The organism is Winogradskyella sp. (assembly GCF_965656915.1).
Taxonomy (GTDB): Bacteria; Bacteroidota; Bacteroidia; order Flavobacteriales; family Flavobacteriaceae; genus Winogradskyella.
Genome location: NZ_CBFHMI010000004.1, coordinates 1 through 57,671, shown reverse-complemented (window position 1 = coordinate 57,671; position 57,671 = coordinate 1). Strand labels below are relative to the sequence as shown.

The following is a 57,671-nucleotide window of genomic DNA, read 5'->3' as shown; positions in this document are numbered from 1 at the left end:
CCAATCCGGATGTTCGGTTACCAAATGATTATCCCAAGCGGTATGATTAGCCACCCAATCTAAAATGACATACATATCTTGCTGATGTGCTGCATTTACAAAATCTTTTAAATCTTGAAGAGTACCGAACTCTGGATTGACACTGTAATAGTCTTTTACTGAATATGGACTTCCTAAACTTCCTTTTCTATTTTTTTCTCCAATGGTATGAATTGGCATCAGCCAGATAATATCTACACCTAAATCTTTAAGTCTTGGTAGTTGTTTTTGAGCGGCTTTAAAAGTGCCTTCTTCACTAAATTGTCTCGTGTTTAGTTGATAAATCGTCGAGTTTTTAGTCCATTCAGGATGGGGTAATTTCACATAATCTTCAGGTTGGTACTTGTCTAAATTAGAACTTTGTTCAAAAGAGGACATAGATTTATTTTTGTTTGAACAAGACCAAACACTAAACACTACACAAGCCAAGATTAGTAAGTTTTTCATTTTGTTTAGTTCCTATTCTATTTTCAGAATAAATGATTGTAATGGCTTAATGTCAACTCGTACTTGTGCTTTACCATTTTTAACTTTTAAAGTTGAATTGTACTCATTATATAATTGATCTTTCACAAGATATTCACCATCTTTAAGTTTTAATTTTTTAACCAAATCTTCTGGTAATTGTAATTCAAATCCAAAGGTGTTTTCCGCATTAAAGTTGGAAACGATAATCAGTTGTTCATCATCAGACCAACGCACAAAACTAAACACCTTATCATTATACCATTCTGTATTTTGCTGATTGTATAAATGGATATCTTGATAATCACCCATGAGTGCAGAACTATTAATCGTAAAGTTTAATAGACGCTTATAAAAATCTCGAAGTTCTAATTCTTCCTTGGTGGATTGACCTCCATCGAATTGTTTATCATTTACCCATCTTACCATACTTGGTACAGCGCCATAATCGAAAATCGATGTTCTGGTTGGGTCTCCAAAACCTAAATCTTCTGCGCCAGGCTCGCCAAATTCCTGTCCAAAATACACCATCGTTGGTGCTGTAGTAGAGGTTGCTGAGACCACCATTGCTGGTTTTCCTTTTAAAGCATCACCTGCAAAATCTGGACTTGCAATGCGTTGTTCATCATGGTTTTCTAAAAAATGAAGCATGTGATGCTCAATATCACTTAAGTCATCTAATATTGGTGGAATATTATCGGTTTTTCCGTGACCTTGCATGACGTGTTTTAATGTATCATACAACTGAACTTTATCATACAAATAATCCATTTTACCTTTTTTAATGTAATCGCGATATAAACTCGGATTATAAACCTCAGCTAACAAAAACGCATCTGGATTTTTCATTTTTATATGCGAATTCATATAACTCCAGAATTCTACTGGTACCATTTCTGCCATATCAAACCGGAAGCCATCAACACCCTTTGCCGTCCAGTATAAGGCAATGTCTTTAAACTTTTTCCATGAACTTGGTATGGTTTTGTCTTTCCAAAATTCGTAATGCTTTTTATAATCTTCATTATCAAAACCTTCTGGCAATTCGTCAAAGTCTTTTTTGCTATCTGGTGATACACCATAATTTACTTTTACGGTTTCGTACCAATCGTTCATATCGGGTTGTGATGCTCGTGATCCGTTTCCTGTCCATTTCGCTGGGACTTCTGAAAATTTACCGTCTGCCATGGGATGATCTTCACCTCCTAAAGGTTGGTAACCGTTTTTCCACTCAGGGACTTTAAAAGTTTCTCCTGGATTGTAGTAGAAGTTGTTATTTACATCGTAGGTTTTTGTTTTATCATCCTCCGCACCAAAATCACTAGTACCTTCCGGATTGGTTAAACTTTGGTAATTACGAGCTACGTGATTAGGGACAATGTCTATAATGACTTTTAGGCCTGCGTTGTGCGTTCTTTCTATTAAAGATTCAAACTCTTGTAGTCTGTTGTCCACGTTTTCTGCTAAATCTGGATTGACATTATAATAATCCTTAACCGCATATGGTGAACCTGCGCGACCCTTTACAATATCTGGATCGTCGTTTGAAATGCCGTATTTGGTGTACTCAGTAATCACATCGTGATGCGGCACTCCAGTATACCAAATATGTGTCACGCCTAAATCTTTAATTTCTTCTAAAGCTTTATCTGTAAAGTCATTAAACTTTCCTACTCCATTTTCTTCTAGTGTTCCCCAAGGTTTATTGGTGGTATTTGTGTTACCGAATAAACGTGTAAAGACTTGGTAAACGACTTCTTTTTTCTTCATTTGCGTTTTAATTTCTTTATTTTGACTAGGCTCAGTAGTTGTTGAATTAGATTCATCTTTACATGCTATTGTGCTTAATATCAAAAGTCCGATTATAACTAAATTTTGTTTTTTCATCTTTAATTATGAGATTTCTCGTCACTCATACTTGGTTCTCTCGAAATGACAACTGGTTATCTTTTAAGTTTGATTTTGATTTGTTTGTCTTCCTTGGTATCCCAAGAGATAGTTAAGGTTAAGGTATTATAGTCTTCATTATATATGCCATTGACTTTGTCATTACCAATTTTTATTCGTTTTGGTTTCTTGGCAATATTATGAATCACTAACTCTACAGTTTTTGTTTCTGATGCATAATTTTTACCAATTTCAGCTTCGAAGTCAATTTCTAACCAACGGCCTTCAATCTCAGCTTCAAATTCTAGAATTTGATATTGTTCTTTTTCAATAGCATTAACCATTTTACCATCATCAAAGTAAAACTCACGTTCTGATTCTTCAACTGATTCATGATGATAATACTGTAATTGAATAAAGTTAGCGTCGTAATCCTTTGTAGATTGCATCGACTTAGCCAACGGAATAAACGCACCTGCTCTAACATAAGTTGGAATGAAGGCTTCATTTAATTCTATTGTTTTGGTTTGTCCGCCTTCGATTAATTTATCATTCTCAATATTAAACCAATAAGAACCTTTTGGAAAATAAAGTTTCTGTTCTTTTTTTCCTGCTTCTAAAACAGGCGAAACCAAAATATCATTTCCCCATAAATACGTTTTTGAATAGTTGAAAAGCTCAGGATTATTTGGTTCTTCGAAAAATAATGGTCGCATTAACGGTTTACCGTCAATATGATTTTCAGCCATTAAATGATAATTATAAGGTAGCATGCGATAACGCATCTCTATGGCAAACTTTGCTAAGCGTTTTGCCTTATCGCTCCGAAAAACCGGTTCACTTGCCAGATCTTCTTGTGCGTGTGGTCTAAAAATTGGATTAAATACTCCATATTGCAACCAACGCACATACAATTCATCATCTAAGTTGGCTCCAGCAAATCCGCCTAAATCAGAGTGCATATAGGCCAAACCTTGCATGCCCATCTGTAATGCTATTTCTGGCTGACTCTGCAAGCCTCCCCAAGTTCGGTTCACATCACCAGACCAAGGTACCATCCCATAGCGTTGTGAGCCAGAATAACCTGCTCTCATGAGAACAAATGGTCGTTTATTTGAGTTGGCTTCTATACTAGCTTCATAAACTAATTTTGCCCAATCGTGTCCGTAAATATTATGGACTTCAGGTGCTGAGCCTGTATGATGTTGTACCCAGTTAGGATGCACTTCTGGCTCACCTAAATCTCCCCAAAATCCGTTGACTCCCATTTTCGCTAAACCCTTATAGATATTTTTAAACCATTGTTCACCTTTTGGATTGTAAATATCAATGATGCCTGTATTACCAAAGTAGAAATCATATTTAGCAGGATCTCCGATGGAATCTTTTGCTAAAACACCTTCTCTAACTGCTTCTTCCCAACGGTGAGATGTGGTTAAAATAAAAGGTTCTGTAATTAATATGGTTTCGACATTTTTAGACTTCAAATTTTTAATCATTTGCTTTGGAGTAGGAAATGAATCTTTATCAAATTCAAGATTTCCCATAGTTCCTTTTATATCCTTTCCAAACCAGTATAAATCGAGAATAATAGCATCGACTGGAATTTCTTCTTCCTTAGACTTATCAATCGTCGTTTCTACTTCTTCTTGCGAATGGTAGCCAAATCGACTTGAAAAATTACCTAATGCCCAACGTGGTAACATGGGTTGTTTTCCTGTTAAGTTGGTGTAATTATCCATGATGTCATACCATGTGTCTCCAACAATGACTTGATAGGTTTTACGACCTGACACAGTTTCGTAAGTCAACGTATTATCACCTTTACTGTCTAAATCTAAATATCCAATTGGTGCGTTATCGAAATGAATCATGTATTTATTTGATGACAGTACAATAGGCATGGTGAAATTCATCAGTTTAGATTCGGTTTCATAGCCGTAATGCGCTCTGTTGAATAATGGTAAACGATTGCCTCTGCGATTCATACCTAAGGCTCTTGCACCTCCACCATATAAAACTTCATCTTTGGTGAGGTTGAATTCTATTTTTTCGGTCGAATCGGCTACAATATTGCCTTTTACCATGTCCATGGGTTGGTGTACACTTTTGTAATAGCCACGGTTTTCGGATGTGATGAGTTGGTCTTTGTATTTATAGCTGATTTTAAAAGGTTTAGTGGTAACAGTAACAGCTATGCCTTCACTTGCAAATGTGATATCATCTCCTACATAGCTATAAGAAGTTTCTACAGCCTCTGGTTGCATCACTACGGCATGTGATTCATTTTGTTGACTCTCACCATTTGGAATAAAACTTGTTTCAAGTATGTCTTTTGAATAAAACTTGAACATATATTTACCATCGTTGGTTGTCACCGAAAATATGTTGTTTTCTTCATTATGCGATTTATAGGTTCGGCTTGAATTTTGTGCAGCTATTGATACCGTAAATAGTAAAACCGATATATATAGAATTATTTGTTTCATATTATTACTTTTTGTGGTTCTAAAACGAGTTTAGAATGAGGTACTATTTACCTAAAAAAAATGTTAATGGTTGATCTAAGCGCTGATTCCATGAATTTTCAGAATGATCTGTTCCTTCAAAAAATAAGTTCTTCGAATCCTTTTCTGTATAGCCTTTTCCTTTTAGGATTTCATCAACTCTTGGTGCGTATTTAGGGTAATGTTGATCCAAGGTTTTGTTACCATAATCAAAATATAATTTGTGGTCACCTGCTTTCGGTAAATTGGCTTCCATATAATTAAAAATAGCTTCAGGATATGGATTGTCTTCCATTGGCATTGCTCCTGGCCAATGTGTAGATAAACATGCAGCACCACCAAAAACCTTGGGATATTCACTTATGGCGTACATTGACATTAAACCTCCCATACTTGAGCCCATAACAAAGGTATTTTCCATATCTGTATAGACAGAATATGAACTATCAATTATAGGTTTTAATTCTTCAACCAAAAATCTTAAATAGTTGTCACCATTGAGCTTTATATTTTTACTACCTGCAATATCCACCAAAGAATCTTTGATGCTTTCATCAATAAAATCAAACGACTTTTGAGGGTATAAATCTTGCCAACGAATTTGTGGAATGTTGTGTATGGCTACTACAATAAAATCTTTGGTTTTATCTGTATCCATTAATTCCGTTGCCCACTCATCGACTTTCCATTCTTGCTTATTCCACGTTGCGGTACTATCAAACAACATTTGCCCATCGTGCATGTACAGCACACTATATTTGTTATCTTTTGAATAGTCTTTTGGTAACCAAACATCAACTGGTCTTGGTGTGATATAATTTGATGGAAAACTATTGACTCTCATTAATTCTCCAGCAAATAGTATGGCATCATCTACGTTTTCCAATTTATAAGTCGCATCTTCTACCTTCACTTCAAACTTATCGTCTTTAACCTCTTTTTCACTTTTACATGAAAAACTTAAGCAAATAATTAAAATAAAAATTATTTTTTTCATGTTTAAAGCTTAGTTGTTAGTATTGTAACACCTTTAGATTTTAGATCCATCACATCTCCCCATTTAATAGTTTCGCCAGTAATGATATTTTTCAGCGTTTTACCTTTAAGCCCCATTTCGTCATGGTAATTAAGATCTATAGTGATAATGTCTTCGTTTTTATTTAATATTAAAACTACGGTTTCTTCTCCTAAAGTTCTATACAAAAAATAGGCACCTACAAATGGCGCAAAATGAACCGTTTGACCTTCATGAATAGCCTTACTATCCTTTCTATAATTGAATAGCTTTTTAATAAATAATTGCATATCCTTTTGCGCGTCGGTAAGTCCTTCTCCAGTAAATGCATTTACGGTATCACCTTGCCAACCACCTGGGAAATCCGTACGAATTAATCCATGATCTCCTGGTTTTTCAAAATCGTTCATCAAGATTTCTGTACCATAATACATTTGGATAATTCTTGGCATTATAGCGTAAGTTGCCATAGCCATTTTTGTATTGGTAACATCACCATCCATTTGTGTGAAAATGCGACTCATATCATGGTTATCTGGAAACACCATAATATCTTTTGGACTTGCATAATGAAAATCGTTAGCTAAACCTTCATAAATTTTCACCAAACCTTTATCCCATGACTCTTCTTCTTTAATTCCTTCAACCACTAAGTTCTGCATAGCAAAATCCATGGTCGATCTTAGGTTAGAATCATAACCATCTTTATTATTTGCCCCTTCTTGCCAGTAGCCAATAAGTAATGGATTGTAGCTCCATTCCTCACCAACGATACTAAAGTTTGGATATTCCGTCATAATCGCTCCTGCCCAATCACTCATAAAATCTTTGTCTGGATAAGGATAGGTATCCTGACGAATACCGCTTAATTGCGCCGTCTCGATCCACCATATACTATTTTGAATAATGTACTTAGCCATATATGGATTCTGTTGGTTTAAATCTGGCATTGTAGCTACAAACCAACCTTCGTTCATACCTTCGTGGTCTGCTTTAGAAGCATAAATATCTTGATTTGTGGTGCGCCTGTGATTGGAATTTATAGTATATGAATTGCCCCAATTTTCTAAGTTCTCTTCAAAATTATCTTGAAGATTCACCCAATCATTAAAAGGTAAATCTTTCATCCACCAATGGTACAAACCACAATGATTTGCGACTTGATCCATAACCAACTTCATGCCTTTTTCTTTTAGCTTAGCTGACAACTCTTGGTACTCTTCTAAATTTCCAAAACGTGGATCGATTTCATATAAATCGGTGACTGCATAACCATGGTAAGACCCTTGTTTCATATCATTAGTCAACAATGGTTGAGGCCATACCGCTGTAAAACCTAAGTTATGGATATAATCAATATGTTTTGTGATACCTGCTATATCTCCACCATGTCTGGCGTAATCGTCACTTCTATTAACAGTTTTTTCTTGTAATTGCGATCCTCCTTCTTTAGCCATTGGAGTATCGTTAGTTGTAACTCCGTTAACAAAACGATCTGGAGTTATTAAATAAATAGCATCAGAACTATCAAAACCCACATAATCTTCAGCAGGTTTTATACGTTCTTTTAACTCGTAAGAGGCTATTAACTCTTCATCGTTATCATTTTTGAATTTAATATTGAATTTACCAGCAGATGTTGATTTTGATATTTTTAAATCGATGAACAAATAGTTGTCACTGTTATTTCCTTTTGAAACCTTCTCAATAGAAATCCCAGAATAATTTATATTAGGTATATAATCTGAAATATTGGGATGCTTCACTAAAAGCTGAAGACTATCGCTTCTAAAACCGACCCACCAATTTGGTGGTTCAATTCGTTCTATATCATTAACTTCAACAAAAACTGATTCAGATGAAGCAGATTTATCTGTATTGGATGCTTTCTCTTTACAAGACATCAAAATAAGGAATACAAATGCTGTTAGAATTCTCAATGTATGTTTCATACGTATTATATTTTAATATTCTTGATTCGAGGCGAAATCAATACTCTTAAACGGTTACCAAATTATTCGGCGATATTGTTACTGTTTTACCATTGACTATAATCTGTAAATCTGTATTACCTTCTAATTCAAAATGCGTTTCATTTTGATTAACAATTACCTTTAATATTTGATGTCTGAAATTTACTTTAAACGAATATGCATCCCATTGTTTAGGTATTTTAGGTTCAAAGGTTAATTGATTGTTTTTTACTCGCATTCCCCCAAACCCTTCTACAATACTCATCCATGTACCAGCCATAGATGTAATATGAAGCCCTTCATGTACTTCATGGTTATAATCGTCTAAATCTAATCGTGACGTTCTTAAATAGAAGGTGTAGGCTTGCTCCATACGATCTAATTTTGCTGCCTGAATACTATGTACGCAAGGTGAGAGAGAACTTTCGTGAACTGTAAATGGTTCGTAAAAATCGAAATGACGTTCTAATTCTTCCGTTGTAAAATGATCTTCAAAAAAGTAAAACCCTTGTAAGGTATCTGCTTGCTTTATGTATGGCGATCGTAATATCCTGTCCCAAGACCATTTTTGATTGATTGGTCGTTGTGATTTATCTAAATTTGAAACTGTTATTAATTCTTTATCTAAAAAACCGTCTTGTTGAAGATATACTTGATGCTTATCTGAATGTGGAAAATACATATTGTCTGCAACAGATTTCCACTCTTTCATTTCAGCCTTAGATAATTTCGACTTATTCATTATACGTGTATAATCTGAAGAGTAATAAGCTTGTACTTTTGCTATGTTTTCAATTGCATAATTTATACACCATTGCGCGATATAATTTGTATACCAGTTGTTGTTGACGTTATTTTCGTATTCGTTAGGACCCGTTACTCCGAGAATGACATACTTGTTTTTATTTGTAGAAAATGTGGCTCTTTGATGCCAGAAACGTGCAATACCAATAAGTACTTCTAATCCCATTTCAGGAATGTAACTGAAATCACCTGTATAACGATGGTAATTAAAAATAGCAAAAGCAATTGCCCCGTTTCTGTGAATTTCCTCGAAAGTTATTTCCCATTCGTTATGGCACTCTTCACCATTCATAGTTACCATTGGGTATAATGCAGCACCATTTTTAAAGCCTAACTTTTCGGCATTTTCAATAGCCTTTTCTAAATGATTATATCTGTAAGTCAGAAGGTTTCTAGCAACACTTTGATCTTTCGTAGCCATGTAAAATGGAATACAATAGGCTTCAGTATCCCAATAGGTACTTCCTCCATATTTTTCGCCTGTAAATCCTTTAGGTCCAATATTAAGACTTGCGTCTGTTCCTAAATACGTTTGATTTAAGTGAAAAATATTAAATCGAATACCTTGTTGCGCTTTTACATCACCCTCAATGGTGATATCTGCCATATCCCATATCTTAGACCAAGCCTCTTTCTGTTTCTCCAATAATTCTGAAAACCCAGATGCTACAGTATTATCTAATACTGATTTAGCTGAAGTTACTAGCTCATACTTGTCGTGGTTTCTATCAACTGTATAACCACCAAACTTATGAATTGATAATGTATCTCCTTTGTCAACTTTTTGTTGGTACGAAAAAGTAATATGTGTAGACGCTTTATCTATCTCTGGTTTAATATTTAATTGAATTTCATTATTAAAAATTTGAGATTCCATAAACGTACATATATAGAAATCTGTTTTCATGGTCTTGGCTTGGATGAACGCTCTTTGGTCTTCTTGCGAAACACTTAAGGTATCCCAAAATTTATCATCCCAATTGGTATCTTCATTTGTAATACCACTATCTAGAAAAGGTTGAAACGTAATTACTGCATCTGAATTTAATAGTGTAACACTATAATCTATAGCTCCTAATTCATCCTTTTCTAAACTTAAAAAGCGCTTAGCACTTACTTTTATCTGAATATCATTTGGCAATGTTGCAGTAAAACTTCTGGACAACCAACCTTCTTTCATATTAAGCTCTCGCTTAAAATTTTCTACATTTTTACACGTATGAAGATCTAATTGCTCATTACCTATATAAACATTAATACCTATCCAATTTGGAGCATTTAGTACTTTAGCAAAATATTCTGGATAGCCATTTTTCCACCAACCTACTCTAGTTTTATCTGGATAATAAACACCTGCAATATAACTTCCTTGAAACGTAGGACCTGAGTAAGATTCTTCAAAATTTGCACGTTGTCCCATGGCACCATTTCCGATGCTAAATAAACTTTCTGAGGCTTTAACATGACTTGAATCGAACCCTTCCTCTATGATTGACCATTCATTTGGTTTTATATAATCGAGATTCATGTAATATCGTAATTTCAAAGTCTTAATAGCTTAAGACTTTCTTTTTTAATTATTAATTAATTTTTGTAAAAATTCTTCTGAGATTTCTGTAAAATCTTTGAAGATATAATCTGCATGTCCTAATACATCTTCACTTCCTATTCCTATTGAGATCATGTTCGCTGTATTTGCTGCTGTAACGCCTGCTACTGAGTCTTCAAATACTATACAGTTTTTGGGTTCTATATCTAATAGTTTTGCTGCTATTAAAAATACTTCTGGATCTGGTTTAGCCTTGCTAACATCATTTCCATCTACAATCGCATCAAATTTCTTCTTTAAGTCTACTCGTTCTAATATAATTCTGGCGTTTTTACTCGCAGACCCTAATGCAATAGGTTGCGAATTAACTATTAAGTAATCTAAAATTTTTGGTACATCTGGCAATATTTCAGATTCATCCATTTTAGCAATATAGCTGAGATAATCCTCATTCTTATCACTCATGAGTTTCTTAAATTTATCTTCAGAAATTGTTTTATTTCCCCAAGACAATATTTTTTCTAAAGAACGTACTCTGCTTACACCTTTTAGTTGTTCGTTTTCTTCTTCAGTAAAATCTATGTCTAAACTGCTGGCAAGTTTTTTCCAAGCTAAAAAATGATATTTTGCAGTGTCTACAATAACACCATCTAAATCGAATATGAAACCTTTTTTATGCATTCAATACCTTATCTTTTTTGTCGTTTATTTTAAATGATAAAAAGCCAGCAATTATAAAACTTATTCCACTTACAATTAAAGCAAAAATTGCTTGATTACCGTAAGCATATTTAACAAGTGGCCCACCAATTATTCCATTAATAATTTGAGGAATTACAATGAAAAAATTAAAAATACCCATATAAACCCCCATCTTTATTGCTGAAATAGAACCTGCTAACATAGCATAAGGCATAGACAGGATACTTGCCCAAGCAATTCCTATACATATCATAGGAAGAATTAGCCAATTTTCATTTGGCATAAAATAGATCAATATTAGACCTATACCACCAACGAATAGTGCATATGCATGGGTTTTCTTTCTACTTATCCTTTTTGCTAATACAGGTAAAAGAAATGCGAATATTGCCGAAATACCATTATAAATACCAAAAAGAATACCTACCCAGTTACCTGCTTGCTGGTAGGTCTCACTACTAGAGTCTTCTGCCGGTAATCCATAAATATGTTGAGCAATAGCAGGAACTGCAAAAACCCACATTCCGAATAAAGCAAACCAAGAGAAAAATTGAACCCAACTCAACTGCCTCATTGTTTCTGGCATTTTTCTAAAATCTTCAAAAATATCAGTCAGTTTAGCTTTTTGTTCTTCACCTTCATCTTTAACTGCATCCGGATTTTTTGCTGCTTCAAATTGTGCTAGCTCCTCAGGAGAATATTCTTTAGTTGTAAAAATGGTAATTAAAATAGATACAATTAATACTATTGCACCGATAATAAATGACCATAAGAGGTTGGCTGGAACTGTACCTTCTTCAGAAACTTTAGCAACTCCAAACCAATTGGCTAACATCCAAGGAAGCCATGATCCTATTACCGCACCAATACCAATTAAAGCTGTTTGTATACTAAATCCTTTGGTGGTTTGTTCATCTGAAAGATTGTCGGCTACCAATGCTCTAAATGGCTCCATAGCAATATTAAATGACGCATCCATAATCATTAACATTCCTGCTCCAACCCATAGCGCTGGAAGAATAGCTATCATAAAATCAGCTTGAGGAATAAGTACCATCCCTATAGATGCTAAAACAGCTCCTAATAAAAAGAAAGGCTTTCTACGACCAAATCTTGTCCAAGTATTATCACTGTAATGGCCAATTATAGGTTGAACGATTAGCCCCATAAATGGCGCAATTAGCCAGAACCACGACAATTCGTGAACATCGGCACCAAAAATTTGTAAAATTCTACTTGCGTTAGCATTCTGGAGGGCAAATCCCATTTGAATTCCTAAGAAACCGAAACTCATGTTCCAGATTTCCCAAAAACCTAGTGTACGCTTTTTCATTAAAATAGTATGTTTAATTAATACTATTCTGACAAGCTTCGCTTATCAAAACTTATGTGTAGAAGTGAAAATATAAGTTTTGATTTATGCTGTAAAGATATACAATATTTTAGATTGGCAATGTTAAATTTCTATTTGGTAGACTCTCTTTCTATTAAATCCGTTGTAATTACAACCGTTTGATATTCTTCTTCTATATCTGTATTAAATTCATTCTCTAACTTATCGATTAATAGATCCGCTGCCTTTTCTCCCATTTGTTGAGCATGTTGACTTACTGTTGTTAATCCAGGCGTTGAATGTTTTGCTAAAACACCATCACTAAAACCAACCACCTGAATGTCTTCTGGTATTTTATAACCTAATTTACGAGCTACTTTCATAGCAGATAATGCGTAAAGTTCATTAACAGCAAACACACCATCTATATTTTTATTAGACGAAAAAAGAGATTCTATTTCTGCTTCTAAGGTATCTAAATGTTCGTCGTAATTTAAGGTATCATCAAGTTTCAAAATTAATTCTGCCTGTGGTGTTATTTGATGTTCTTCTAATGCCTCAAGATAACCTTGTGTTCTTAGTTTACCAACACTTACATAATCTTTTGTAGTTATTAAGGCAATAGATTTGCAATCATTATCAATGAGCTTCTTAACCGCAGTTTTAGCACCGTTAAAATCATCTACTATAACTTTATCGCATTTTATATCTGGCACCACCCTATCAAACATTACAATTGGCATACCTTGACTTATAGTCTCATTAAAATGATGATAATCTTGTAATTGTAAAGTTTCCTTGGAAATAGAAAGTATAAATCCATCTATACTGCCATTAGCAAGCATTTCCATATTAATTACTTCCTTAGAAAACGACTCATTTGAAAGACCAATAATCACATTATAACCTCTCTTATTAGCAATATTTTCTACACCACTTATAACATTAGAAAAAAAGTGATGTACTATTTCTGGTATAATTATACCTATAGTATTTGTTTTTCTGTTTTTAAGGCTTAAAGCAATATTATTAGGTCTATAATTATAGAGTTTAGCAAAAGCTTGAACTTTTTGCTTGGTATCTTCACTAATTTCTGCGCTATTTCTCAATGCTTTAGAGACTGTAGAAATAGAAACATCTAATTCTCGAGCAATTTGTTTAAGGGTAATTTTTCGCTTCATATTCTAGTTACAAAAAGTATGCTAAATGACGAAGATAAACTAAAATTAATTCTAGCTGGATTTAGGATGTCATAATTTTAACTATTTAAAATTGCGAAATCTTCATTTTTTCAATAATTTTCTACAAATGTTAATTTTAGTTAAAAAGTTTTTAACACGAAAACGTTTTCGTGACTTATGTCATGTTTTTTAACACACAAATCACACTAATTTTACATAGATTTAACCCAAGAAGTGAAAATATAAATCAATTAACTAAGCAATTAACTTAAAAATATTGTATGAAAACATTCTTAAATGCTTTATTATTCTGTTTAATTATGGTACCCGCAACATTGGCAGCACAAACGACTGTCTCGGGTACAATAACAGATAAGGCAAACGCTATGCCATTACCTGGCGTAAATGTAATTATTAAAGGTACATCTAAAGGTACATCTACCGATTTTGATGGTAAGTATTCTTTAGAGGTTAACCAAGGAGAAACATTGGTATTCTCTTATTTAGGATTTACAACTCAAGAAGTTGTATACAATGGTCAATCTACCATAGACATCACTCTTGATGAGGATGCAGCTCAATTAGACGAAGTTGTTTTAATTGGTTATGGTTCAACTACCAAACAAGACGCTACTGGTGCTGTTGAAAAAGTTGGTGATGAAGAATTTAACCGTGGTGCAATTGTTGCACCTCAACAACTTATTGCTGGTAAAGCTGCAGGTGTAAGAATTACATCTGGTGGTGGTGGAGCTGGTGAAGGTGGTGAAATTAGAATTCGTGGTGGAGCATCTCTGTCTGCATCTAACAATCCCCTTATTGTGATTGACGGTTTACCAATTGACCAAAGAGGAGGCTCTCAAGGGAGTGCTAATGCTTTAAATGCTATTAACCCAGCAGATATTGAAGATTTTGTTGTATTAAAAGATGCTTCTGCGACTGCTATTTATGGTTCCAGAGCATCTAATGGTGTAATTTTAATTACAACCAAAAAAGGTTCTGCAAATCAACCTCTAAAAGTAGAATACGGTTTACAAGCGTCTTCAAGAAGAGTTACAAACGAAGTAGATGTTCTTAATGCAAGTCAATACAGAGAGTTAGCAGAAGCAAATGGTGTTGATCCTTCAACTTTTGGTAACTCAGATACCAATTGGCAAGACAAAATTTATACGACTGGAATAGGCGCTATCCATAATATCACTGTTTCTAAAGGATATGAGAATTTTAACTTCAGAGTTAACTTTAATCATGCTTCTCAAGAAGGTCCTTTATTAGGTGATTTATACGAGCGTAATGGGTTTAATACGTCTTTTGTACACCGCTTTTTAGATAACGACTTAAAATTAACTTTAGTTGCAAGAGGTGTTCAAGATGAGTTTAATTATGCTGACAGAGGAGCTATCGGTGCGGCTGTTGCTTTTGACCCAACACAGTCGGTTTTTGACGAGAATGGAGACTACACGCAGTTGGGTGCAAATTTAGCACCTGCTAATCCACTATTCTCGTTAGATAATACTAACGACAGACAGCGTATAAAAAGAGTTATTTCTAACTTTAATATAGACTACAAAATGTGGTTCTTAAAAGATTTAAGATTTAATTTGAATGCGGGTATTGATTATGCCGAAAATAAAGGTTATAATTTCCGGGCAGCAAATCCAAATAATCCTGATGCATTTCCATTCCGTGGGTTTTCTAATGGACTTAATAGAAATACAGCTTTAGATTTTTTCTTTAATTACAAGAAAAATGTTGCGTCAATCAACACAACTTTAGATATTACAGCTGGTCATGCATTCCAGGAATTTTATATTAGAACCAATATAGATGAGAGTTCTGGACCCAATATTACAGTAGATACAGATATTAATAGAAACGCTTTAGAGTCTTATTTTGCAAGAGCAAGTTTTGATATTGCTGATAAATATTTGATTTCTGCAAGTTTTAGACGCGATGGATCTTCAAGGTTTAGTGAAGACAATCGTTGGGGATCATTTCCAGGTGTTTCCGTAGGTTGGAAAATGATGAATGAAGACTTTATGCAAGACTCGTTCTTCTCTAATTTAAAACTAAGAGCTGGTTGGGGTGTTACTGGTCAGCAAGAAATTGGTCAGAACTACGGTTATTTAGGACTTTATACTCCATCTAGAAATAATCAGGCTAATATTCAATTTGGTACATCTGTAAATGGAGAGCCTATCTTTATCCAAACATTAAGGCCAGAAGGTTTTGATGAGGATCTTAAATGGGAAGAGACAACACAATATAATGTTGCTTTGGACTTTGGATTCTTTAATAACAGATTAACTGGTACAGTTGACGCATATTACAGAGAAACTGAAGATTTATTAGCTACAGTTCCTGTTCCGGCAGGTTCTAACCTTACAGATTTAATTACAACTAATGTAGGTGCAATAACTAGTAAAGGTATTGAGTTTAGCTTAAATGGAGTGATTGCTCAGAAAGAAGACTTTGGCTGGGATACTAATTTTAATATTACTTTTCAGGAGCAAGAAATCACGAAATTAAGTTTAAGTGATGATCCTAACTTCTTTATACAAACTGGTGGAATTTCTGGTGGTGTTGGTAATAATATTCAATTATGGAAACCAGGCTATGATCCATCGACATTCTTTGTGTTCCGTCAGGTATATGATAATGATGGTAACCCTATAGAAGGTGCCTATGTAGATGTTAACGGTGACAATCAAATTACTGAAGCAGATAGACAAGCCTACAAAAAAGCTACACCAGATGCGTTTATTGGTTTTACTAATAACTTTAGATATAAGAACTTAGATTTAAACTTTACGTTTAGAGGAAGTTTTGGAAACTATGTTTACAATAACGTAGCATCAGATAGAGGGAACACAAATGCAATTGTGGGTCAGCCAGGTTATACAGCTAACGCACATGCTAGTGTTTTAGATACAGGATTCTCAGGACAGAATCTATTCTCAGATGCATATATACAACGTGCTGATTTTGTGAGACTAGATAATATCTCTTTAGGATATACAATTCCTTTCGAGAAAATTACATTAAGAGCCTCCTTAACGGCTACTAACTTATTTGTAATTACTGAATATGATGGATTAGATCCTGAAATAGGAAACGGTATAGAAAATAATTTCTATCCAAGAACTAGAGATGTTGTATTAGGATTAAATTTTACTTTCTAAAAAAATGAAAAATAAATATATAAACAACAAAGCTATGATGTTAAGAACGATTAAAAGTTTTCTAATTATTCTCACAGTTGCATTTTTTGTGCAATCTTGTGCAGATCGATTAGATTTACAGCCGGAAGACGAGCGTCTTACTGCTGATGCTGCATTTGAAGATCCAGCTGCTTACAAGCAGTTTTTGGCGAAGATTTACGCTGGTATTTCTTTGAGTGGACAGCAAGGACCTGCAGGTTCGCCTGATTTGGCTGGACTAGATGAAGGATTTTCTAATTACTTGAGACTGTATTGGAAAATGCAAGAATTAACAACCGATGAAGCAATCATTGGATGGAATGATGGTACAATTCAAGATTTACATGGACAAGTTTGGACTTCAGGTAATGAGTTCATTCGAACGATGTATACTAGATTAATGTATCAAGTAACACTATGTAATGAATATTTACGTCAAACTACCGACGGTAAACTAAGTGACAGAGGTGTAGATTCTGAATTAAGAGCAGAAATACAAACGTACAGAGCAGAAGCTCGTTTTATGAGAGCTTTAACTTACTGGCACGCTATGGATTTATTTGCTAATCCACCATTTGTAACAGAAGATGACGCTTCAGGTGCTTTCTTACCAGAACAAATACAACGTGCAGATTTATTTGATTTCGTTGAAACTGAACTATTAGATATTTTAGACGATATGGTTGCACCACGTCAAAATGAATATGGTAGAGCAGACAGAGCAGCAGCTTGGATGGTTTTAGCTAAGCTTTATTTAAATTCTGAAGTCTATACAGGCACCGCACGTAACGCTGAGGTTATAACTTATGTAAATAACATTATTAATGCTGGTTACACAATTCCTCAAATCCCATATTTACATTCTTTCTTGGCAGATAACGATACTAATGGCGCACAAGACGAGGTGATATTTACAATACCATTTGATGGTTTAAGAACCCAAGCTTTTGGTGGAATGACCTTTTTAGTACACGCACCAGTTGGAGGATCTATGGATCCTGCTGATTTTGGAATCAATGGCGGATGGTTTGGTGTTAGAACAACACCTACATTTGTTGAGCAATTCCCAGGAGAAGAAAATTCTGCAGATGGACGAGCATTACTTTACACAGACGGACAAACTAAGGATATCGAAGAAGTTGGTCCATTCAATCAAGGTTATGCAGTTGCTAAATACAGAAACGTAGATGTAAATGGTAACCCAGGATCAGATGCTTCTGGCGACCATACAGATATTGATTTCCCAATGTTTAGATTAGCTGATGCCTATTTAATGTATGCTGAAGCCGTTCTAAGAGGTGGTGGAGGTTCTGCAAGTACTGCTGTAGATTACATAAATGAGTTAAGAGAACGTGCTTATGGTGACACTAGCGGTAACATATCACAATCAGACTTAACACTAGATTTTATTATAGATGAGCGCTCAAGAGAATTATATTGGGAATGCCATAGAAGACAAGATTTAGTAAGATTCGGACAATTTTCAGACCAAGGAATTTGGCAATGGAAAGGTAATGTACCACAAGGTACGACCACAGAATCTTTTAGAGATATTATGCCTATTCCAGCGACGGACTTAGGTATAAATACAAATTTAGAACAAAACCCAGGATACTAATTAACACGATAAATAAAAAATGAAAAAATTATCAATTTTAGGCCTTTTCATCTTTGCCTTAATAAGTTTTAATAGTTGTGAAACGGAAGATGATGTAGTCTTCACAACAGATAATAATGCTGAATTAGCGTTTACAAACAACTTTTCAGCTGAATATATTTTAACACCACAAACAGCAAGTAATTTAGGTGAACGCTTTACTTGGAATGATGCTGGTGTAGATGTACCGACTAATGTCACTTATCAATTACAAAAATCTATTTCTGGTGATTTTACAGATTTAGAAACTATAGGTGCAACCACAGGTAATGAAATTGCAATAACAATAGGAGACATGTTGGCATATGCTAACCAAGCTGGTTTAGATGCTGACCCTGAAACTGAAGCTCCAAATACAGGAGAGGTTTATTTTAGATTACGATCTTTTGTCGGTGACGGAAGTTTAGAGAATTTCTCTGCAACGCAAGCATTAACTTTAGTTATGCAAGAAGTTATGGAAACTCAAGCCGCTGTATGTGACTTTGATCAGTATTTCTTAGTAGGTGCTGGCGTTAAATTTACAGGTTGGGACTGGGCAACACCGCAAAGAGCAATTTGTACTGGAACTAATGTTTACACTGTAAACGTTGATTTAATAAATAATGTTGATGGTGATGGTAACTTTAGATTCTTTACAACAGAAACAGATTGGGGATCAGGAATAAACTACCCAGGATTTGTTGATGCAGGTTACACAATCGATTCAATGTTTGAAGATGCTCAGGATGGAGATAACAATTTCTTATTCACAGGGCCTTCAGGAAAATATTTCTTAACTATTGATGCATTAAACAAGACTATAACATTAGATGATCCAACTGCACAAGGAGCATGTGACTTAGACCAATTATGGGCTGTAGGAGCAGGTCTACCAGATGCTGGATGGGATTGGGCAACACCAGTACAATTAATGTGTGAAGGTGATGGCGTATATTCTGGATGGGTAAATTATACTAGTACTGTTGATGGAAACAACTTTAGATTCTTTACAACTGCTACAGATTGGGGATCAGGACAAAACTATCCTTTCTTTGAAGATGCTGGATATACTATAGATGCAAACTTTGAGAATGCTCAAGATGGTGACTTAAATTTTGCCTTTATCGGTACAGATGGTCAATATTTCACAACTATCGATACAGTAAATAAAACTATTACATTAGAGTAGTCTTATTTATATCTTAATTTATAAAGAAAAAGAATTACAAAGGCTATGTTCTATATATGACATAGCCTTTTTTTAATATTTAATGCTATGAAAAAACATCTACTTATAATTATCATTGTTTTAGGAATCGTAAGCAATACAGATTTAGATGCACAAACATTTACTTGGAATCCTTCATTTTTTAATGAGGATGAAATGGTGACATTAACTGTTTCTGACTTCGACCCTAATGCTGAATGGGGAGTTTCAGATATCTATTTATGGGCTTGGCATTTTGATTCTAACGGAACTCAAATTAATAATCCAACGGCTACAGGAAATGATTTTGGTAATTCGCCTGAATCAGCAAAATTTGTCAATAATGGCGATGGCACCTATACATACGACTTTGGCCTACCTCAAGATTTCTTTAATAATACAGGAATTACACAGATTGGCTTTTTAATAAAATCTCAAGATGGTAGTAGTCAAAGTGGTGATCAATTTCAAGATGTTGGACGAGTTGTTGTAGAGATCACAAACCCTTCAACAGATACTGTATTTATAAATTCTGGCGACGATTTATCAATTACTTCAATAATCAAATTTCAAGGATCTACAACTGTTCAAGGCTCATTTGAAATCTATTATAACGATGTACTTCAGGATACCGGAAATTGCAGTTTTCCTAATTGTAATGGTGATGTCTTAAATATCACAGAAAATGGTATTATTAAAGTTGTCGGTACTCCACCTGCACCAAATGATTCAGAATCTGGTGAAGCCACTATAAATGTGTTTGTTATTCCAACAGTAATAGAAGAAAATTTACCTGTAAACTTAGTTGATGGTATTAATTATGATGCGGATCCTACCAAAGCGACATTAGTTATTACTGCTCCTGGAAAAGAATTTATTCAAATTGCAGGTAGCTGGAACAATTACACACCAACAAGTTCTGATGTCATGAAACGAGATCCAAATACAGGAAAATACTGGCTCGAAATTACAGGTTTAACCCCTGGACAAGTTGAATCTTACCAGTATTGGGTATTTGACACAAACCCTATTGCTGGGTCGCCTAGTCTTGTGAAAGTGGCAGACCCATATTCTCCATTAGTATTATCACCTTTTGATGATCCTTTCATTCCAGCTAGCACATTTCCTAACCTACCGACATACCCAATTGGTCAAGAGCGTGAAGTTACAGTATTGCAAACAGATCAAACTCCGTACAACTGGCAAGTGACTAACTTTGATAAGCCAAAAGAAGAAGACTTAATTGTATATGAATTACTGGTTAGGGATTTTGATGCCGATAGAAATTACCAAGATATCATTGATAGAATTGATTATTTCACAGACTTAAATATCAATGCTATTGAATTAATGCCTGTTATGGAATTTGAAGGAAATGAAAGTTGGGGTTATAACACCTCTTTTCATATGGCATTAGATAAGTTTTATGGAACTCCAGAAAAATTTAAAGAACTTATTGATGTTTGTCATCAAAATGGAATTGCTGTGATTTTAGACATCGCCTTTAATCACGCATTTGGTCGTAATCCACTGGTAAGAATGTGGATGGATGATCCTGATGGTGATGGCTGGGGAGGACCCTCTACAGACAACCCTTATTTTAATGTTTTCCCACAACACTCATTTAATGTAGGAAGTGATTTTGATCATAGCTCATCTTTTACAAGAAATCATGTTAAACAGGTCATTCAGTATTGGGTAGAAGAATATAAAATTGACGGATTTCGTTGGGATCTTACTAAAGGGTTTACTCAAAATTGTGGTAATGGAACCTTCGACGGCGATTTCGGATGTACACAGAATTACCAACAAGATCGTATTGATGTATTAAAAGAATATGTAGATCATATCTGGAATATAGATCCAGACCACTACTCTATTTTTGAGCATTTAGGAAGTGACAACGAAGAAAAAGAATGGGCTAATTATAGATTGTCTGAAGGTAAAGGTATTATGATGTGGGGAAAAATGACTACAGAGTATAATGAACTTACAATGGGACAAGATGGAAATAAAGATTTTCGTCGTATTGGTCATAATAACCATTCTGGTTTCAATGGCCCTAGAGTTATAGGTTATCCTGAAAGTCATGATGAAGAACGCTTAATGTATAACAACCTTGCTAATGGTAAGAATTTTGGCGGTTATAATGTTACAGACCTAAACACAGCATTGTCTAGAATGTCTGCACTTGGCGCAATTTCTGTTTTAGTTCCTGGTCCAAAAATGATTTGGCATTTCGGAGAATTAGGAATGGAAAACTCAATCTTTACATGTACTAACGGTTCTACTAATTTCCCAGGTGATGGAGATGGACTAGGAGATTGTAAACTAGATACAAAACCTCAACCACAATGGACAAATAATTGGCTTAGTGATGCATTGAGAAGTCAGATTTACAATGATTGGGCCAGAATGCACGCCTTAAAAATAAATGAGGCCGTTTTTGAAGGTGATTATAATATAACTCAGCCGAGTCAGTGGCCAACACCATTTGTTCCAAGGATTGATATCTTTGATGCATCAATTCCAAATACAGAGTTAAAAAATGTTATTGTATTTGCTAATTTTGATGTCATAAATCAGACATTTAATCCTAATTTCCCAGGTGGTGTAACTTCTACCTGGTACGATTTAATGGATGAGTCAGGATCTACAACGGTGAGTCAAACTACTACGTCAATAACCTTAGCTCCTGGAGAATTTAGAATATACGGGAATCAATTTGTAGGATCTCTAAGTGTAAATGAAGAAAGTTTTAATCAATTCTCAATTTATCCTAATCCTGCAAATACATCATTTAGTGTTAGTTTAAATGTATCTAATATTGAAATCTATGATCTTACAGGAAAGATGGTAAAGCGTTATTATGGCTCATTTACTAGAACTGACACATTTGATATTTCATCACTAAATACAGGAATGTATATTGTAAAAGTAGAAAACTATGCTGGTAATATGATGACAAATAAGCTGGTTAAGCTATAGAACAAATCATAAGAAATTTGAGCAAAAAAGAGCTTCTCATGGAGAAGCTCTTTTTTATGATACAAATAATTATAATTTATTGACAATTTCTTTTAATGTGTCAGCAGCATATTCTGCTGTAAAATCGCGCTGTGGACTTCCAAACATTTCATAACCTACCATAAATTTTTTGACCATTGCACTTCGCAATAATGGCGGGTAAAAACTCATATGCCAGTGCCAATGATTATTGGACTTTCCGTTTGTTGGTGCTTGGTGAATACCACTGGAATATGGAAAAGAACAATTAAATAATTTATCGTAAACTCTCGTTATTACTAATATAGCTTCAGCAAATAAAATGGTTTCTGCTAAAGGTATTTGACTAATATCTGTTTGGTGGTTTTTAGGAACAATCATAGTTTCAAATGGCCAAACCGCCCAAAAAGGAACAAGAACAACAAAGGCTTTGTTTTCAAAAATGATGCGACGTTTCTCTTTTAATTCTTGCTTCAGATAATCACTGAGCAATGAGCTATTTTCTTTATTAAAATAGTTTAATTGACTTATGTCTTTCTTCACTACTTCATTTGGCAATGAACTTTGACTCCATATCTGACCATGTGGGTGAGGGTTACTGCAACCCATAACCTCTCCTTTGTTCTCAAATATCTGAACATAACTAATATGCTTTTCTTCACCTAATATTTTATACTCTTGCTGCCAAGCATTAATGACTTTTTCAATCTCCTTAGAAGACATTTGAGCCAAACTCTTAGAGTGATCTGGACTAAAACATACGACTTTGCAGATACCATTCTCAGCCTCTGCTTTTAGCAAGCCTTCACTTAACTTAAAGTGTTCAGAGTTACTAGTTAGTGCTGCAAAATCGTTTTCAAAAATAAACACATCATCGTAATCGGGATTCACAGCGCCACTTGCTCTTCTGTTACCAGCACACAAATAACAATTTTCATCATAAGATGGTCTGCTTGCATTAGGAAGCACTTCTTCTTTCCCTTGCCATGGTCTTTTAGTTCTATGTGGCGACACCAAAACCCATTCTTCTGTTAGAATATTAAAACGTTTGTGTGATTCGTTTTGTAAATCGTTATTCATGTTGGTTTTATTTTATAACTCTAGTTCCATCATTAAGTATTACTTTATAAATACTACAATCTCGATTGAATTTCTTCTTATAGGTCTTTGAAATTTTACTTTGAAAATTATTCGAACTACTTTTTTTCACCAAATTAATGGTGCAACCTCCAAAACCTCCTCCCATCATTCTCGCGCCAATAACAGAGTCGTTCTTTTTAGCCTCATCGACTAAAAAATCCAACTCAATACAACTGATATCATACATTTTACTTTGTCCAGCATGTGATTCAAAAAGAAGTTGACCTACAGTTTCTATATCATTTTCTTTTAATGCATCCTTACAGGCAACTACTCTTTCATTTTCCTGAAGAATATATAATCCCTTATTGTACTCTGATTGTGAAATTTTAGTTTTTAAAGCATTTAATTCTTCATTAGAAACCTCTCTCAGTGATGGTTTATTAAGAAGCTTTACGATTTTTTGACAAACAGCATACCTGTCATTATATCCACTTTCTGCTAAAGCATGTTTTACATTACTATTAACCAATATAATTTCATAATCGCAAAGGTGAACAGGAACCAATTCTGAAGTCAAGGTTTTACAATCTAAAAAAATAGCATGACTATTTTTTCCAAACATACTTGCATATTGGTCCATAATACCACAATTTACCCCAACATAATTGTGCTCTGCTTTTTGAGATATGTGAATTAATTCCGTTTTACTTAGCCCCAAATCAAACAGTTGATTGCACGCAAAAGCTAAACTATTTTCTAATGCAGCAGAAGATGACAACCCAGAACCTATTGGTATGTTGCCTGCAAATGCACAATTAAAATTTGTGATTTCTTTCTCAGTTTTAAGTATTTCAGAAACGACTCCAAGAACATAATTTTTCCATGTGTTGTCTTCAATTCTCTGTAGATTTTTAAGATCAACGACTAAATGCTCACCCATATCTAGTGAGACAATTGTAGAGCGGTCAGTATCACTTTTTCCAATAGCCATGGCAATGCCTTTATCTATGGCCGCTGGAAATACAAATCCATTATTATAATCTGTATGTTCCCCAATTAAATTAATTCTTCCTGGTGAAAACACCATTAACGGTTCTACATTAAACTCAGCTTTAAAGTGATTCTCGACCTTATGTATTAGCTGTTTGCTCATTAATTATGAAAAATAAATATAAACGCCAATTACGATGACGCAGATCAGCAGTCCTGCTTGTTTTACATATTTCCATGGTGTAATATCGACCTGCTTTGTATATTCCTGGATATAATCTTCTTTTCTTGGATAGAGTTTTCCTACCAGTAACATAATACCAATGTTTAACAGAAATAAAATAGCCATAACATCTAAGAAATGTGGATAGGCCTGCGCTTCGGTTAATGCTAATGCGGTTTCGTCTGTAATCCCAGATCCTTTAGCTTTTTCTATAGCATTCTCAACAAAATAAGGTTGTAAAATAAACTGACTAAGAATATATAGTACACAACCTGAAACCAAACCAATTTTTGCTGCAATCGCAGGAACGCGCTTCGTTAAATAACCAACAACAATGATGGTTAAAATTGGAATACTATAAATACCGTTTATTTCTTGTAAATAATCAAACAGACTTCCTGCATTGGCAATTAATGGAGCAATAAACATAGCGGCAATTGCCAAAATTACCCCAAACAGCTTACCATACTTTACAACTGTTTTTTCATCAGCATCTTTATTAATGTGCTGTTTGTACACATCAATCCCGAATAACGTTACCGAACTATTTAAAACACTATTAAAAGAACTTAAAATAGCACCAAATAATACTGCGGCAAAGAAACCAATCCAGGTATTAGGCAATACTTTATTTACTAACATTGGATAAGCGCTATCTGCTGTTTCTAAATTACCTTGAAAGACATGAAATGCGATTAAGCCAGGTAACACCACGATAATAGGACCTAATATTTTTATGAATGAGGCCAATAATAATCCCTTTTGACCTTCTTTTAAATCTTTAGCACCCAGAGCTCTTTGAATAATTTGTTGGTTGGTTCCCCAATAAAATAATTGTACCAACATCATTCCTGTAAAAATGGTATAGAAGGGAACAGGATCTGTTTTACTTCCCATGGATTTAAATTTTTCCGGATTCTCGGTTGTTAAGATTGAAAGCCCATCTAAAAGATTGCCATCACCAATCATCATTAACCCAAAAATTGGTATTAAAATACCACCAATTAACAACCCAATAGCATTGATAGAATCTGAAACTGCCACAGCTTTTAACCCACCAAAAACAGCATAAATAGAACCAACTATTCCAATGCCCCAAACGCAAATCCATATCGATTGTGTATGCGTTACACTCAACAACTCAGGGACATTAAACATGCCGCTAATTGCTAAAGAACCAGAATACAAAATTACTGGAAGTAACACCACGACATAGCCTGATAAAAATAGTACGGAGGTTAATGTTTTAGTTGATACATCAAAACGTTTTGCTAAAAATCCTGGAACTGTTGTTAATCCTCCTTTTAAATATCTGGGCAGTAAAAATATGGCTGTAACAACCATTGCTATAGCCGCAAGCGTTTCCCAGACCATTACGGATAGTCCACTTTGATATGCCGACCCGTTTAAACCAACAATTTGCTCTGTAGATAAGTTGGTCAGTAATAAAGAACCTGCAATGACTCCGGCTGTTAAACTCCGACCACCAAGAAAATAGCCATCGGAAGTTGATTCCTCAGTTTTTCTGGTTTTTATATAGGAGATTATCGCAACAATAAGTGTAAAACCGATAAATGTCAAAAATTGCATAATTTATTTTTAGTTAGTTAGTTGAAATTTTGATTGTCCACTCTGTAGTCACCTCTTCATTAGGTTTTAATACTTGTTTTCCAATTTGGTTATTAAAACTATCAGCAACACCTGTCATAGGTTCAATGGCTATAGCTTCTGTATCTTGTGGTGTGTAAATTTGCAAAAATTTATTGATGGCTGATGATTTTAGTTGAAGCTGATACGAAGGCGTTATAAAGTTGACTATATGCGAATCTAAAACAAAAGCATCATCAAAAGTTTTATGCTTTAGATCTATTGCCATGTCTTCACTAAAATCTTCTTTATCAATTACAATCCCATTCGAATCAATTTTAAATTTTTTCTTACTCTGAAAGGATAGTTTACTTTTACTTAAATCTGAACTTAAAAAATAAGGATGCCATCCCATTGTATATGGAAAAGATTTCTCATCTATATTCTTTGCTGCTAGTTTAAGAGAAAGGCCATCTTTATTTAAAGTGTATTTTAAAATAATAGCGTATTTAAAAGGGAAACCATCACAGCCATCACGTTCTTCATAGCTTAAAGTTACACTTGCAAAATCTTGATTAGCTTCTTTACTGACAACTTCAAAGTATTTATCGTAAACCAATCCGTGGATCGCATTTTTACCCGATTTCTCGTTACAATGTAATTTGTACTTAGTTTCATTAAATATATATTCCCCATTCTTAATTCTATTTGCAAAAGGAAATAAAATCGCTGACGTAAAATCTTCTGTATATTTTCTGTTAGTTTTATCAGTAATAATTTCAGTCCTATTTATAATTAAATTAGTAATACGTCCTCCTTCATTCAAACAGATTTTTACTATGTTGCCAGTATCAGAACTTGTTAAAACCAAGTAGTCCATTGTTGTATTTTCTGTTACTATGTTATACAAAACTTATAGTGATTTTCTAACAATTACGGTATTCGGGTTTTCGAGTTGAGCGAATTCTTCCTCCAATATCATTTTTGCCATCAACTGACCCATTAAAGTAAAGTTTGTAGAAATCGTAGTAATTCCGCCTTCAACAATCTCTTTTAAAAGTGAATCATTATAAGCTATAATTCCAACATCTTTTCCAACTACTAAATTTTCAATTTGGATTCTCTTTATCAAAACAATTAAACTTCTATCGTCCAAAACAAAATAAATATCACCTTGCTTGGGTTTACAATTGTCAAGCTCTAAAATTTCATTCTTAGGAATTATACTCGATTGACAAAAGTGATTAAATCCTTTTAAAATGGCATCTGGTTGTTGCGATTTAGATTTTATAAAAACGACCGTATTGTATATTTTTATATAAGGCTCCAAGTCTTTCAAACCATTAAAAACATTCTTTTCAAAATTTTGAAAAACACAAGCATAATCTTTTAACCTTTCATTAGTTTGGTCTAATACAAACACCGCTTCTTTTGGCAATTCGCTTAAAACTTCTGCTGCATTTTGAAAATTTGCTGGCATTATAACGTAGTAATTATAATTACCTACATTGTCATTGATGAGTTTCTTAAAAATAGTTTCGTTAAAATGATGAAAGAAAATATCTACCTGAAAATTAGAACCAAAAGCATCTATAAACGCATTATACAAGTCTTCTTTAAAGGCATTGAGTTCATCAAATAATAAGAAAACTTTTTTGGTAATCTTAACATCTTCTGTTTTTATATAATAGCCTTTACCAACAACCGATTCTATAATTCCTCGCTTCTTTAATTCATTAAAAGCTGTAAAAACCGTATCTCTGGAAAGGGAAAACCTGTTCTTAATACTATTTACTGAAGGTAACTTGTCCCCTTTTTTGAGATGACCATGCTCCAAACCATCCTCTACAGATTGAATGATTTGCCTATACTTAGGTATTCCTAGATTTTTATCAATACTAATAATGCTCACAAAACAAATATATTTAAAAACTGGTAGGTACTGGTAGGTTTGTGAAAATTATTTTATTAAATTAGCGCAAAGCTCAGTGAATTATGATAAATTCTAAATTAAAAGTGCATTACCTTACAGTACTAGCCATCATGGCTCTAATGCTACTTAGTGCAAATGGCTGTTCAGATAATAGTTCTAGCGATGGTGATGATATAAATGAAACACCAACCGCATTTTATTATGGAGCAGATTTGTCTTATGTTAATGAAATGGAAGATTGTGGAGCCACTTACAAAAACAGTAATGGTAATGCGCAAGATCCATATGTAATTTTTAAAAATAAAGGAGCAAATCTTGTACGATTAAGATTATGGCATAATCCTACATGGACCAACTACTCAAATTTTCAAGATGTAAAAAAATCCATACAGCACGCAAAAAATCAAGGTATGGAAGTGCTATTAGATTTTCACTATTCAGATACTTGGGCAGATCCATCTAAACAACAAATACCAGCTGCTTGGTTGAACTCAATTAATGACACAGACGCCTTAGGAAATTTACTATACAATTACACTTACAACACGTTATTAGAGTTATCTAATGAAGGTTTACTTCCAGATATTGTGCAAGTTGGTAATGAGATTAATCCTATGATTCTTCAAGATGGTGATTTAGTTTGGCCTATCGATTGGGTAAGAAATTCGGCATTGATAAACAAAGGTATTTCAGCTGTTAGAGCCATTGCTGAAGCTGAAAATGAAGATATTGAAGTCATGCTTCATATCGCACAACCTGAAAACGGTCTTTGGTGGTTTGAACAGGCCACTGATAATGGTGTTACAGATTTTGACTGGATTGGATTGTCCTACTATCCACTTTGGTCAGATTACAGCTTAGATGATGTTCAGACACCACTTTCAACATTAATAAATACTTATAATAAAAAACTTATGGTTGTTGAAACTGCATATCCATTTACCTTAGAAAATGCAGATAATGCTAACAATATCTTAGGGTCATCTGCACTGATAAATGGCTATCCTGCTTCTCAACAAGGACAGTTAGACTACCTTAACCAGCTAAAATCAGTAATAGAAAATGCAGGTGGACAAGGTTTGGTTTATTGGGAACCTGCATGGGTTTCTACAGGCTGTTATACTTTATGGGCTCAAGGATCGCATTGGGATAATGCCACACTTTTTGACAACAATAATCAGGCTACTTTGGGTATGCAATTTTATAATGCTTCACTAAATGACTAGATGTAAACTAAACTCAATTCTAATTTTTCTCATACTAATCTCTGGAATGTTTTTTACTGAAGCCCAAACTAGAGAAATAATCACCTTAAAAAAAGACTGGAAATTCAACAAAGGACATCATCCTGAAGCAATAAATTCAAAGTTTGATGCTTCTAAATGGGAAACAGTAACCGTTCCTCACGATTGGGCAATTAAAGGCCCTTTTAATAAAGAAATTGATATTCAGAAAGTCGCCATAACACAAAATGGTGAGAACATAGCAACTGAAAAAACTGGAAGAACTGGTGCATTACCATATATTGGTGAAGCGTGGTATAGAAATGAGTTTTCATTGTCACACTTTAATAGGAACAAAAAAGTTTTGATTCTTTTTGAAGGTGCCATGAGTGAACCAGAAGTATTTTTAAATGGTAAAAAAGTTGGGGAATGGAAATATGGATACAGTTATTTTTATTTCGACATTACAGACTATATCAATGATACGAACAAAAACACATTAGCCGTAAAATTAACCAATGTTGGATTGTCTTCACGTTGGTATCCTGGAGCGGGTTTGTACAGAAAAGTGCAAGTCATAGTAAAAGATAAAAACCACATTAAGCAATGGGGAACTTTTATAACAACACCTATCATTACTAAAGAATTAGCTAAAGTCAACATTAAAACTAAAGCTTCTGGAGAGAACTTAAAATTATTGACTACCATTTATAATGCTGATGGCAAAAAAGTCAATTCTAATGAGACTACAGTACCATTTGATGACGAGTTTGACCAAAATATTACTGTAGAAAAGCCTAATCTATGGAGTCCTGAAACTCCTTACTTATATACCGCTGTTTCTCAATTATATTCTGGAAATGAATTAAAGGATGAAACCACAAAACGTTTTGGTATTCGAAGCATTAACTACGACCAAAAAACAGGATTTAGTTTAAATGGTGAGGTAAGAAAATTTAAAGGAGTTTGTTTACATCACGATTTAGGCCCCATTGGAACTGCAGTAAATACAGCTGCTTTGCGCCGACAATTGCGTATTCTTAAAGATATGGGATGTGATGCTATAAGAAGCTCCCACAATATGCCCTCTATTGAACAGCTTGAACTATGTGATGAAATGGGTTTTATGTTTTTAGCTGAAAGTTTTGATGAATGGGCAAAACCTAAAGTAGAAAATGGATACAATCGTTTTTTTGAAGATTATGCAGAAAAAGACGTCGTTAATCTCGTACACGCCACACGTAATCATCCATCAATAGTCATGTGGAGTTCTGGTAACGAAGTCCCAGATCAATGGGGAACCGAAGGTGTAAAACGTGCGAAGTGGTTACAAGACATTTTTCATAGAGAAGATCCAACACGACCAGTAACTGTTGGTATGGATCAGGTGGAAGCAACTATGGAATCTGGATTTGGTGCTTTGCTAGATATACCTGGGTTAAACTATCGCGTGCATTTATATGAAGAAGCTTATGAGAAATTTCCACAAGGATTCCTATTAGGTTCTGAAACCGCTTCAACAGTGAGCTCAAGAGGAATTTACAAGTTTCCTGTTGAAAAGGGTATTATGAAGACCTATGATGATTTTCAGTCTTCATCCTACGATTTAGAATACTGCAGTTGGTCTAATTTACCTGATGATGATTTTGTTTTACAAGATGATAAACCTTGGGTTATTGGAGAGTTTGTCTGGACTGGTTTTGACTATTTAGGTGAACCTACTCCTTATGATGAAGCTTGGCCTTCTCGTAGTTCGTATTTTGGAATTAATGATTTAGCAGGTTTACCAAAAGACAGATATTACCTTTACAGAAGCCGATGGAACACGAATGATGAAACCCTACATATTTTGCCACATTGGAACTGGGAAGGTCGTGAAGGTGAAATCACACCTGTTTTTGTTTATACGAGTTATGATAGTGCAGAATTATTTTTAAATGGTAAAAGTTTAGGAATTCAAAAGAAAAATAACGAAACGCCTCAAAATCGCTATCGCTTAATGTGGATGGATGTTAAATACAAACCAGGAACATTAAAAGTTGTTGCGCTAGACAAGAATGGAAATCCTGCAGAAGAAAAAGAAATTAAAACTGCTGGAAAACCGCATCAGATCGTCTTAAATTCAGATGTAAAAACATTAAAAGCTAATGGTGAAGATTTAGCATTTGTTACGGTTTCTGTTGTAGACAAAAATGGAAATCCATGTCCTACAGCGACAAATCAATTAAAATTTAAAGTTAGTGGAAAAGGCATTTTCAGAGCTGCTTGTAATGGAGATGCAACTTCTTTAGAACTATTTCATTTGCCAACTATGAAATTATTTAGTGGTAAATTAGTAGTACTTATTCAGTCCACAGAAAATGTAGGCGAAATTAATTTAATTGTTACAGGAAAAGGATTAAAAAATGCGAAATTAAAGTTGAAATCTATTACCGATAATTAAATAATTAATTACAGCGCAGAAATATAAGTTTCATCATGTTAAAGCGAATCATCGTACTATTATTGTTTATAAGCATTACTATGAATTTATCTGGTCAAGACTTAAAAGATTATAAATGGAAAAATCGAATCATCCTTATTATTTCAAACAGTGAAACCTCAGAATTGTTTAAAGAACAAATAAAAGAATTAGAATTAGACCATGAGGGATTAGATGAACGGCAACTTGTTGTATATAAAGTTCTTCCCTCTAAATATAAGTTAAACTCAAATAACTGGATTACCAATTCAGGGTTATATAAAACCTATAACAGTGAGGGTGATTGTTTTAAAATTGTACTTATTGGTCTAGATGGTGGGATTAAACTTAGTCAAAATAAACTCCTCACAAAAAACCAACTCTTCTCTACTATTGATGGAATGCCTATGCGACGTGCCCAACTCAAAAATAAACAATAACAAATCATTCAGCTGTTTTGAATTCGAAATATTATTTGAATGAGACTTTAAAGTAAACAAATTAAAGCTACTGACTTAGGTCATAAGATCTATTAAATTATAGACTTAAATTTGATGTGAAATTAAACATCACTTATTAGTTCCATATATAGAAATGAAAAAAGTATTAGTAGATATCTTTAATAATTCTTGGTTGAACATAATTGCCCTTTTAGTTTTTTTATTCTTTGCTACCCTCACGTGCTTACCCAAAAATACTATTTCTAAGGAGATTAAATTACATGAAGGTGAAATTGAATTTAAACGAGGAGAAATTTTAATAAAGGCCAATCATAATAATTTTGGTCGGAAAATCAGGTTTTGAAGCATATGCTTTACTTCTATAATCTAAAATCTGAAAAGAATTATTCTGTATATCTGGCAATTGAAAGTGCACATCTATAAAATCTTTATCTTTTTTAAATTGAAAGTCATTTATCTCTGTATTCCATTTATAGGTTCCTTTTAAACTATCAATTATAAAAGGAGAATTATCTGTATTGTATTTTGATTTTTTGAAAGGAATAGGGGAATTTGCCTGATTATATAAAAACTTCAATGCTTCAATCTCATACATTTCAGAAGTCACCGTCATTAAATTTACCATATCACTGTTTAATACTTTTAAAGAGCGAATAGCCTCGTCTTTCTCGTAAGAAACGGAGCAAGAAAATAAGAGGAAAGGCAGAACCAAAACTATCATCTGGTATCTCACTATCCAATTATATTTAAGCCAAGCACTACGCATGATTGTATAAAGATTAATCTTATTTTTACTTTAGAATTTAACCTGTTAATAAATGTAGTCTTATTCTTAAAATTGGAAAATGATATTGGTCATTTTGAAACGAAATTATGGATAGAATTGACCGTATTGAAATAGCGCTAAAATCTTTCTAATCGAATTTAGATTAGACATAAAAAAGCTTCTCAATGTATGAGAAGCTTAATTTCTTTTTTGTGCGGGCGGGGAGACTCGAACTCCCACACCTCGCGGCACTAGATCCTAAGTCTAGCGTGTCTACCAATTCCACCACGCCCGCAATAAGGACTGCAAATATAAACAATACTTTGAATATTCAAATAGCAATTAAATAAGAAAATATTCATCCTAGAATTCTTATTTTTGTAGTAAACCAAAAATTAATATGCAATCCATTAAATCTTATATAAACGAAAATAAAGATCGTTTCTTAAATGAACTTATAGAATTATTAAAAATCCCTTCAATTAGTGCAGATTCAGCGTACCGAAATGATGTCTTAAAAACTGCCGAAGTCATAAAAACTAGTCTCGAAAACGCTGGTTGCGATCATGTCGAAATTTGTGAAACTGATGGTTATCCTATTGTTTATGGAGAAAAAATAATTGATAAAAACTTACCAACCGTTCTTGTTTATGGTCATTACGATGTGCAACCACCAGATCCTTTAGATTTATGGAATTCTCCACCTTTTGAACCCGTAATTCAGAATACTGAATTGCATCCGGATGGTGCCATTTTCGCCAGAGGAGCTTGTGATGATAAAGGCCAAATGTATATGCATGTTAAGGCCTTAGAATACATGACCGCTCATAACGAATTACCTTGTAACGTCAAATTTATGATTGAAGGTGAAGAAGAAGTAGGCAGCGCTAATCTTGGAAAATTTGTTGCGGCAAATAGAGACAAACTGGCCAATGATGTCATTCTTATTTCTGATACTGGTATGATTGCCAAAGATGTGCCATCTATAACAACAGGGTTAAGAGGATTAAGCTATGTTGAAGTAGAAGTTACTGGTCCAAACAGAGATTTACATTCTGGCTTGTACGGCGGAGCTGTAGCGAATCCAATTAATGTATTAACCAAGATGATTGCCTCATTACATGATGAAAACAATCATATTACCATACCAGAATTTTACGATAAAGTAGAGAATTTATCAGAAGCTGAACGTTCAGAAATGGCAAAAGCACCATTTTCATTAGAAGCGTATAAGAAAGCTTTAGACATTGATGCTGTTTATGGTGAAGAAGGATATACCACCAACGAACGCAATTCTATTCGTCCAACCCTTGATGTTAATGGTGTTTGGGGAGGTTACACTGGTGAAGGTGCTAAAACAGTAATTGCTAGTAAAGCCTATGCAAAAATATCTATGCGTCTGGTACCACACCAGGATTGGGAAGAAATTACTGAATTATTTAAATCTCATTTTGAAAGTATTGCACCTAAAGGTGTTAGAGTAAAGGTTACACCACATCATGGCGGACAAGGCTATGTTACTCCTATTGATAATATTGGTTATAAAGCTGCTTCAAAAGCTTACGAGGAAACCTTTGGTAAAACTCCAATTCCACAAAGAAGTGGTGGCAGTATACCAATTGTCACTCTATTTGAACAAGAATTAAATAGTAAAACTATTCTAATGGGCTTTGGTTTAGATAGTGACGCCATTCATTCACCAAATGAGCATTTTGGTATTTGGAACTACCTTAAAGGTATAGAAACTATTCCTTGGTTTTACAAATATTTTACAGAACTAAAAGGATAGACTATTCTTTTACGATTTTGTAGGTTGAAGATTTTGATAGGGTCGAAACTTTTACAAAATAAACTCCAGTTGCTATATCGCTTAAGTCTACAGAATTTATTGTGTTTTTAGTCTTTAAGGTATTATATAACTTACCTGAAATATCAATAATTTCTATAGAAATTTCTTCACCTGTATTATTGTCTATTTTTAAAATTGACGATACAGGATTAGGATAGATATTTACATCCTCATTGGTAAATTGCTCGGTAGTCAGAGTATTGAAATTAATACATACACTGCGTTCTATGCAAGATCCATTAGTCACTTCAACTGAATAATTTCCGTTTGAAATTGGCGTAAACGTTTGATTAATTTCTCCCACAATTGCAGTATCCGTATCACAATTATACCACTGATAAGCACCTGCAGTATCATCAGAGATTAGACTTGTTGCATTCTGGCTTACTGTATTATCAACGTTTACCAAACCACTTTTTGTTGCAATATAGGCAGCTACAAGTTTGGTGATTTCGGTCATGTACTGAAAATCAATATCGTCAGTGCGATCGTCTGACGTATGATAATCTGGTGTTTGATCATTTGTTTCCCAAGATTCACCAACTAAAACTGCCGAATAGCCTTGAGCCCAAAATCGCGAATGATCACTTGCTGATGTTCCTGGATTGACTATTAGAGGATTTAAATCGAACGTATAATTCATTAAAATTTGTTCTAAATCTGAAACTATACCTAGAGAGTTTGCAAAATTTCTAACATCGATATCAAAATCATTATCACCTGCAGTTCCAGGCGCATCTCCATCATAACCTATCATATCCATATTAATAACACCTAAAATATTGTCTCTAGTATTGCCATTAGATGTATCTGCTGCTTCAACGGCATAAAAATCGGAGCCATTTAGTCCATTTTCTTCTTCGTCCCAAATAGCATATACAATGGTATTGTCCGTGCATTGGGTGGACATTATTCTTGCTATTTCTAATACTGCGGCTACACCTGTGGCATTATCATCTGCGCAGTATGTGGTTACCGAATCATAGTGTGCACAAATCATATAAATATCGTCCGGATTGGTTTGTCCAATTTGGGTGGCAATGACATTTTTACCAGATGTGTTGAAATCTTGAATTTCAACGGTAAGATTATCTAAAGCTAGAAATTGTTCTTCAATAAAATCTGCAGCTAAATCGTTTACTGTTCTAAACCGCGAAGGAATTGTTTGAAGTGTTCCGTTAATTACGGCATCTTGCTCGCCTGCAAGTATTGCAACATTGGTTTCTAAATTTGGTTGATTCACCTGATCAATAATATCTTGTATTGATTGTGAATACGATAAATTCAGCGTTACAAAAGCAACAATTATATAAAGAAATGTCTTGTTCATCATTTGGGATTTTCACTTCTAAAGATAACAAATATAAGCATTTACAGGGTTTTAGACCAGATGATTTTGATATTTCAATTTTATATTCTACATTTGTAGAGTTAATTCTAAATATGTAGAACATGCAACTTTCTAAAACTGAAGAACAACTGATGCAATATCTATGGAAGCTTGAAAAAGCTTTTATGAAAGACCTTTTAGAAATTTATCCTGAGCCAAAACCAGCAACAACTACTGTTGCTACGTTATTAAAGCGAATGATAGGCAAAGGTTTTGTAGACTACAAAACTTATGGAAAATCCAGAGAATACTTTCCTTTAGTGAAAAAGGAAGATTATTTCTCTAAACACGTTAATGGGTTAATAAAAACCTTTTTTAACGATAGTGCTTCACAGTTTGCTTCATTCTTTACTCGTAAAACAGACTTAACCAAGGAAGAATTAGAAAAATTAAAGTCTATTATAGACCAAGAAATAAAAAACAAGTAATTATGGATATATATCTATTAAAATTTTCGGCTTGTTTATTGGTCTTTTGGTTAGTTTATATACTTTTTCTAGAGCGCCAAAAAATGCATCATTTAAAGCGTTTTTATCTGTTAGTTTCTGTTTTCTTATCGCTAACCATTCCTTTATTGACAATTACCTACTACATTGAGCCCGTCGTAAATAATTTTGTGGAAATGCCAATGACTGTTCCTTTTGAAACTTCATTAGCGGAAGTTCCGCTTCAAGAGGAATCACTTTTTACTTTAGAACGTGTCCTTTGGTTGATCTATGGACTAGGTGTTGTTTTATTTGCAACTCGATTTATAGTTAACCTGGCTAAACTATATCGCCAGATTTCAACTAACGATAAGGTTTCAGCCCGCAATTTCATTTATGTACTACTAAAAGATTATCGTATTCCGCATTCGTTCTTTAAATATATCTTTTTGAACAAAACTAAGTTTGAAAATGATAGCATACCAAAAGAAGTTATTCTTCATGAGGAAACCCACGCGAAGCAAATGCATAGTCTAGATGTTTTAATTATTGAATTACTTCAGATTGTATTCTGGTTTCATCCACTGATATACATTTTAAAACATCATATTAAATTAAATCACGAATTTTTAGCAGATCAAGCCGTGCTAAATAATGGTATTGATCAAAAAAAATATCAGAACATATTATTACAATTTTCATCAAACACTCAAAACTATCAACTCTCGAGTGCCATCAATTATTCATCCATCAAAAAACGATTTACAGTTATGAAAACACAAACATCCAAAACCCGAATTTGGGTAAGCGCATTGTTACTCTTGCCAATTATTGCAATTCTTTATTACAGTTTTGCTGAAAAAGAATATGTTGAAAGAGATTACCTTTCATCAAATCTATCTGATGTTTCCAAATCTCAATTGGATAAAGTTAAAACGTATAGAGAAGCTGCCGATAACTATAACAAAGCAGTTAGATTATTTATAAATGATAACAGATACATTGACGACGAGAGAGCAAAATACTTAAAATCGGTTGCCGATGATTTATTTAAATCATTTTCAGATGAAGAGAAAACTCAATTTAATATCTTTAAAACAAGACCTATTCCATATTCAGATGAGGAAGCAACTGACTTATTCTATTATAATGAACCAGTTCTAAGAATTGATTCTGAACAAAACCTATGGCTTAATAATAAAAAAACAACATTAAAAACCTTAGAAGAAGATTTTAATAGCATTATACAATTTGCTGGAACAGGTGTAAGACTAAAAACTGAAACTAGAGTAAGTGCGGAAATCGTAGAAAAAATCATGTCTGCTTTAGGTCCTAATTTAAGCGTACTCGCTTTTAGTCCAAAAGAAGCGACTGTCTATAATCCTAACTATAAACAAGAAAAAGCAACAGAAAAAGAAGTTGAAGCTTATAATGTTTGGGCTAAAAAGATACATGCTGAAAGTAAAAAACTTTCAAAAGATGCTACGTGGTATCCACCTATTAATGAACAAGATTTAATAAAATACTCTGGTATCTATAATAGAATGTCAGTGCAACAGAAAAAGCAAGCAATTGAGCATCCATTTCCAGATCTCGATATAAGTGGTACAGAAGAAAATATTTCTGTAACAGAACAACAAAAGGCTACAAAAAAACAAATCGCAGCTTATAATACTTGGGCTAAAGCCATAAATGATAAAATGGCTAAAGCAAAGGCTAATAATGATGTTAATGAATATCCAATTGTAAAAGTAAAAGAGGTCAATAAATACAAGGCTATTTACGCTATTATGACAGAAGCTCAGAAGAAAGTAGCAGAGCCATGGCCAAGTTTTCCACCTCCGCCACCACCAGCTCCAGAAAGAGCTACAGTTATTGAAATTGCAGAATACGATGTTTGGGCTAAAAAAATGAATATAGCTATAAAAAAAGCAGAGTCTGGCAATAACAAAAGTTACTATCCAAGAATTAAGAAAGAAGATTACGATAAATACTATAATATTTATAGTACCCTAATGACTGAAGCACAACGCGAGACTGCCGAACCATGGCCAAATATTCCACCTCCACAACCACCTCCACCACCAGCACCTGAAACACCAAAAAATAAATCTAATGATAGTCCAAACGTAAATTCAACCCAACAAACAGTCAAAATTCAGCCTATTGAAATTATTATTGATAGCAATAAAAACATACAATTGAATGGAAAAATTATTGACTTTGATGCTATTAATGGTGAGGTTGAAAAACTAAATCAAAATTTATCGAATGAAGACCATAGAAAATATGTAACTGCATCTATAGCATTGGAGAAAAATAAATATTTAGACTTAGCAAAAACCATTCAAAAAGAACTTAAAAAAGCTAATGTTTGGATTAACAGTATTAGCTATAATGAAAATATTAATAAATCAGGTGTGCCCAAAAAACCATTCAGCCTTTATTCTGGTTTAACACTAGAGGAGGCCAAAGCCAAAGAAAAGAAAATTTTTAATGAGCCTATTACTATTGATACTACAAAATCTAGTCCTTGGAAGGTTAGTGTTGGAATGGCATCTTACGAATATATAGATGATAATGGAAAAAGTACTGGTAAGATTTATTTAAATTCTAAAAATGAAGATAAACAAGATGAGCTAAAAATATATGTTAACAAAAAAGAACTTTCAGGAGCCAAAATAATTGCTACACCAGCAAAAACAGACTCAAATGCCCAACAAAAAGAAGAAAATAACTTAACCCAAACCAAAAAACCACTCAAAATAAAAGAGGAGGCTGGTGAAGATAATTCAAATATTAGTAGTCAAAAAGCAATGAGTTTTACATTTTCATCTCTTAAAAATGCTAAAAAAATCGATTGGGACTTAAAGAAAGCATTTAAAGATAATTTTGAGAGTTTGAAAAATGGAGATTCAATTAGGGTTGTCCTAGAGATTGACGATAAGATTATGGTTGATAATAAAATTATAAATGATTATAAGTCAGAATTTACAGGAACATTTGGTGAAATTGATATTATGTATGAAAAAATTAAAAATCACATAAGAGAATTAAAACGAAATTAATAATAAGCTTGAATTCCTAAGTTTTAATATTAGTCCTATCCTATTTTAAATTTTGATAGGGCTTTTTTCATTAAAATATGTAACAAATAACTAGTTCTGGCGTTCTAATAGTCAATCAATCAAAAATCAAACAAATCATGTTAAAACAATTCTTTATCCTTTGCTCAGGAGCTGATACCGATATACTTAAAGACTGTTCTATTGGCGAACAAAATAAATATGCTGGCATAGGTGCTATTGTTTTTTTTACGGCACTTATGGCAACAATAGCAGCCAGTTATGCACTTTACACTGTTTTTGATAACCCATACACGTCCATCTTTTTTGGTCTAATTTGGGGTTTACTCATTTTTAATTTAGACCGTTACATTGTATCTACCATTAAAAAAAGTGACCATATCATGGATGAAATTCTACAAGCTACTCCACGTATATTGTTGGCTGTAATTATTGCTGTAGTCATTTCAAAGCCTCTAGAACTTAAAATATTTGAGAAGGAAATCAATCAGGTTTTATTAGAACAAAAAAATGAACTCACCTTAGCCAACCAAAATCAGATTGCTAAACAGTTTAATCCTAAAATTTCAGACTTAGAAAATCAAATATTAGGCCTGCAATCTCAAATAAGCACAAAGGAAACAGAAGTTAATACATTATATGATACTTATATTTCTGAAGCTGAAGGTACTGCTGGCACAAAGCTTTTAGGTAAAGGGCCTGTATATAAGGAAAAACGTGAAAAGCATGATGCTGGTTTGGCTGAGTTGCAACAATTGAAGACTGATAATAAAGCTAAAATTTTGGCTTTAGAATCTGAAATTAGGTCCTTGCAGGGAGATTATAAAGCTAACGTTGCCGATTCGCAACCTATCATAGACAATTTTGATGGTTTAATGGCTAGAGTTAATGCCTTGGGTAAGCTACCATGGCTACATTCATTCTTTATATTCTTGTTGTTTCTTGCTATAGAAACCTCTCCAATTTTCGCGAAATTGTTATCACCAAAAGGTGAATTTGATTTTAGATTAGAAGATCAGGAAACGACAATTAAAACCTGGACGTCTCAACAAGTAGCAGAACGTAAACTTATCTTAAAAACAGATAATAGCATCAACAATAAGGTCTACACCGAGATTGCTGATGAAGAAGAAATAATGAATTACAAGCGTAAGAAGGCACGCGAATTACTACAACATCAAGCTGATGCTTTTTTAAACAAACAGAAAGGTATTCTTTAGTTATTTGTGCTTATTTTTAGATTGAATATTAAATCTCAATCTCATGAAACATATTATCATTTTATTTATAGGATTATTATGCCTTAGTTGTATAAGCGTTAAAGCAGATATTACTACTGATACAGTGCAGCAGGATACTGAAAAGAACATGGCAGAAGCTGGCATTAGGCTGGTAATGGAACAACAAGAATTAGATTGGAATAAACACAATCTAGAAGGGTTTATGCAAGGCTATTGGAAAAGTGATGAGCTTAAATTTTACGGCTCTAATGGCTTAACACTAGGCTGGGAGCAAATACTGACAAATTATGAGAAAAACTATCCGACCAAAGCAGAAAGCGGCACTTTAAATTTTGTAATTAACGATATATCGAAAATTGAAGGAGATAATTACTGGGTAATGGGTGAGTATCATCTTAAACGAGATATTGGAGATGCCGACGGCGTCTTTATAATTATTTTCAAAAAAATTAATGGTGAGTGGAAAATTATAGCAGATATGTCTTGCTAAAATTCACAATACAATTAAAAAAGAAAGTGCATCCGAAACATTTATATGTCACCACAAATGTATAGAACGCACTTTTAAATAGCTTTATTTTTTTTGAACTAAGCAGCGGTTTCAGTACCTCTGAAATGTTCGTATAATTCTTTACAACCAAGTCCAATTATAGATAGACTTTTATTTTTCATAATGGCTTCATTATGCAACTTAGCTAATGCCATTACTCCATGTCTGTCTATACTAGCAATATTTTCTATATCAATAGTTATTTTATTGGTTTTCTCAAAAATACTTTTGAAGTGAGAATCGAATGTTTTAAGGTTTATTTTATTTAAAGCTCCTTTAAGCTTATAATAATTATTGTAATAAGAAATCTCTAGTGACATAACACTTCATTTAAATTGAACAATACATTTGGAGCTAATAATCAATACTTTAATTTCAACATTTATTGTGAAGTATTAAATATTATTCGATTAACGGAAGTAAAAAATAGGACGAAAAAATAAAAGTGTTTAATATTATTGACGAACGGTTAAGGGAATATAAATCAAGTATTTAAATTCTTACAATGTGCCTTATTATCGGTGGGTTTATCTACTGTTTTATTTGAAACTGGCTATTTTTTAGAAGATGGTTAGGTCTTAAATATCTTTTTTAAAACCACTGCAATTAGTGCAAACTTGATGTAACAGCTCTACACAATACTAAAAGGAAGTACAATCCTAGCTTCATCTGAGTCAAAAAGGCAGTTCTTTGTTACAATTTTCGCATGTTGCCCTAATCTCTAAAATTATGTTATCTCGTTTAAAATGAAGAATTTATATTTGTATTATGAACTATAACCTCAAAGTTATATTGATGATCCTGTTAGCGTTAATTACTATATATGGAATTATAACAGGTCAATACCTTTTCTTTGTTTTTGTGCTTCCTCTAGGATTTGGACTGTTCAAAAAGAAAAATGAAGATTAAGTTTTCTTTACATATTGCGTAATAATTACAATATGTTGTCCATCGACCTTGCCTTCAATATACTCAGCATTTTCATGATCTAATCTTATATTTCTAACAGCTGTACCTTGTTTGGCCACCATACTAGAACCTTTAACCTTGAGATCTTTTATTAAAACTACGGAATCACCTTGTTCTAAAATTACACCATTAACGTCTTTATGGATTATTTTGTTTTCATCGTCCTCACCATCACCAGAGGCTTTAGCTAAATCTAACACGTCGTCCTCCATATACATCATATTTAACAAATCTTGAGTCCAATCTGCTTCAATCCTATTAAGCATTCTCCAAGCCATAATCTTAACCGCATCATGTTCACTCCACATACTATCATTAAGACACCTCCAATGGTTAGGTTCAATGTTATCTGAGTCAGACATTTGTTCTACACATATACTACAAGCATTCAAAGCAGTTTTAAGACCATTTTCTTTAATATCTGGCACATTATAAACAGAGAGGCTTTCAATGTTTCCACAAAGCTCACATTTTGAATTACTGCGTTGTTTAAGTTCTTTTTCTAATGACATAGGTTTAGTTTGTAGCAAATGTAGAATTATTTCAAACTTTCTCTCACTTTTTTGGGTAATCCTTTTACAATCGTATCGTAAGAATGATCAATGAGTTCAAAAATTAATGTAACTGACAATTCACCTGTTTGAAAGTAAACGCTATTCCATTGCTGCTTGTGCATATGGTAACCTGGTTTTATGCTATCATATTCTGCTCTGAGTTTCTGTGCATATTCTGGGTCGCATTTAAGGTTAATAAACCCATCACCGGCTTCCCATTTTGACAACGAAGCTAATGCAAACATTTTATTACAAACTTTAAAAACTAAAACATCATCATCAAAAGGAAAGTGTTCGGTAACTTCCTTTTTACTCATACAGTAGTTTCTGTAGTCTTCTATGTTCAACTTAAAGCGTTTTTAATTTTTAAGCGTTAATAGCTTATTCTTTACTATATCAAGGGAAACCTCATCAATATAATTACTGTTGATTCTTATTTCTTCTGTTTCTGATTTAATAATATAATCTTCAGAAAAATACTTTATATCAATAATTTCAGATGTTTTCATTCGCTTTCCGAAGGGCTTGTTTTCTTTGATATAATCATCTGTAATAGTAATGTATTTCTGTTTCCTTTGATATAAAAAAGCCACTATAAACATAAGTGATAATACTATCCAACCCAGGCCTAACCACCATTGATCTTTCATTAAAAATAGTTGAAATATTCCCATAGCTAACCAGACTATACCTAAATATAGATTTTTTCGAAGATATGTTTTCTTATAAGTTATTTTCATTCTACTTCAAAAGCTTCTGCTCTTCTCCATCTTCAATTTTTAAGGCCGAATAATCTAATGTCCAACCTATGGTTTGTACTAAATTTTCAATAAGGTGTATCGCTTCAAGCGCTTCTTGCTTTGCGATATTGTACAAGCCACTCTCAGGAATTTTTTCTCTAATATGCGCTTTTGCCTGCGCATGTAAGTCTGTTAAATCTGAAGCATCAAACTTATTAAACATACCATCTTTCTTATCGTAATAATTGATATTACTCTCAATAGAAAGTACTTCTGGCTGCGGAAAATGAGTTAAAACCACGGACTTGGTTTTTGGATTGGACGTCATCTGCACCTTACTCAAATCAAATCCTACATGTGCCTTCGCATTTATGACTACGAGAGCTTTTTTCTTGCTCGAAATGAGTTTTAGAAATTTTTCTTTGACGTCTTCATAATGATAGATCTCAGCAAAATCACCTTCTACTGTTATAAACTTACAAACGCGCTTTACTTTATCTAATAAGAGTAACGACTGTGCATTAGTAACTCTTTTGGTTCTCCATTGCTTATATATAGTAACAATGCCCAAGGTTACGAGAATACTTATTATAATTATAAAAAATGTTTCCATATGATTCTTTTAATAAGACACAGTCATGGTGTCTCAGTCACAACGTATCAGTCTAATACTTTATACAAAATGGGTTTACTTGGTGTGGCATCATTATCAAAGGGAGCTATTTGTAGATTTAGCATATAACAACCATCATCAATTTTATTAGAAACATATACTAATTCTGTGATTGTAGCATCTTTTCTTATTTTTCCATTTAGGTTCCAAAATGCTTTATGACCCTTTAGTTCTCCTCCGTCTTCTTCTCTATCAATACTTGGCAGGTCTACAAGCAGGTGCTTAACACCTTTCTTTACTAATAATTTTATGGCATCTTCTTGAAAATAGGTCCAATTAGTGTTAGAATATTGTTTAGATTTTTTGTCTTTAGTATTAGGAATTGTACGTATCACTACGGCTTCCCTTTTTTTATTTCCAATCGCAAATTGTAGCTGTTTAGCTGATATCACATAATCATCATTCAACTTCTCTGGCGCAACTGTAATGACTTCAGCCAAAAAGAAAAACTGCTTTAAGTGTTAATTAATTGAGTAATGCTCTTTGGTAATATGACCGACTGTTTCTGTATGCGTTCCGTGAGAATGTGGATTAAAAGTTATGGTATTAAAATTAACTGCTGCTCCTTCTTTTACACTTATGCTTTTATCATCAAAAACTTCTGGTACAATTTTGGGTGAACCGATATACCATGCGTTTACATTTGCTGTGCTACCTTTAATAGGAATTGAAATATCTAAGGGTTGTGATAAATCTATTTTTAGTTTTCTGGAGTTGTATTGTATTATCGTATTCAAGATTAATTAAGTTTAAAAAGTTGCGAAGCAATACCATCACTCAAAAATTGCCCTTTTTTTGTAACGCGTAGATGCTCATCATCAATATACAATAAATGTTGATTTATAAAAATATTGGCTTGCTCAATTAAGTAATTTTCAAACACTTTACCGAAGTCATTTTCTACTTTCTGCAGTGACACTCCCCAAATGGTTCGTAAACCAGTCATTATATACTCATTATATCTGTCGATAAGAGTTAAAGTTTCTATTTCTATTGGCAATTCATTATGTTGAAGTGCTTTAATGTACTTTGTATTGTTTCTTACATTCCAACCACGTTGCGCGCCATTAAATGAATGTGCTGATGGACCAATTCCTAAATACGATTTACCTTGCCAATAGGCCGAATTATTTTTGCTAAAAAAACCTTCTTTACCAAAATTAGAAAGTTCATAATGAATAAAATCTGCTTCATCAAGTTTATCGTTTAATAAATGAAATTGTTCATGAGCTTGCTCATCATCTACGTTTTCAATAATTCCTTTTTTAATGAACGATGCCAAAGCTGTTTTCGGTTCAACGGTTAAAGCATAACTAGAGATGTGTAGCACGTTATAACTTAATGCAATGTCTATGTTTTTAAGCCATTGTTCATTTGAGGCACCAGGAATCCCGTATATTAAATCAATAGAAATATTATTAAAATGTTTCGTCGCTTCCTCTAAACAAGCGTTGGCTTCTTTTGAATTATGAGCACGATTCATCAATTTTAAATCGGCTTCAAAAAAAGACTGAATTCCAATTGATAAACGATTGATTGGACTATTAGATAACTGGATAATGCGATCTTTTGATAAATCATCTGGATTGGCTTCTAACGTAATTTCTGGGTCTTTGGAAATTATATAGTGTTTATAAACCGAATCAATGATAAATTGTAATTCTTCATTAGACAACAAACTCGGAGTTCCACCACCAAAATATATAGTTTCAACTGTAGTTTGCTTAAACTCATCCTTACGAAGCTCTAGTTCTTTAACAAGCGCATGTATAAGTTCATCTTTCTTTTTTAATGATGTAGAAAAGTGAAAATCGCAATAATGACAGGCTTGCTTGCAAAAGGGAATATGAATGTAGATACCAGCCATTCTACTTCTTCACTCTACCTTCATTCTGCTTTACAAAAGCAGACCAACCTGTATAACTTTTACTAACTTGTACTCTACCCTGATTATAAAAATGGCAAACTGCAGCCGCTAAACCATCCATAGAATCTAAGTTTTTTGGCAATTCTTTTAAACCCAGCATACCTTGAAGCATTTTAGCAACTTGTTCTTTACTGGCATTACCGTTTCCTGTAATGGCCATTTTAATTTTTTTAGGCGCATATTCTGTTATTGGAACTTCACGAGATAATCCTGCGGCCATGGCTACACCTTGTGCTCTGCCAAGCTTCAACATACTTTGTACATTTTTTCCAAAAAAAGGTGCTTCAATAGCAATTTCATCTGGATGGTAATTGTCAATTAACTCTACTGTTCGCTCAAAAATAAGTTTAAGCTTTAAGTAATGGTCGTCATACTTTTTAAGTTGTAGCTCATTAAGCTGTATAAACTGCATTTTCTTTCCAATAATTTTAATGAGACCAAAGCCCATAATAGTTGTCCCAGGATCAATACCTAATATAATTTTTTCTTCACTCATCTACTAATCGCAAAACTGACAACCACTTAATGACACGGCCAAACCTATGGTTAAATTAAACATATTTCCATTAAATGCACCCAAACCATCTAATACAGGATCATAATCATCCAATGATGTAAGACCATAAATGTATGCAGCATCAACATACACTGAAACTTTTTCTGCTACCGCATAATGTATTTCTAAACCTCCCAAGAGATTTAAATACGATTGTTTATTATCACCCAAATTACCAAGTGGTTTTACAAATGTATAACCAGGGCCAGCGTGCAAAATAGTTCTTAATCTGTTGGGTAAAAATCCAATAAAGTCCGATGGATCGTAAATAAATTGTGCGTTTATTCGTGAGTAATTAATCTTAAAATCTGGTGCATCTTCACCACTTTTAGCTCTGTTGAATCCAAAATCTAGTTTTACTCCCATCTGTTTTTTAAACATATGTTGTATGCCTAAATTGACAGTTGGGAAATTAGCCGATTGTGCATAAGCTCCTTTTACAAATCCATCGGCATCTGGATAATTAAAACCTACTGCAAAAAGCGCCTTCCATTTAGCAGTATCTTTAAACTGTCCATAACTGTTTATTGTAATAAAAACTACTATAAAAAATAAAAGGTATTGTTTTAAATTTTGCTGCATCTATGAGTTTTTGATTTAATTTGTATCATGCATTATAATGTGCCTTACAAAACTAAGCAATTCTTCTTTGTACTTATTAAGTTGAGTATTGTAGTTGGTGCGTTTTATTTCATCTTCACAAAATTATCAGAAAACAAAAATCTACAATTGAATGAATTTATTAGTTTTTTACATGAAAACGACACATTTTCGCCTAAAAACATCACTTTTTTACTCTTTTTGACGCTTTTTAACTGGTTTTTTGAAATATTAAAATGGAAGAGTTTAGTGAGCACTGTTAAGTCAATTTCGTTTAAAAATGCTATAGAACAGAGTTTAGGCGGCCTAACAGCGTCACTAATTACACCAAATAGAATAGGTGATTATGGTGCCAAAGCTATTTATTTCTCAAAACCCTTAAGAACTAAAATTATATTACTAAATCTTTTAGGGAATATGGCTCAAATGACCATTACATCAGTGTTTGGAGTTATTGGGTTTGTCATTTTTGTAAATAGATATCAGATTGATGTTAATTATTATAAGGTTCTAAAGTTTGTGTTTATTCTGATTATTATCGGCTTTTTCGCAGTCTTTGGTGTTAAACAAAAGCGTTTCAAAATAAAAGGGTATTCCTTTAATCGTATTCTCGACTTCATAAAAAAGTTAGGTGTAAAATCTCATAGTATAAATCTGTTTTTATCATTAGTACGGTACTTAATTTTTTCATTTCAATTTTATTATTTGCTCACCATGTTTGGAGTAGAAGTTGACTATGCCAAGGCAATGGTCGTTATTACAAGTATGTATTTCTTAGCGTCGATAGTGCCATCAATATCCATTTTTGATGTTGTCATAAAAGGTAGTGTGTCTATATTTTTATTTGGTTATGTACAAGTTAATGAACTTACTATTCTTTCCATTACCACTATTATGTGGTTGCTAAACTTTGTAATACCAAGTTTATTTGGGAGTTATTTTGTTTTAAATTTCAAACTTCCAAATACTGCAGATTAATGATATCCACGATTGCAATTGTTATCATAATAATCTACCTGATTCTAATAGGACTGCTCATCTATGGTTTTGATAAGGTTGATGATTTTTACCTTCAGGATTTAAAACCTGAATCAGAATTTTCAATAATAATTCCATTTAGAAATGAATCAAAAAATTTAGAGCCACTTTTAAACTCTATCGCTTCTCTAAATTATCCTAAACAACGATTTGAAGTCATTTTAGTTGATGACAGTTCCGAAGATGATTCCACAAGTATTATTAAGAGCTTTATTAAAAAAAGTGAGAATAAAAAAACACCTGTAAATATTAATTTGATTCAGAATGAGCGTACGACTCATTCACCTAAAAAAGATGCGATTACTTCTGCCATAAACATTGCTAAGTTTAGCTGGATCATTACTACAGATGCCGACTGTTCGTTTAACACCTATTGGTTAGACACCTTCAACGAATTTATAATAACTCAAAATCCCGATGCTATTGTTGCACCAGTCACCTACTCTAATAGTTATTCTTTCAATACACGATTTCAAACTTTAGACTTTTTGAGTTTACAAGGAGCTACAATTGGTGGCTTTGGAATTAAGTGGCCTTTTATGTGTAATGGTGCAAATTTCGCTTACAAAAAAGAGGTGTTTAATTCTATAGATGGATTTGAAGGTAATACCAAAATTGCAAGTGGAGATGATATTTTTTTATTAGAAAAGTTGGTTAATACTTATGCAGTCATGTATCTTAAATCTCAAAAGGCGATTGTACAAACACAGCCTGTTGCAACTATAAATGATCTTATTGAGCAACGCCTACGTTGGGCTTCTAAAACAAGCCATTATAACAACTGGGTTGCTAAGCTAATTGGAAGTATTGTTTTAATTGGAAATCTGGTTTGTTTAGTCCTAATTCCCCTAGTAATATTCAACTTTATTTCTTTAAAAGTCTCCATTGCACTATTTGTTTTAAAGTTTAGCAGCGACTTTTTATTATTATTTAAAACTGTTCGCTTTTATCAGCAAGAATCCGTGCTTACCTCTTATATATTTTCGAGTATCATTTATCCATTTTTTAATGTCTATGTTGTAGTGTTATCTTTGATTAGACCATATAAATGGAAGGGTAGAACCTTTAAAAAATAGCATCATATTGAATATTTTTGGTAGCTTTACTAAAACTAGTACTTAATATTATGAAGAAGATTTTATTCATTGCCATTTTTGGCCTTTCACTTCAGTTTTCTATTAGTCAGGAAACGTATACCATAGAGGATGAAAAACTAGAACTTAAAACAGAAGTTGAAGGAAAACTAGATCTGTTATGGGGTATCATTGATGGCAGCTACAGATATTTTATAAGGACAGATAATGGTACTATTACAGAATTAAAAAACTCTAAAGACAGTAATAAGAACTTTTTAGAAGAATACAAGTCTACATTAAGTAACCTAACGGGTGGAATGCCTGCTGATAAGGTAAAACTAACACTTTATAGTCTAAGAGTGTATTTAGATAATTATAATGCCTCACAAGATTCTAATTATACATCCGTTTCAACAAAAAGTAAGGTTGGATTAAGACTCGGTTTTTCTGGAGGACTAACTAATAATCCTTTTGTTGGAAATCCTGATAACGTAAAAACACTTTTAATTGGCGGTGAACTAGAAGTTTTTGAAGCTAATAATTTACCAAGACATTCAGGTTTTTTTCAAGCCAGACATGCATTTGATAGTGATGATTTCCCATATAGCACAACTGAATTCTCAATAGGCTATCGATTTAGAGTTATTAATAAATCTGCTTTTTCACTTTATGCCCAAGTTAAACTTGCCACATTAAACCTCAGTAATATCACTTTAATTGACGAGGACGATATGGAAATAAAACTAGATGACACATCGTTTGACGTCCCATTTATTTTTGGCATTGGCTCTGATATTAAAGTTAATGACAACGGCTATATTACGATTATTTATGGAGAGCTTTTTGCAGCATTTTTAGATAATCAAGGTAATTTTTCTACAGATATAGCTATTGGATATAAATTTAATCTTTAATGAGTTTACGAAACTTTAAAACTTCCAACCCGGTTTTCAATGGTTATTTCTGGGGAGATGGCAGATCAAGTTCTAAAACTATGTCTGTTGCCGGAATTTTCTTTAAATCTGTTTTCGGCATTTTAATTATTGCAGCTATTACAGGTTATTTATGGAAACTTAATGAAGATGGTATGCCAATGCGTTGGTACACCTTAGGTGGTATGTTAGGAGCTATAGTAGTTAGTGTTTTAATCTCTATACGGCAAAACTGGGCGCATTTCTTAGTGCCGCTTTATATGGTTGCTAAGGGCTTTTTTTTAGGAGGATTCTCTGCATATGCACATCGCAATTTCCCGGAATTACCATATCAAGCAATTGGTGTTACAATTGTTACTTTTTTCGTAATGCTTCTACTCTATCAATTGCGAATAATTGTAGTTACAAAAAAACTAAGAAGTGTTATTATTACAGCCACCATTAGTATTATGGTTGTTTATATCATCTCATGGATTCTAAGTTTCTTTGGAATTAAACCCTATCTATGGGGAACATCTTGGTTTGCTATTGGCTTTAATATTATAGCAGCCATTGTCGCTTCTTTTGCTTTGCTATTAGATTTTGACTATATAGAGAGCTATAAAAATAAAGCACCAAAATATAAAGAGTGGATTGCTACCTGGGGACTTCTAGCTACATTAATTTGGCTATATATTGAAGTACTGCGATTAATGCAAAAACTTGCAATTAGATTTTAGTCTATTTTAACTATAATCGGCAATTCAAAAACAGTAGTGACTTGCTGACCTCGTTTTATTGCTGGATATATTCTTGGAATTTCTTTTAGACTTTGACGTAGTAAACTATCTAATTCTGGTAACTGATATTCTGTTTCAGGGTTAAGATCTATATTATCAACTAGAAGTGAACCTTTATTATCTATTACCAGCCTTAACTTTATAGTGTCATTAACATCGCTCACAACCACGAGATTTTGAGTTTCTAGAAAATCATTAACGCTTTCTACTAAAGTATTCTGAAAGCAAGTCTTACTATCTTCTTTTATTGTAATAGAATCACAGCTACTAAAGGTTGGATAGGTATCGACTTCGTTCCAATTGAAGGTTTTGAGCTCTTCTTCAAGTAAATCTTCAGAATGAACTTTTTTCTTTTCAAAATAACTACAAGATGTTACAAATAGTAAAATTAAAAGTAGAGCGATAGGTTTCATTAGCACATTTCTGATACCGAAAAGTACAATATTTTTAGATTTTAGTCCTCCTCTAGGAATTTTTCTTGTTTAAGTTCCTTAAGTCTCATTTCAGCAAATTTTATAAAAGGGCTCTTATTATGCTTTTTAATAAATCTTTCGTACATCTTAATTTTTGTGTCCGTATCAGCATAAAATTCGTCCTTTGTCCTAATAAGATAGAAATCTGACATAATATCATTCGGATCTTCCTTCAATGCCTTTTGAAAAGCTTTAATAGCTTTTTCGTACTTCTTCTGCCTATTAAGAATAACTCCGAGTTTCTGGTATTCATTTGAAAGAGAAACATCCTGAATTTTTAATGCCTTTGAGACAAATTCTTCTGCTTGTTCATAATCACTGAGTCGCTCATAGTATGTTCCTATGACAAACATGGCATTTGCATCATATGGATTGTACTTTAGAGCCTGTTTTCTGTGGTAAATAGCATCTTCGTAATCAGAATTTTGAGCATAACTTAAACTTAGTTTTTCATGTATAAATTCAGATTTCTCCCCTAATTCCAAAAGCTTTTTAAACCAAACTACTGAATGGGTATAATACTCTTGAAAATAATAGGCTTGTGCTTTTAGACTTATAAGTTCTACATTGTTTTCATAGGTTTCTAGTCCTTTATCAATTAATTGATGAGCCAATTTAAATTGTCGTTTTACAATATGATGTTTAGCTAATTTGAATATAGCCTTTTGATGAGTTTTATCTATCTCAAAAGCTGTTTTAAATTCTTGTATTGCCGAAGTATCATTTTGCTTTTCTAAAACAATACCTAATTCATAGTGAAAGTTAGGATTTAAACTATCTAAAGCGATAAGATTTTTAAGTAATTCCTTAGCTGTAACATACTTTTTTGTACGTGTTAACAGCTTAGCATATTCGTATTGTAAGAGGATATCATCTGGATTTACTTCTATAGCTTTTTCATAATTATTTAAGCCTTCTCCGTAATTACCAATGGCGATATATGCTTTTGCAATTTTAGAATATACTGGGTCTAAATTATCTAATGAATTATAAACTTCAATAGCTTTGGTATAGTTGCCAAGAGCAAATAATTCGTCTCCTTGTTGTTCATCATTTTGTCCAGAAACTAAATATGGTGTTATCAATAAAAGAAGTAAGGAAACGTATACCTTCATCTAATTCTTTTTCTTTTTATCATTAGCAATCTGAAAGATTATAGGTAAGCTATAAGGTACATCAACCTTTTTGCCTTGATGCTCTCCTGGAATAAATTGTGGAAACATTTTGATGACTCTTATTATCTCTTCTTCTAACTTAGGATGTGCAGCTCTGGCTTTCACATCTTTTACAAAACCTTGCTTATCTATTGTAAAAGCAGCAAAAATACGCTGCTGGCCATCTGTTAAACCTAATGTTTCAGTAATCTTCCTATTATAATTTTTGTTAACAAAGGTATTAACGGCTGCAGATGTACATTTTTTTCGTTCTTCGTTAGCTTTTATAGTTTTACAATCTGGGTGAGTTGGTGAAATCTCTACAACACTAAATGGTATATCATTAAGATTACTTTTGTCAGTTGCTTCGATTTCTTCAACCTCTACTTTTTCAATACTTTCTAGCAAGCCTTTTCTTAAATGATCAATCTGCTTATTTAAATTAATTACAACTGGATTCTGCTCACTTGAGTTTTTTAAAATTCGATCTCTTTCTGCTGTTAACTCTTTAAGTTTTTTAAAATTATAAACACTTAACGAATCCATAAACTTCTCATAATTTGGTGTCTTAGAATTAGCTTTTGACCCAATTTGAAAAACAATTGGAAGTGAATAAGGTACAGTGACTAGATGCCCTTTTTGTCTTCCAGGTATAAACTGAGGTAAGGTTTTTATCACTCTGACGGCTTCATTTTCTAAATCTGGATGTGAGGCTCTAGCCTTTACATCTTTTACTAGACCTTCTTTGTCTATCTTAAAAGAAACAAAAATGCGTTGTCTCCCTTTTATTCCAAGAGAATCTGCAAGTCCTAAATTAAAGTTCTTATTGACATGTTTAGACACAAATTGGCTCATACATTGTTTGCGTTGTGCATTTGTTGGTAAATCTTTACAATCATCAATTGTTGGCACTTCGTCAATAACTGAAAATGGAACCTCGATAGACTCTACTACTTTAAGCGTATCATTTGCCTTTGGGTGTTGGGAATTTGGTGAGTCTATAACCATAGTAGATTGCCCATCAGTAATTACTAGTTTTTTAAAATATGCGTCCGTTTCTAATTGTTTCATTAATGCGTTAAAACGCTGCTTTTCTTTGTCAGTTTTATTAGCTGCAACTTCTACAAATAGTTTTAGAATACCATTTTGTGTACTCAATTCCCATTGTTCTTTAGCTTCATTAGTGGCCTTCCATTCTCTATATTCGGCATAATTTTTATATCTACCCGATTTCATTGCTTCAGCTCTATCGATATCATTTTGTTCTAAAGTACCTTTCTCAGATTTACGCTCAATTGATTGATCTAACATGTACTCTGTAAAAGCTGACATTCTTAAATATTCTTCTCTAGACATTAGATATTTATAGCGATTGTCCTTCCATAAAGAATCGGTTATTTCTTTATAATTAGCACCATTTTTTATCTTCTCAGCAATTTCATCGTAGTATTTCTTTTTCAATTGCTCATCACTTAATTCTTGATCTACTGCTTGTGTTTGCTTCTGTTTTTGTTGGGCTCTCACCTCAGTGGAGGTATGAATAAGCATGGCGAAAACAAGTGGAAATAAAAGTGTGTATTTAATTAGATTCAATTGTTTTGATTTAGATTTTTGTAACATCGCTATTCGTTTTTTGATTAATGATTTTTTGAAAAATGAGTTTGTAAATGAAACATTATTGACGTCAAAAACCTGATTAAGTAAGCTTTGATAATAATCATATTTTCCATTTAGTTTCACAGCTTTTTCGTCTGCGATAAATTCGTGTAACTCTTTAATTCTATTTTGATAGATATAGACCAATGGATTAAACCAAAAGATTATTCGCAACATTTCAAAAAAGAGTAAATCTACAGTGTGGTATTCTTTTATATGAACCAATTCGTGTTTATAAACTATATACGTCTCTGTTTTAGGGATTTTTTCACCTAAAAAAATAGTATTGAAAAAAGAAAATGCAGCGCTACTTTTCAATAATTTTACGATAAGGACATTGCCTTTCCAACGTTTAGGATTGCTTTTTTTCAACCATAATAGTTTTATAACCTTAACTAAAAACAAAATTGACGCAATACTAATTCCTACTATTCCTATAATTTGCCAAATAGGAGTTTGTGGTTGTTCTAGCACTATTCCGGCTTGCTCTGCAATAGTAATCTCATATAGCGTTGGAGGTTGTACTCCAATAAAAATTTCTGGTAATTCAATAACATAGTCTCTTGCCGCAAAAGATTTTAAAGTTGAAAATTTAATAAATGGTAATACCAATGATAATATTGACGTTATGAGCAAATATGCTCTATTATAATTGAAGAAAGTTTCGCGTCGAAGCAATAGGTCGTAAACCAGTAAAAACAATGCCTGAAATGCAAAAATTTGAAGTATTGTATAGAGCATAATTATTGATTTTTATTGATTTCTTCTAATAACGATTCAATATCACCTAAATCGACATCATTTTTTTTAACAAAAAAGGAAACCATACTTTTAAATGATCCTTGAAAATAGTTATCTACCAACTTATTTATGGATTGATTACTATAAGCTTCCTTTGCTAAAACCGGAAAATAAATATGCCCTTTACCTTGCTTTTCATAATCAACAAATCCTTTAGATTCAAGTATTCTAATTATCGTTGACACGGTGTTATAAGCTGGTTTTGGCTCTGGTAATAGTTCTATGACCGACTTAACATTCGCCTTTTTTAATTGCCATAAGGCCTGCATTATTTCTTCTTCTGCTTTGGTTAACTGCTTCATTAAACTAAGTTTTTAGTTATAACAAATATAACTAAATTTTTAGTTTAAACTAAGTTTTTAGTTTTATTGTAACATAATGATCCTTTTAACGTCATACAACTGAACTTATAATTTATATATGGAACTATTCTTAGTGCTTGTGGCACTATTATTAATGATATTGGGTATAATCGGGAGCTTTCTACCCGTATTACCTGGTCCACTTACGAGTTGGGCTGGTTTGCTTGTACTTCATTTCACCGAAGGAGTTGAACTTTCACAAACCTTTCTTATTAGTACATTATTAGTGGCTATTTTTATTTATATTTTAGACTACATTATACCTGCACTAGGTACCAAACGATTTGGTGGCAGTAGAGCAGGCATGATTGGTACAACCTTAGGACTGCTTGTTGGTATATTATCACCAATACCCTTTAGTATTATTATTGGACCTTTTGTTGGTGCTTTAATTGGGGAAATGATACACAGAAACGATTTCGATAAAGCTTTAAAAGCCGCCTTTGGATCCTTCTTAGGATTTATTGCATCAACATTTTTAAAATTTATTGTTGCAATAATCTTTCTTGGCTTCTTCATAGTAAAACTATCAGATCATAACGCAAGTTTACTATAAAGAAAAAACCTAGTAACATGAGATGCTACTAGGTTAATTTTCTTGCTATTAACTCAACAATTACTTAAAGAGGGATTAATTAATTCTTGTTGACTTGATGTAAATGTAATTATCGTAATTGACTTTTTGTTGTGGTTAAACCTCAATATTGGTGCGGAAAAACCGTAATTATCAACAAAAGCAATACATTGAAGCAGTTTTAATCTAGCTTAAAACATGATATTTTTTATTGATTTCTTATAAATATCCTTTTTCTCGAGCTTCTTGAAGCAAAGTTTCATCTTTTCCGTCGGATACAGAAAACAAAAGTTTTAGTTGCTTTTTGCGTTTTTCGAGTGCGCTTGTAGATAGCGGAATATATTCGTTTAAGCTTTTTGTTTTTACCCCTTGAGATAGTAAATGTAATATTTTACGGTTAACGTCATCTACATAAATTTCGCTGGAGATAGTCTTTTTTACATAATTATTTACAGTGCTACTGTAGTATGGTGGAGACTTTAATATTTGCTGAAAAGCATCTGCGAGTTCCATAGAGGTTAAATCACTCTTTATTAAAAACCCGTCAGGATTTATTTCTTTAATGATATTATGAATCCTGAAAGATTCATTAAACATGGTGAGAATTATAATTTTGGCTTCTGGCATTACACGTTGTGTTAGGAGTGCTAAATCTTCACCAGAAGCATACCTTCCATCTTCAGAAGCTGGTAAACTTATGTCAAAAAAGCAAACATCGTAAGGTGTTCCTTTCGCAGCCCGATTTATCATTAACTGCGCAGTATCACAATTATTTGCCGTGTCTATTAACAACGTCTGATCATCATCTTTAGTTGCCATTAACACATTTTGGTAACCCTCTATAATAATAGGGTGATCATCTACCATTAAAATGTTAATATGCTTCATGTTGATTGGTTTGTATAGGGAATCTTAACATTAACAATTGTACCATTTGCAGATTGAGATGTAAAGGTGATTTTACCATTAATACCTTCAACTCGAGAAGTCATATTCTTTAATCCAATTCCTTTTTTAAGCTTTGATGTATCAAAGCCA

At 33.2% G+C, this 57,671-nt stretch carries 46 protein-coding genes, 1 tRNA gene and 1 pseudogene (1 of these 48 running past the window's edge); 17 read left to right on the top strand and 31 right to left on the bottom strand.

The annotated features are described in order from the left end of the window. The 9 genes from ACTG3Y_RS02520 to ACTG3Y_RS02480 form a co-directional block, all read right to left on the bottom strand. Positions 1 to 486 carry the beginning of an alpha-amylase family glycosyl hydrolase gene (locus tag ACTG3Y_RS02520; RefSeq protein ID WP_439151350.1) on the bottom strand. It extends 912 nt beyond the left edge of the window, so 486 of the gene's 1,398 nt are visible here — the first part of the coding sequence; it begins with the start codon at positions 484 to 486; its stop codon lies off the left edge, out of view. A gap of 12 nt (positions 487 to 498) precedes the next feature. Further along, positions 499 to 2,391 carry an alpha-amylase family glycosyl hydrolase gene (locus ACTG3Y_RS02515; RefSeq protein WP_439151349.1) on the bottom strand — a complete coding sequence of 631 codons (1,893 nt, stop codon included), beginning with the start codon at positions 2,389 to 2,391 and terminating at the stop codon, positions 499 to 501. Between the two features lie 56 nt (positions 2,392 to 2,447). Further along, positions 2,448 to 4,880 (bottom strand): TIM-barrel domain-containing protein, encoded by a 2,433-nt coding sequence (locus tag ACTG3Y_RS02510; RefSeq protein WP_439151348.1) that lies wholly within the window; start codon positions 4,878 to 4,880, stop codon positions 2,448 to 2,450. A gap of 43 nt (positions 4,881 to 4,923) precedes the next feature. Next, a complete protein-coding gene (locus ACTG3Y_RS02505) occupies positions 4,924 to 5,895 on the bottom strand; it encodes an alpha/beta hydrolase (protein ID WP_439151347.1) in 972 nt (323 codons plus the stop codon). A gap of 2 nt (positions 5,896 to 5,897) precedes the next feature. Then, the gene (locus ACTG3Y_RS02500) at positions 5,898 to 7,865 is read right to left on the bottom strand and encodes a glycoside hydrolase family 13 protein (protein WP_439151346.1); all 1,968 of its coding nucleotides are present in this window, start codon (positions 7,863 to 7,865) and stop codon (positions 5,898 to 5,900) included. A 46-nt stretch (positions 7,866 to 7,911) separates the two neighbouring features. Beyond that, positions 7,912 to 10,218, bottom strand: coding sequence for a glycoside hydrolase family 65 protein (locus ACTG3Y_RS02495; RefSeq protein ID WP_439151396.1), 2,307 nt, complete (start codon positions 10,216 to 10,218; stop codon positions 7,912 to 7,914). 45 nt (positions 10,219 to 10,263) lie between these two features. Further along, complete coding sequence (pgmB, locus tag ACTG3Y_RS02490; RefSeq protein ID WP_439151345.1) at positions 10,264 to 10,920, bottom strand: beta-phosphoglucomutase; 657 nt, start codon at positions 10,918 to 10,920, stop codon at positions 10,264 to 10,266. Further along, the gene (locus tag ACTG3Y_RS02485; protein ID WP_439151344.1) at positions 10,913 to 12,274 is read right to left on the bottom strand and encodes an MFS transporter; all 1,362 of its coding nucleotides are present in this window, start codon (positions 12,272 to 12,274) and stop codon (positions 10,913 to 10,915) included. The genes pgmB and ACTG3Y_RS02485 overlap by 8 nt, the downstream gene beginning before the upstream one ends. Positions 12,275 to 12,405: 131 nt before the next feature. Then, positions 12,406 to 13,455 carry a LacI family DNA-binding transcriptional regulator gene (locus tag ACTG3Y_RS02480; RefSeq protein WP_439151343.1) on the bottom strand — a complete coding sequence of 350 codons (1,050 nt, stop codon included), beginning with the start codon at positions 13,453 to 13,455 and terminating at the stop codon, positions 12,406 to 12,408. A gap of 281 nt (positions 13,456 to 13,736) precedes the next feature. Between ACTG3Y_RS02480 and ACTG3Y_RS02475 the strand changes: the two genes are divergently transcribed. The 4 genes from ACTG3Y_RS02475 (at position 13,737) to ACTG3Y_RS02460 (ending at position 22,483) form a co-directional block, all read left to right on the top strand. After that, positions 13,737 to 16,634, top strand: a complete 2,898-nt coding sequence (locus ACTG3Y_RS02475) for a SusC/RagA family TonB-linked outer membrane protein (protein WP_439151342.1) — start codon at positions 13,737 to 13,739, stop codon at positions 16,632 to 16,634. A gap of 4 nt (positions 16,635 to 16,638) precedes the next feature. Next, entirely contained in the window at positions 16,639 to 18,270 is a 1,632-nt protein-coding gene (locus tag ACTG3Y_RS02470) for a RagB/SusD family nutrient uptake outer membrane protein (protein ID WP_439151341.1), read from the top strand. A gap of 19 nt (positions 18,271 to 18,289) precedes the next feature. After that, positions 18,290 to 19,477 (top strand): SusE domain-containing protein, encoded by a 1,188-nt coding sequence (locus ACTG3Y_RS02465; protein WP_439151340.1) that lies wholly within the window; start codon positions 18,290 to 18,292, stop codon positions 19,475 to 19,477. Positions 19,478 to 19,564: 87 nt separating this feature from the next. Further along, positions 19,565 to 22,483: an alpha-amylase family glycosyl hydrolase gene (locus tag ACTG3Y_RS02460; protein ID WP_439151339.1), complete on the top strand. Its 2,919-nt coding sequence runs from the start codon at positions 19,565 to 19,567 to the stop codon at positions 22,481 to 22,483. Between the two features lie 69 nt (positions 22,484 to 22,552). Here ACTG3Y_RS02460 and ACTG3Y_RS02455 read toward each other — a convergent pair whose 3' ends face one another. Genes ACTG3Y_RS02455 through ACTG3Y_RS02435 form a run of 5 tightly spaced genes read right to left on the bottom strand, consistent with a single transcriptional unit; the run spans position 22,553 to position 28,296 of the window. Further along, positions 22,553 to 23,581: a UDP-glucose--hexose-1-phosphate uridylyltransferase gene (locus ACTG3Y_RS02455; protein ID WP_439151338.1), complete on the bottom strand. Its 1,029-nt coding sequence runs from the start codon at positions 23,579 to 23,581 to the stop codon at positions 22,553 to 22,555. Between the two features lie 7 nt (positions 23,582 to 23,588). Then, positions 23,589 to 24,737, bottom strand: a complete 1,149-nt coding sequence (gene galK, locus ACTG3Y_RS02450) for a galactokinase (protein ID WP_439151337.1) — start codon at positions 24,735 to 24,737, stop codon at positions 23,589 to 23,591. 3 nt (positions 24,738 to 24,740) lie between these two features. Then, positions 24,741 to 26,387, bottom strand: a complete 1,647-nt coding sequence (locus ACTG3Y_RS02445) for a solute:sodium symporter family transporter (protein ID WP_439151336.1) — start codon at positions 26,385 to 26,387, stop codon at positions 24,741 to 24,743. 13 nt (positions 26,388 to 26,400) lie between these two features. Further along, positions 26,401 to 27,294, bottom strand: a complete 894-nt coding sequence (locus ACTG3Y_RS02440; RefSeq protein WP_439151335.1) for an aldose 1-epimerase — start codon at positions 27,292 to 27,294, stop codon at positions 26,401 to 26,403. A gap of 3 nt (positions 27,295 to 27,297) precedes the next feature. Further along, a complete protein-coding gene (locus ACTG3Y_RS02435) occupies positions 27,298 to 28,296 on the bottom strand; it encodes a GntR family transcriptional regulator (protein ID WP_439151334.1) in 999 nt (332 codons plus the stop codon). A gap of 83 nt (positions 28,297 to 28,379) precedes the next feature. Here ACTG3Y_RS02435 and ACTG3Y_RS02430 point away from each other — a divergent pair, with 83 nt between their 5' ends. The 3 genes from ACTG3Y_RS02430 to ACTG3Y_RS02420 are packed head-to-tail and all read left to right on the top strand — an operon-like array spanning position 28,380 to position 32,441. Beyond that, a complete protein-coding gene (locus tag ACTG3Y_RS02430) occupies positions 28,380 to 29,543 on the top strand; it encodes a glycoside hydrolase family 53 protein (protein WP_439151333.1) in 1,164 nt (387 codons plus the stop codon). Between the two features lie 46 nt (positions 29,544 to 29,589). After that, positions 29,590 to 31,983, top strand: coding sequence for a DUF4982 domain-containing protein (locus tag ACTG3Y_RS02425; protein ID WP_439151332.1), 2,394 nt, complete (start codon positions 29,590 to 29,592; stop codon positions 31,981 to 31,983). 35 nt (positions 31,984 to 32,018) lie between these two features. After that, positions 32,019 to 32,441 (top strand): DUF4174 domain-containing protein, encoded by a 423-nt coding sequence (locus ACTG3Y_RS02420; RefSeq protein ID WP_439151331.1) that lies wholly within the window; start codon positions 32,019 to 32,021, stop codon positions 32,439 to 32,441. 316 nt (positions 32,442 to 32,757) lie between these two features. Here the strand turns inward: ACTG3Y_RS02420 and ACTG3Y_RS02415 are convergent, their stop codons facing one another. Both ACTG3Y_RS02415 and ACTG3Y_RS02410 read right to left on the bottom strand, forming a co-directional pair. After that, positions 32,758 to 33,087, bottom strand: coding sequence for a hypothetical protein (locus ACTG3Y_RS02415; RefSeq protein WP_439151330.1), 330 nt, complete (start codon positions 33,085 to 33,087; stop codon positions 32,758 to 32,760). Between the two features lie 354 nt (positions 33,088 to 33,441). Further along, positions 33,442 to 33,523, bottom strand: a tRNA-Leu gene (locus ACTG3Y_RS02410). 105 nt (positions 33,524 to 33,628) lie between these two features. Between ACTG3Y_RS02410 and ACTG3Y_RS02405 the strand changes: the two genes are divergently transcribed. Further along, positions 33,629 to 35,017 carry a dipeptidase gene (locus ACTG3Y_RS02405; RefSeq protein WP_439151329.1) on the top strand — a complete coding sequence of 463 codons (1,389 nt, stop codon included), beginning with the start codon at positions 33,629 to 33,631 and terminating at the stop codon, positions 35,015 to 35,017. A gap of 1 nt (position 35,018) precedes the next feature. Here ACTG3Y_RS02405 and ACTG3Y_RS02400 read toward each other — a convergent pair whose 3' ends face one another. Continuing rightward, positions 35,019 to 36,407 (bottom strand): M28 family peptidase, encoded by a 1,389-nt coding sequence (locus ACTG3Y_RS02400; protein WP_439151328.1) that lies wholly within the window; start codon positions 36,405 to 36,407, stop codon positions 35,019 to 35,021. A gap of 122 nt (positions 36,408 to 36,529) precedes the next feature. Here ACTG3Y_RS02400 and ACTG3Y_RS02395 point away from each other — a divergent pair, with 122 nt between their 5' ends. From ACTG3Y_RS02395 to ACTG3Y_RS02380, 4 genes are all read left to right on the top strand, one after another. Further along, entirely contained in the window at positions 36,530 to 36,895 is a 366-nt protein-coding gene (locus ACTG3Y_RS02395) for a BlaI/MecI/CopY family transcriptional regulator (protein ID WP_439151327.1), read from the top strand. A gap of 2 nt (positions 36,896 to 36,897) precedes the next feature. After that, the gene (locus ACTG3Y_RS02390; protein ID WP_439151326.1) at positions 36,898 to 39,960 is read left to right on the top strand and encodes a M56 family metallopeptidase; all 3,063 of its coding nucleotides are present in this window, start codon (positions 36,898 to 36,900) and stop codon (positions 39,958 to 39,960) included. Positions 39,961 to 40,097: 137 nt separating this feature from the next. Further along, positions 40,098 to 41,198 (top strand): DUF4407 domain-containing protein, encoded by a 1,101-nt coding sequence (locus tag ACTG3Y_RS02385; RefSeq protein WP_439151325.1) that lies wholly within the window; start codon positions 40,098 to 40,100, stop codon positions 41,196 to 41,198. 43 nt (positions 41,199 to 41,241) lie between these two features. Then, a complete protein-coding gene (locus ACTG3Y_RS02380; RefSeq protein WP_439151324.1) occupies positions 41,242 to 41,709 on the top strand; it encodes a YybH family protein in 468 nt (155 codons plus the stop codon). A 98-nt stretch (positions 41,710 to 41,807) separates the two neighbouring features. On the opposite strand, the gene ACTG3Y_RS02375 is transcribed toward ACTG3Y_RS02380, so the two are convergent. The 9 genes and pseudogenes from ACTG3Y_RS02375 to ACTG3Y_RS02335 form a co-directional block, all read right to left on the bottom strand. Continuing rightward, positions 41,808 to 42,089 carry a hypothetical protein gene (locus ACTG3Y_RS02375; RefSeq protein ID WP_439151323.1) on the bottom strand — a complete coding sequence of 94 codons (282 nt, stop codon included), beginning with the start codon at positions 42,087 to 42,089 and terminating at the stop codon, positions 41,808 to 41,810. Positions 42,090 to 42,674: 585 nt separating this feature from the next. Further along, the gene (locus tag ACTG3Y_RS02370) at positions 42,675 to 43,250 is read right to left on the bottom strand and encodes a PhnA domain-containing protein (protein ID WP_439151322.1); all 576 of its coding nucleotides are present in this window, start codon (positions 43,248 to 43,250) and stop codon (positions 42,675 to 42,677) included. Positions 43,251 to 43,276: 26 nt separating this feature from the next. Next, on the bottom strand, positions 43,277 to 43,639 hold the full coding sequence (locus ACTG3Y_RS02365) for an MmcQ/YjbR family DNA-binding protein (RefSeq protein ID WP_439151321.1): 363 nt from the start codon (positions 43,637 to 43,639) through the stop codon (positions 43,277 to 43,279). A 12-nt stretch (positions 43,640 to 43,651) separates the two neighbouring features. Further along, positions 43,652 to 43,966 (bottom strand): hypothetical protein, encoded by a 315-nt coding sequence (locus tag ACTG3Y_RS02360; RefSeq protein ID WP_439151320.1) that lies wholly within the window; start codon positions 43,964 to 43,966, stop codon positions 43,652 to 43,654. A 67-nt stretch (positions 43,967 to 44,033) separates the two neighbouring features. Next, positions 44,034 to 44,645 carry a DUF4230 domain-containing protein gene (locus ACTG3Y_RS02355; RefSeq protein ID WP_439151319.1) on the bottom strand — a complete coding sequence of 204 codons (612 nt, stop codon included), beginning with the start codon at positions 44,643 to 44,645 and terminating at the stop codon, positions 44,034 to 44,036. 47 nt (positions 44,646 to 44,692) lie between these two features. Next, positions 44,693 to 45,442 (bottom strand): annotated as a pseudogene (locus tag ACTG3Y_RS02350) (cyclase family protein). A 2-nt stretch (positions 45,443 to 45,444) separates the two neighbouring features. Then, positions 45,445 to 46,572, bottom strand: coding sequence for a radical SAM family heme chaperone HemW (gene hemW / locus ACTG3Y_RS02345; protein WP_439151318.1), 1,128 nt, complete (start codon positions 46,570 to 46,572; stop codon positions 45,445 to 45,447). A gap of 1 nt (position 46,573) precedes the next feature. After that, the gene (gene ruvC, locus ACTG3Y_RS02340) at positions 46,574 to 47,128 is read right to left on the bottom strand and encodes a crossover junction endodeoxyribonuclease RuvC (protein ID WP_439151317.1); all 555 of its coding nucleotides are present in this window, start codon (positions 47,126 to 47,128) and stop codon (positions 46,574 to 46,576) included. Between the two features lie 3 nt (positions 47,129 to 47,131). Then, complete coding sequence (locus tag ACTG3Y_RS02335; protein ID WP_439151316.1) at positions 47,132 to 47,770, bottom strand: cell envelope biogenesis protein OmpA; 639 nt, start codon at positions 47,768 to 47,770, stop codon at positions 47,132 to 47,134. A 27-nt stretch (positions 47,771 to 47,797) separates the two neighbouring features. Here ACTG3Y_RS02335 and ACTG3Y_RS02330 point away from each other — a divergent pair, with 27 nt between their 5' ends. The 4 genes from ACTG3Y_RS02330 to ACTG3Y_RS02315 are packed head-to-tail and all read left to right on the top strand — an operon-like array spanning position 47,798 to position 51,553. Next, positions 47,798 to 48,766: a lysylphosphatidylglycerol synthase domain-containing protein gene (locus ACTG3Y_RS02330; RefSeq protein ID WP_439151315.1), complete on the top strand. Its 969-nt coding sequence runs from the start codon at positions 47,798 to 47,800 to the stop codon at positions 48,764 to 48,766. Then, positions 48,766 to 49,902, top strand: a complete 1,137-nt coding sequence (locus ACTG3Y_RS02325; RefSeq protein ID WP_439151314.1) for a glycosyltransferase — start codon at positions 48,766 to 48,768, stop codon at positions 49,900 to 49,902. The genes ACTG3Y_RS02330 and ACTG3Y_RS02325 overlap by 1 nt, the downstream gene beginning before the upstream one ends. 50 nt (positions 49,903 to 49,952) lie before the next feature. After that, a complete protein-coding gene (locus ACTG3Y_RS02320) occupies positions 49,953 to 50,816 on the top strand; it encodes a hypothetical protein (protein ID WP_439151313.1) in 864 nt (287 codons plus the stop codon). Then, complete coding sequence (locus tag ACTG3Y_RS02315; protein WP_439151312.1) at positions 50,816 to 51,553, top strand: Bax inhibitor-1/YccA family protein; 738 nt, start codon at positions 50,816 to 50,818, stop codon at positions 51,551 to 51,553. Before ACTG3Y_RS02320 ends, ACTG3Y_RS02315 begins: the two co-directional genes overlap by 1 nt. Here ACTG3Y_RS02315 and ACTG3Y_RS02310 read toward each other — a convergent pair. The 4 genes from ACTG3Y_RS02310 to ACTG3Y_RS02295 are packed head-to-tail and all read right to left on the bottom strand — an operon-like array spanning position 51,550 to position 55,999. Beyond that, positions 51,550 to 52,026, bottom strand: coding sequence for a hypothetical protein (locus ACTG3Y_RS02310; protein ID WP_439151311.1), 477 nt, complete (start codon positions 52,024 to 52,026; stop codon positions 51,550 to 51,552). The genes ACTG3Y_RS02315 and ACTG3Y_RS02310 overlap by 4 nt on opposite strands. 41 nt (positions 52,027 to 52,067) lie before the next feature. Beyond that, positions 52,068 to 53,201 (bottom strand): tetratricopeptide repeat protein, encoded by a 1,134-nt coding sequence (locus tag ACTG3Y_RS02305; RefSeq protein WP_439151310.1) that lies wholly within the window; start codon positions 53,199 to 53,201, stop codon positions 52,068 to 52,070. Further along, a complete protein-coding gene (locus tag ACTG3Y_RS02300) occupies positions 53,202 to 55,637 on the bottom strand; it encodes an energy transducer TonB (protein WP_439151309.1) in 2,436 nt (811 codons plus the stop codon). Positions 55,638 to 55,639: 2 nt separating this feature from the next. Beyond that, positions 55,640 to 55,999 (bottom strand): BlaI/MecI/CopY family transcriptional regulator, encoded by a 360-nt coding sequence (locus ACTG3Y_RS02295; protein ID WP_439151308.1) that lies wholly within the window; start codon positions 55,997 to 55,999, stop codon positions 55,640 to 55,642. 118 nt (positions 56,000 to 56,117) lie between these two features. On the opposite strand from ACTG3Y_RS02295, the gene ACTG3Y_RS02290 reads away from it, so the two are divergent. After that, positions 56,118 to 56,615 carry a DUF456 domain-containing protein gene (locus ACTG3Y_RS02290; RefSeq protein WP_439151307.1) on the top strand — a complete coding sequence of 166 codons (498 nt, stop codon included), beginning with the start codon at positions 56,118 to 56,120 and terminating at the stop codon, positions 56,613 to 56,615. A gap of 237 nt (positions 56,616 to 56,852) precedes the next feature. Here ACTG3Y_RS02290 and ACTG3Y_RS02285 read toward each other — a convergent pair whose 3' ends face one another. Further along, positions 56,853 to 57,521, bottom strand: a complete 669-nt coding sequence (locus ACTG3Y_RS02285; RefSeq protein WP_439151306.1) for a response regulator — start codon at positions 57,519 to 57,521, stop codon at positions 56,853 to 56,855. Between the last annotated feature and the right edge of the window lie 150 nt (positions 57,522 to 57,671).

Excerpts from the sequence above, each read along its gene's own strand:
- ACTG3Y_RS02515 (WP_439151349.1), bottom strand. The coding sequence starts at position 2,391 with ATGAAAAAACAAAATTTAGTTATAATCGGACTTTTGATATTAAGCACA.
- ACTG3Y_RS02510 (WP_439151348.1), bottom strand. The coding sequence starts at position 4,880 with ATGAAACAAATAATTCTATATATATCGGTTTTACTATTTACGGTATCA.
- ACTG3Y_RS02505 (WP_439151347.1), bottom strand. The coding sequence starts at position 5,895 with ATGAAAAAAATAATTTTTATTTTAATTATTTGCTTAAGTTTTTCATGT.
- ACTG3Y_RS02500 (WP_439151346.1), bottom strand. The coding sequence starts at position 7,865 with ATGAAACATACATTGAGAATTCTAACAGCATTTGTATTCCTTATTTTG.
- ACTG3Y_RS02495 (WP_439151396.1), bottom strand. The coding sequence starts at position 10,218 with ATGAATCTCGATTATATAAAACCAAATGAATGGTCAATCATAGAGGAA.
- pgmB (WP_439151345.1), bottom strand. The coding sequence starts at position 10,920 with ATGCATAAAAAAGGTTTCATATTCGATTTAGATGGTGTTATTGTAGAC.
- ACTG3Y_RS02485 (WP_439151344.1), bottom strand. The coding sequence starts at position 12,274 with ATGAAAAAGCGTACACTAGGTTTTTGGGAAATCTGGAACATGAGTTTC.
- ACTG3Y_RS02480 (WP_439151343.1), bottom strand. The coding sequence starts at position 13,455 with ATGAAGCGAAAAATTACCCTTAAACAAATTGCTCGAGAATTAGATGTT.
- ACTG3Y_RS02475 (WP_439151342.1), top strand. The coding sequence starts at position 13,737 with ATGAAAACATTCTTAAATGCTTTATTATTCTGTTTAATTATGGTACCC.
- ACTG3Y_RS02470 (WP_439151341.1), top strand. The coding sequence starts at position 16,639 with ATGAAAAATAAATATATAAACAACAAAGCTATGATGTTAAGAACGATT.
- ACTG3Y_RS02465 (WP_439151340.1), top strand. The coding sequence starts at position 18,290 with ATGAAAAAATTATCAATTTTAGGCCTTTTCATCTTTGCCTTAATAAGT.
- ACTG3Y_RS02460 (WP_439151339.1), top strand. The coding sequence starts at position 19,565 with ATGAAAAAACATCTACTTATAATTATCATTGTTTTAGGAATCGTAAGC.
- ACTG3Y_RS02455 (WP_439151338.1), bottom strand. The coding sequence starts at position 23,581 with ATGAATAACGATTTACAAAACGAATCACACAAACGTTTTAATATTCTA.
- galK (WP_439151337.1), bottom strand. The coding sequence starts at position 24,737 with ATGAGCAAACAGCTAATACATAAGGTCGAGAATCACTTTAAAGCTGAG.
- ACTG3Y_RS02445 (WP_439151336.1), bottom strand. The coding sequence starts at position 26,387 with ATGCAATTTTTGACATTTATCGGTTTTACACTTATTGTTGCGATAATC.
- ACTG3Y_RS02430 (WP_439151333.1), top strand. The coding sequence starts at position 28,380 with ATGATAAATTCTAAATTAAAAGTGCATTACCTTACAGTACTAGCCATC.
- ACTG3Y_RS02425 (WP_439151332.1), top strand. The coding sequence starts at position 29,590 with ATGTTTTTTACTGAAGCCCAAACTAGAGAAATAATCACCTTAAAAAAA.
- ACTG3Y_RS02420 (WP_439151331.1), top strand. The coding sequence starts at position 32,019 with ATGTTAAAGCGAATCATCGTACTATTATTGTTTATAAGCATTACTATG.
- ACTG3Y_RS02415 (WP_439151330.1), bottom strand. The coding sequence starts at position 33,087 with ATGGTAAATTTAATGACGGTGACTTCTGAAATGTATGAGATTGAAGCA.
- ACTG3Y_RS02405 (WP_439151329.1), top strand. The coding sequence starts at position 33,629 with ATGCAATCCATTAAATCTTATATAAACGAAAATAAAGATCGTTTCTTA.
- ACTG3Y_RS02400 (WP_439151328.1), bottom strand. The coding sequence starts at position 36,407 with ATGAACAAGACATTTCTTTATATAATTGTTGCTTTTGTAACGCTGAAT.
- ACTG3Y_RS02395 (WP_439151327.1), top strand. The coding sequence starts at position 36,530 with ATGCAACTTTCTAAAACTGAAGAACAACTGATGCAATATCTATGGAAG.
- ACTG3Y_RS02390 (WP_439151326.1), top strand. The coding sequence starts at position 36,898 with ATGGATATATATCTATTAAAATTTTCGGCTTGTTTATTGGTCTTTTGG.
- ACTG3Y_RS02385 (WP_439151325.1), top strand. The coding sequence starts at position 40,098 with ATGTTAAAACAATTCTTTATCCTTTGCTCAGGAGCTGATACCGATATA.
- ACTG3Y_RS02380 (WP_439151324.1), top strand. The coding sequence starts at position 41,242 with ATGAAACATATTATCATTTTATTTATAGGATTATTATGCCTTAGTTGT.
- ACTG3Y_RS02375 (WP_439151323.1), bottom strand. The coding sequence starts at position 42,089 with ATGTCACTAGAGATTTCTTATTACAATAATTATTATAAGCTTAAAGGA.
- ACTG3Y_RS02370 (WP_439151322.1), bottom strand. The coding sequence starts at position 43,250 with ATGTCATTAGAAAAAGAACTTAAACAACGCAGTAATTCAAAATGTGAG.
- ACTG3Y_RS02360 (WP_439151320.1), bottom strand. The coding sequence starts at position 43,966 with ATGGGAATATTTCAACTATTTTTAATGAAAGATCAATGGTGGTTAGGC.
- ACTG3Y_RS02355 (WP_439151319.1), bottom strand. The coding sequence starts at position 44,645 with ATGGAAACATTTTTTATAATTATAATAAGTATTCTCGTAACCTTGGGC.
- hemW (WP_439151318.1), bottom strand. The coding sequence starts at position 46,572 with ATGGCTGGTATCTACATTCATATTCCCTTTTGCAAGCAAGCCTGTCAT.
- ruvC (WP_439151317.1), bottom strand. The coding sequence starts at position 47,128 with ATGAGTGAAGAAAAAATTATATTAGGTATTGATCCTGGGACAACTATT.
- ACTG3Y_RS02335 (WP_439151316.1), bottom strand. The coding sequence starts at position 47,770 with ATGCAGCAAAATTTAAAACAATACCTTTTATTTTTTATAGTAGTTTTT.
- ACTG3Y_RS02330 (WP_439151315.1), top strand. The coding sequence starts at position 47,798 with ATGCATTATAATGTGCCTTACAAAACTAAGCAATTCTTCTTTGTACTT.
- ACTG3Y_RS02325 (WP_439151314.1), top strand. The coding sequence starts at position 48,766 with ATGATATCCACGATTGCAATTGTTATCATAATAATCTACCTGATTCTA.
- ACTG3Y_RS02320 (WP_439151313.1), top strand. The coding sequence starts at position 49,953 with ATGAAGAAGATTTTATTCATTGCCATTTTTGGCCTTTCACTTCAGTTT.
- ACTG3Y_RS02315 (WP_439151312.1), top strand. The coding sequence starts at position 50,816 with ATGAGTTTACGAAACTTTAAAACTTCCAACCCGGTTTTCAATGGTTAT.
- ACTG3Y_RS02310 (WP_439151311.1), bottom strand. The coding sequence starts at position 52,026 with ATGAAACCTATCGCTCTACTTTTAATTTTACTATTTGTAACATCTTGT.
- ACTG3Y_RS02305 (WP_439151310.1), bottom strand. The coding sequence starts at position 53,201 with ATGAAGGTATACGTTTCCTTACTTCTTTTATTGATAACACCATATTTA.
- ACTG3Y_RS02300 (WP_439151309.1), bottom strand. The coding sequence starts at position 55,637 with ATGCTCTATACAATACTTCAAATTTTTGCATTTCAGGCATTGTTTTTA.
- ACTG3Y_RS02295 (WP_439151308.1), bottom strand. The coding sequence starts at position 55,999 with ATGAAGCAGTTAACCAAAGCAGAAGAAGAAATAATGCAGGCCTTATGG.
- ACTG3Y_RS02290 (WP_439151307.1), top strand. The coding sequence starts at position 56,118 with ATGGAACTATTCTTAGTGCTTGTGGCACTATTATTAATGATATTGGGT.
- ACTG3Y_RS02285 (WP_439151306.1), bottom strand. The coding sequence starts at position 57,521 with ATGAAGCATATTAACATTTTAATGGTAGATGATCACCCTATTATTATA.